This window comes from Chromobacterium sp. FG22, from assembly GCF_057809415.1.
On sequence record NZ_JBMDJX010000003.1, the window covers coordinates 1 to 57,120 of the forward strand.

Sequence of the window (57,120 nt, forward strand, 5' to 3'; positions counted from 1 at the left end):
AGAAGACCGCCCGAGAGGATGGCGGAGTTCACTGCCGGATAGGCAGCTTAGAAAACTCGGAGAAGACCGCCCGAGAGGATGGCGGAGTTCACTGCCGGATAGGCAGCTTAGAAAAGCTCGCGCTGTCGCAGCCCCAGGTACTCGAAGTTCACTGCCGGATAGGCAGCTTAGAAAGTAACGAAAAAGCCGCGTGCTAAGAAGGTGCTGTTCACTGCCGGATAGGCAGCTTAGAAAAGTTCGCCGCTTTGTCTGCGTCTGAAAAAGTCGTTCACTGCCGGATAGGCAGCTTAGAAAATTTTGGTCTTACCGCTCATGTAGTTCGAGATGTTCACTGCCGGATAGGCAGCTTAGAAATGAACGTTGTTTGTTCAGGAAGGGGGTAGGGGGTTCACTGCCGGATAGGCAGCTTAGAAAATGAAAACATGGTAATTCGCCCTTATAACGATGTTCACTGCCGGATAGGCAGCTTAGAAAACCCAGCTTGCCATCGCCTTTAGGCGTGTACTGTTCACTGCCGGATAGGCAGCTTAGAAACAGAACTAGAAACAGAGGGCTGTCCTTTTACAGTTCACTGCCGGATAGGCAGCTTAGAAATGTTGCAGGGTCTTTCCAATCATCTTGCCAATGTTCACTGCCGGATAGGCAGCTTAGAAAGTAACGAAAAAGCCGCGTGCTAAGAAGGTGCTGTTCACTGCCGGATAGGCAGCTTAGAAAGCACAGAATAAGCAATAACAATCGATTTTTCTTGTTCACTGCCGGATAGGCAGCTTAGAAATGGAGAAGCTCTGCCAGAATTCACGCTCGAAAGTTCACTGCCGGATAGGCAGCTTAGAAAATTGATTAGGACCCGGATGGTGATGTCCGCCAGTTCACTGCCGGATAGGCAGCTTAGAAATACACGCATCCGGTACAGGACGTGCAGTCGGAGTTCACTGCCGGATAGGCAGCTTAGAAATCGCGGACGTCAGGGCGTGAACAACAGCCGCAGTTCACTGCCGGATAGGCAGCTTAGAAAACCGAGCACCCTTACCTATCTGCAGACTCAATGTTCACTGCCGGATAGGCAGCTTAGAAATTCGGGCAGGTCGTGACCGGCTGGGAGCTCGACGTTTACTGCCGGAATAGGCAGCTTAGAAAATTCGGCGACGGTGAAACCGGGGCAGGTTTTGGTTCACTGCCGGATAGGCAGCTTAGAAATGATGGACCGGCTGTTCAACGCCCTGGACGGCGTTCACTGCCGGATAGGCAGCTTAGAAAAGAACGGCAGCCATGCGGGCTTCATCCTGTACGTTCACTGCCGGATAGGCAGCTTAGAAATGCGATGAAGCGGCGCCTTTGGATTCCTCCTCGTTCACTGCCGGATAGGCAGCTTAGAAAAGTTCGGCGTTGCCGAGTCGGCCGGCCACCAGGTTCACTGCCGGATAGGCAGCTTAGAAAGGCTTGCGAACGGGTGTTGGTGCCGTTGGTTTGTTCACTGCCGGATAGGCAGCTTAGAAAAGTCACCGAGGAAATGCACCGCGCGGCGGTGAGTTCGAAAACGGAGACGGGGCAATTCCACTTGCCATACACAGCGATTGCCTGAAAACGAGCACAGCAAGAATCGGGTCGCCCGCAGGGGTACGCCGCCATAGACTTCGGACATTTCAATGATACGAAGGAGCGCGGCATGGCTTGGCAACTGGAAACCTTGGATCCGGTTTTCGTCGAACGGGCACGACACAAAGGGATTGATGCGCTCGGCCAGCCCGTGCGGCGGATGGCTGCCGCCGGCGGCGAACCGTTCCGCGATGCGCTGCGCCGCGCCATTCCGGGTGAGGAGCTGATTCTGGCGAGCTACAGCCCATTCCACCAAGTCGGTCCATACCGCGAGTATGGCCCGGTTTTCCTGGCGGCTGAATCACAACCGGAGCCTCTGCCCGAGCTGTCAGCGCTACTGCACCGCGTCGGCGTGAATGCCTACCTCGGCGACAGCGTGGCGCTGCGCGCTTACGACAAAGAACAGACCATGCAAGAAGCCGCACTGCTGCCAACGCATGAGGTGGAGGCGACACTGACTCGCTGGGAGGCACGGCCCGAGATCGCTTTCGCGATGCTGCGTTTCCCCGCCCATGGATGCTATGCGCTGCGACTGAACCGGTACGAATAAATGGAGCCCATGCGATGCGTGATCGGCCACCTGAAAATCAGCCCTTAGAACCTGTTTACGATCTGCTGCGCGTACACGGTAAGCAGCCCTTCGAAATGCTCATGTACCGGATGTACACTCCGCTTTCTCAGCCGCAACGCCTTGTCTCGCTCTTGCTCGCGAGATCGTAAACAGACTCTTACGGAGCAAGCCGCGCTCAAAAAGCAAAAACGCCGCTCACCCAAGGTGAACGGCGTTTTTCATCAAACCGGCGCGGCTCAAGTCAAGCGTCGCGCCAATTCCTCGCCGATCCTTCGCATCGGCTCCGGATCGCTCATGCCGAAGTGGTCGCAGTCCAGCTCCACGCACTCCAGCGTGCCGCCGAGGAAGGGCCGCCAATCATCCGGCTTGGGCGCGTCTTCCGGGTGGATGCCGGCGCGGAACAGCAGCACGTCGCCGTCGTAAGGCGGGGTTTGGCTGTCGCGGAACAATTGCATGCCGTGCAGCGAGGCCGCGCCCAGCCGTTCCAGCGCGGCGCGGCCCAGCGGCGCCAGCGGGCTGCCGGGGCGCAGCAGGCGCTGGTAGATCGCCTCATTGTCCAGCGGCTGGCCGTTCTCGTCGGCGTCCACTTCGCCGTTGACGCTGAGCACCGTCACCAGCGCGTCGTGCAATGTCGGTTGCGGCCGGCCCTGCCAGCTGGCGGTCGGATAGCTGTCCATCAGCGCCGCCAGTTCCACGGTTTCGCCGGCGGCGCGCAGCTGCGCCGCCATCGCCTGCGCCAACCCGCCGCCCAGGGACCAGCCCAGCAGCCGGTACGGCCCTTGCGGCTGGACCTCGCGCACGCGGACCACGTAGTCCGCCACCATGGCGTCGAAGCTGGCCGGCTTGTCGCCGGTGATGCCGGTGGCCTGCAAGCCGTAGATGGCCACGCCGGGCAGGTGCTTGGCCAGGCCCAGATAGCACCAGGACAGGCCTTCCGCCGGGTGCAGGCAGAACAGCGCCGGCAGCGCGCCGGGCTGGATGGTCAGCAGCGGCGCGAATTCCTGACCTTCGCTGGCCGACGGCGGCCGGTGCGCGGCGGGCGCGCTCAGCGCCTGCGCCAGCGCCGCCACCGTGCTGTGGCTGAACAGCGCGGACACCGCCACTTCGCGGTTCAGGCGCTGCGCCAGCCGGTTGGCCACTTGGATGGCTTGCAGCGATTTGCCGCCCAGTTCGAAGAAGTTGGCGTGGCGGCTGGGCGGGGTGACGCCCAACACTTGCTGCCACACCTCCATCACCTGGCGTTCCAGCGGGCTGGCGTCTTCCGCCGCGGCCGGCGCTTGCGCCTCCATGCCGGCGGCCAGCTGCTTGCGGTCTATCTTGCCGTTGACGTTGCGCGGCAGGCTGTCCAGCCAGCGCCAGTGATCCGGGATCGCCGCCGCCGGCAGCACCTCGGCCAAGCGCGAGCGCATCGTCGCCGGCTCGGTCTCGCCGCCGCTGAGGAAGGCGGCCAGCGTATAACCGCCGCCGGCCAGCGGCAGGCCCACCACCGCGGCCTCGCGCACTTCCGGGCAGGCCAGCAGCGCGTTTTCGATTTCGGCCGGGTCGATGCGCAGGCCGCTGATCTTCATTTCATGGTCAAGCCGGCCCAGGAAGCGTAGTTGGCCGTCGCTCAGGCGCGCACGGTCGCCGGTGCGGTAGGCGCGCGGCGCGCCGGGCAACGCGTCCAGCGTTACGAAGCGGCGCGCGGTCAGTTCTTCCCGGCCCAGGTAGCCGATGGCCAGTGCCTCGCCCAGCAGGCACAGTTCGCCGTCCTCGCCCTGCGCCACCGGCTGCAGGCGCTCGTCCACGATGGCGGCGCGCACGCCGGGGCGCGGCAGGCCGATGGGCACGCTGTCGCCGCCGTCCCACACCGCGCCGAGGCCGGACAGGATGGCGCTGGTGGCGATGATGGAGGCCTCGGTGGGGCCGTAGCTGTTGAGCAGTACGCTGCCCGGCAACAGCGCCTGCCAGCGGCCGGCGCGTTCCGGCAGCGCGGCTTCGCCGCCGATGATGGTCAGCCGCACGCTAGCCAGCTGCGCGGCCAGTTCCGGCTGCAAGGCGAAGGCCAGTTCGTGCCAGAAGGCGGTGGGCAGGTCCAGCACGCTGATGCGCTGGCGCGCCACCGCGGCGGCGAAGGCCGGCATGGATTCCAGCATCGCGTCGGTGCGCAGCACCAGGGTGCCGCCATGGCACAGCGCCAGGAAGATTTCCTCGATGCTGGCGTCAAAGTGCAGCGGCGCGAATTGCAGAATGCGTTCGTCGGCGCCGATGCGGTACAGCTGGCCGGCGCTACTGACGAACTGGGCCAGCGCGCCGTGGCTGACCAGCACGCCGTTGGGCTTGCCGGTGGAGCCGGAGGTGTAGAGCAGATAAGCGGCTTGGCCGGCTTCCGGCGCCGGGTCCGCGGCGGCCAGCGCGTCCTGTTGCGGCGGCAGGTCCAGGCATAGCGCCGGCACGGCGCCCAAGAGCGGACGCCAGGCGTTCAGGGTGACGGCCAGCCGCGGCTGCGCGTCGTCCAGCACCATGGCCAGCCGCGTCGGCGGGCCGTGCGGGTCCAGCGGCACATAGCAGCCGCCGGCCCACAGCGTGGCCAGGATGGCGACGATGGCTTCCGGGCTGCGCGGCAGCACGATGGCCACCCGTTCCTCCGCCTGCAGGCCGGCGGCTTGCAAGCGGCCGGCCAGTTGCAGCACGCGCTGCAACAGCTCGCGGTAGGACAGGCGCTCGCCGTCCTGTTCCAGCGCCGTCGCGTCCGGCCGCGCGGCGGCGGCGGCGCGGATCAGGCTCAGCACCTCCCGCGGCTCGCGCTCCAGCGCCGCGCCGTCCAGCACGCTCAGCGGCGGCAGCTCAGGCAGCAACTCGCTCAGCGCGGCGTCCGGAGCGCGGCCGGCCCAGGCGTCCAGCCAGGCCAGCAAATCGTCGCGCAGGCCGTCCAGCTCCGTCTGCGGATAGGCGTTGGGGTTGGCTTCCAGGCACAGCCGCCATTCGGTGTTCAACAGGCTGAAATTGATCGACACGTCCTCCACCGGGCCGGAGCCCAGCGGCAACACCCGACTGTCCAGGCCGGAGAACGGCGCGCGGCGGTCGAAAGGCATCAGGTTCACCACTGCGCCGAACAAGCGCTGCTGGCCGCCGACGCGCGCCAGATCGCCGCGCAGCTGCTCGTAGCGATAGCGCTGATGCGGCCGGATCGCGCGCAGGCTGTCCGCCAGCTGGCGGCTCAGTTCCGCCGCGCCCAGCTCTTCGTCCAGCCGCAGGCTCAGCGGCGCGATATTCATCGCCATGCACGGCACCGCCAGCGCCGGCGTGCCCAGGCGGTTCATTACCGGCAGGCCCAGGGTCAGCGCGCGGCGGCCGCTGTGCTTGGCCAGCCAGGCGCCCACCGCCGCCAGCAGCCAGGCGCCCCAGTCCACGCCGTGCTGTTTGGCCGAAGCCTGCCAGGCGGCGATCTGCGCCGGGCTCAGCCATTGCTCGGCCTTGTTCACCCCGTCCGCCAGCAAGGCGGCGGGCGCCAGCGTGCTGGCCGCCGGCTGCCTGCCCTGGCGTTGCAGCCAGAAGGCGCGGTCCTGCGCGCAGGCCTCGCTGGCCTGGTAGTCGTGATCGGCGGCGACGATCTTGTCCAGCGACCAATCCGCCAGCGGCGGCAGGGCCTGCTGCTTGACGCGGGCGCTGTAGCGCGCCGCCAGCGCCTGACTCAGCAGGCCGTAGGCGAAGCCGTCCAGCGCGATATGGTGGGTCTGCAGATACCACCAGTGCCGCTCCGGCCCCAGCTTCAACACCGCGCCCAGATAGAGTGCGTCACGCGCCGGATCGCATGGCCGCGCCAGCGCCTGAGCCACCCAGGCGCGCGCCGCCGCTTCCGGTTCCGCTTCCGCGCTGAAGTCCTGGCAGGGTATCTCCGCCTGCGCGGCCACCGGCTGCTGCCACAGCTGGCTGCCGTCAAACTCGAAGCGCATGTTCAGCGCCGCGCAGTGAGCCAACACCTCGGCGGCGCTGTCGCGCAAGGCGTCCAGGTCCAGCGCGCCGCGCAGCTCGGTGGCTTCGGCGGTGAGGTAACTCGGGTTGTCCGGGGAAAGTTGCTGTCCCATCCAGATGCCGTGCTGCGCGGCGCTGACGGGGAGGCGAGAAGCGGTCAAAGTCATAAGAAGGCGTGCCGTTGCGGTTCCATGCCAGCGCTATGATGCGTGGGCAGATCAAATGAGAGCAGCAATCTTACACTATAAATGGGAATGATTATCAATATTGGTTTGATTAGGCCTATCCCTCCTCCAGCCTCAGCCCCGCTCTGCAAAGCCGCCTATCTCCCAGCGGCATGCCTCATGCCAAGCACCATTCCTCCCCCGCATGATGCACATCAAGTAAACCCCGACCACTGTTCATACCAATATCACCTGACTACAGGCACACTAACAGACGGCATGCCAGTTGAATGGACGTAAAAAAAAGGCCAGTCGCTTGCGCGCTGGCCGGTCTGAACTGCCTATCCGGCAGAGAACTGAAAAGAAAATTCGACTTCGTCTATTTCTAAGCTGCCTTATGCCGACAGTGGCGCCGATGTTACAAGTCGCCACTATCAATTAACGATAAAAGTAAAATTGACTTTATCTAGGTAAAAAAATGACGTATGGTCGGTGTTGTGAGAGTGCGCTTGGCAGACCGGCCTCCACCCCAACCCCTTGCAAAACAGGAGGATGCGCATGTAATGAAGCACCGAGCCAAGGCCCCGGCAGCCCAATCGCGCCGGGGCCGCGCTGCTGTTTGTTCCTGACTTTGTGATTCAAGGACCAGCCATGCCCCCTACCCTCACGCCCCGCGCCACCGCACTACGCACCTTGATGGCCGACTTCATCCGGCAACGGCGCGACGACAAGCTGGACAAGCTTGCACCCGACGACGACGCCAAGCGCGAAGCGCTGCTGGCCCAACACCAGCCCGCCGCCTGGCTGGCGGACGCGGCCCGCCGCGCCGGCCAGCTGCAAGCCGCCACCCACACCCTTAAAGCCATCCACCCGGACGCCCGCGGCAGCAATCTGTACGCGCCGCCCTCCACCCTGCCGGCGCGCCGCGAAGTGGGCAGCCACTGCCTGGGCGCGGATTTTGCCGACGACGTGGTGGGCAACGCCGCCGCGCTGGATGTGTACAAGTTTCTGAAGCAGCAGCACGACGGCCAAAGCCTGCTGGCGCTGGCCTTAGCGCAGGACGCCGACCTGGCCGCCGCGCTCAGCGACGATGCCGAACAGGCGCAGGTCTGGATCGCCGCCTTCGCCGCGCTGACCGATGCCGGCGCGGCGGCCGCCAGCCACAGCCGCGCCAAGCAAGTGTATTGGCTGGTGGGTTACGAGCCGGCCAAGGACGAGGACTACCACCTGCTGGCTCCGCTCTACCCCAGCGCGCTGGCGCAGCGGCTGTACCAAACCATCCAGGAACACCGCTTCGGCGAAGCCGCCAAGGCCGCGCGCCAGGCCCGCCGCGAACAACGCGATCACCCGCATGGCTATTGCGATTATCCGCAGCTGGCGGTGCAGCAACTGGGCGGCACCAAGCCGCAGAATATTTCCCAGCTCAATAACGAGCGCAAGGGCAATAACTATCTGCTGGCTTCCCTGCCGCCGCAGTGGCAAAGCCTGGGCCTGAAACCGCCGCTCAATAGCGAGGACGCGCTGCTGCGCTTTGGTCGCCGCAACGATGTGCGCCGGCTGGTCCGCCAGCTGCGCGCCTTTCTGGAAAGCCAGCCGCGCAAGATCATGGACACCCGCGACCGCCGCGACGAGTTGAGCGATGCGCTGCTGGAGGAGCTGCTGCTGTTCGGCAAGGAAATGCACGAAGGCCTGCCGTCTGGCTGGAGCGCGGACACGCGCTGCCGGCTGCCAGAATACCAACAGCTGTGGCTGGACCCCTGGCGCGCCGATGCGGACGCGGATTTTGCCGCGCGCTGGCACGGCGAGGACTGGCCGCTGGAAGTGGCCAAACGCTTCGGCCGCTGGCTGAACCAGCAATTCGACGCCAGCCCGCTGAAGATGGGCGACGCGGAATTCCGCCATTGGGCGCGTGAGCTGGCCGGGGATCTGGGCTGGCAGGCCCAGCACGATCAAACCCGCCGCCAGCTGGCGGCCATGGCCAAGGAGCAAGCATGAGCACCCTGCCCGTGATCACCGGCTTGCTGAGCGTGCCCCGGCTGCGGGTGCAAAACGCCAACGCCATTTCCAGCCCCTTCACCTGGGGCTTTCCGGCCATTACCGCCTTCACCGGCCTGGCCCAGGCGCTGGAGCGCAAGCTGGCCGGCAGCCTGGATTTGCAGTTCGAGGCGGTGGGCGTGGTCTGCCACCATTACCAGGCGCAGACCAGCGGCGCTTACACCCAGGGTTTCCACCTCAGCCGCAACCCGGTGGACAAGGACGGCGCCACCGCCGCCATCGTGGAGGAAGGCCGCATCCACCTGGACATCAGTCTGCTGTTCGGCCTCACCGGCGAAGCGCTGGCCGCGCCCAGGGAGCAGCTGCCGGAACTGGCGCGGCAGGTAACGGACACCCTGCACGGCATGCGCATTGCCGGCGGCAGCGTGACGCCGCCGCTGCCCGGCCGCCGCCGTCCCGCGCCGCAGTTGATGACCTTGAGCGAAGACGAGACGGAACGACTCAAACAATTCCGCCAGCTGCGACGCAGCCTGCTGCCCGGCTTTGCGCTGGTATCCCGCGACGATCTGCTGCAAAGCCACTTGGCCGCCTTGCGCGCCAGCCAACCGCAAACAGACCTCTTCGACGCCTGGCTGGATCTGTCCCGCATCAACCACGCGCCGCACTGGCAGGAACAAGCCGACCCGACCGGCGGCGAACCGCGCCGCACGCTGGAATGGCGCAGCCAACACGGCCACAGCCAGGGCTGGACGGTGCCGATGCCGGTGGGCTACGGCGCGCTGTCCCCGCTTTACCCGGCCGGCAACGTGGCCAACGCCCGCGACGCGCATACGCCATTCCGCTTTGTGGAAAGCCTGTATTCGCTGGGCGAATGGGTCAGCCCGCACCGTTTGCACGATGTCAGCCAACTGCTGTGGTATGCCGATGACGACACCGCCAGCGGTTTGTACCGCTGCCGCAATGATTACGCCGCCACTTTGACCTCTGCACAAGACCGAATCTGACAAGGAGTTGCACCATGAGCATCACACTTCGGAAGCGCCCATCTCTACTGGCCTTTGAACGCAAGCTGGACCCGTCCGACGCCTTGTTTCACGCCGGCGACTGGCAACAGCGCGAGCAGCACACCGACTGGGAGCCAGTTCTTGTTGTTCCCAAATCCGTGCGCGGCACCATTTCCAACCACCTGAAAGCCCAGGATGCAGATCCGGCAAAACTTGATGCACAAATAGAGAAACCGAACCTGCAGACTGTGGACGTGGCCGCGCTGCCACACCACGCAGACACCTTGAAAGTCAGCTTCACGCTGCGGGTGCTGGGCAATGTCGGCGCGCCGTCCGCCTGCAACGACAGCGCCTATCAGGCCAAGCTGCGCGCCACCGTGGCCGGCTATGTGCAGGCCCACGGCTTTGCCGAGCTGGCGCGCCGTTATGCCTGCAACCTGGCCAACGGCCGCTTCCTGTGGCGCAACCGCGTGGGCGCGGAGCAGGTGGAAGTACGGGTGGCGCTGCTGGAGCAAGGTCAGCCGGCGCAGCAATGGCAGTTCGACGCGCTGGCGCTGTCCCTGCGCCACTTCGACCCTGGCAGCCAGGCCGCCGCGCTGGAACAGCTGGCCGCCGCCATCGCCGCCGGCCTGGCCGGCCAGCGCCATCTGCTGTTGCAGATCACCGCCTTTGCACGGCAGGGCGCTGGCCAGGAGGTGTTCCCCTCGCAGGAACTGATCTTGGAACGCAATCGCGGCGACAAGAGCAAAACACTGTATGCCATCAAGCACAACAAACTCGACATCGCCGCCATCCACTCGCAAAAACTGGGCAACGCCATCCGCACCATTGACGACTGGCACCTGGAAGCCGAGCAACTCGGCCCCATCGCGGTGGAGCCCTACGGCTCAGTCACCACGCTGGGCAAGGCTTGCCGCCCCCCCAGCAAAACCAAAGACCAGCCGAAAACAGACTTTTACACACTGCTGGACAATTGGGTGCTGAAAGACCAGGCCCCGGCCGCGCATGATCAGCACTTTGTGCTGGCCACCCTTATCCGCGGCGGCGTATTTAGCTCAGCGGAGTAGACCATGGATCATTACCTGGACATCCGGCTGCGCCCGGACCCGGAGTTTGCGCCCACGCTGCTGATGAACGCGCTGTTCGCCAAGCTGCACCGCGCGCTGAGCGAGCAAGGCCGCGACGACATCGGCGTCAGCTTCCCGCGCGCGGCCCCGGCCGCCGCGCTGGGCGACACCCTGCGCCTGCACGGCGGCCACGCCGCCTTGCAGCGGCTGATGGCCGGCGACTGGCTCAGCGGCATGCGCGACCACATCGCGCTGGCCGCCATCCAGCCGGTGCCGCCGCAGGCGGAAGCCTGGCAGGTACGGCGCAAGCAGGCCAAGACCAATCCGGACAAGGAGCGCCGCCGGCTGGTGCGGCGGCTGGGCATCAGCGCGGAAGAAGCCGTGCAACGCTTCCCGGACAGCGCTGCCCGCCGCCTGACCCTGCCCTTCCTCACCCTCAACAGCGCCAGCACTGGCCAGCGTTACCAGCTGCACATCGAGCAACGCCCAGCCCCGGCCACCCACAGCGGCCGCTTCAACGCCTTCGGCCTCAGCCCCGACGCCACCGTGCCGTGGTTCTAACCCTTTTTTTCCTGCCCCGCCGCCAAGCCTGTTAAATCAAGGGCTTGGCGCGGGGAGAAATAAAAGGGGTTTTATTGGGGAAAGCGATGCTTTCCCCCGCTGGCGTGGGTTTGCGGGGGAAAGGCTCTAGTTCTCTGCCGGATAGGCAGCTTAGAAAACTCGGAGAAGACAGCCCGCGAGGATGGCGGAGTTCTCTGCCGGATAGGCAGCTTAGAAATTGCTGAGGTCGGCAACAACGGCCCGCTGGAAGTTCTCTGCCGGATAGGCAGCTTAGAAAAACGAGGATGCGCAGTTGATCGACAGCCGCAAGTTCTCTGCCGGATAGGCAGCTTAGAAAATCCCGAGTGGCCGCGCGCCACTCGCGCGCTAGTTCTCTGCCGGATAGGCAGCTTAGAAAATCCCCAGCGGGTTGGCCGTAGCCAGCGAGTCGTTCTCTGCCGGATAGGCAGCTTAGAAATGAATTTTTCCGGCCTGGTCATTGAAAAACTTGTTCTCTGCCGGATAGGCAGCTTAGAAACTTTGCGAAACGCGTCTCCCAGACATTGGGCCGTTCTCTGCCGGATAGGCAGCTTAGAAATCTCTCAGATCCACTTTTCTTTGCGCAACAGGGTTCTCTGCCGGATAGGCAGCTTAGAAATGGCGCAGCGGCCAAGAGCAGGATCAGCTCTAGTTCTCTGCCGGATAGGCAGCTTAGAAATTCGACAACGCCTTGTTCGATTGTTTCTAAAAGTTCTCTGCCGGATAGGCAGCTTAGAAATGCAGAAGCAGCATAACGGGCGCGGCATCTTCGTTCTCTGCCGGATAGGCAGCTTAGAAAGCATCATCAACTGCGGGCACCCGAACGCCGCCGTTCTCTGCCGGATAGGCAGCTTAGAAAGGTAAACGCGTTCGGCAGCTCCTCGGTCTCCTGTTCTCTGCCGGATAGGCAGCTTAGAAATGGAAGTCCAGGTGCATCAACTCGGCCTTGCTTGTTCTCTGCCGGATAGGCAGCTTAGAAATGGTCAAGATCGGCACGGCCACCGCCATCGCGGTTCTCTGCCGGATAGGCAGCTTAGAAAGTACGGAACGTGGGAGCTTGAAGGATATAAATGTTCTCTGCCGGATAGGCAGCTTAGAAAATGGGGCGACGCTCTGCACGTCAACGAATGGCGTTCTCTGCCGGATAGGCAGCTTAGAAATGCAAAGGGCGTGCATTCGGTTTTATTGCCTGGTTCTCTGCCGGATAGGCAGCTTAGAAATTCCAGCGGTCCACCTCATCGCCGTACAAATAGTTCTCTGCCGGATAGGCAGCTTAGAAAGGCTTGGAAGGCAAGCTGGAGGACGACCCGAAGTTCACTGCCGGGTAGGCAGCTTAGAAACAGCTGCCGATGCCGTCGTAAAGCTCGACCTCGTTCACTGCCGGGTAGACAGCTTAGAAATCCAGTTGGGCGATGATCTGTCGCCCGTAACGGTTCACTGCCGGGTAGGCAGCTTAGAAATACAACATGAAGATCGAGATGGACACAGCTGCGTTCACTGCCGGGTAGGCAGCTTAGAAAATAGCCCATCATTTCGGGCATGGAACTGTACGGTTCTCTGCCGGGTAGGCAGCTTAGAAAAAAACAGGCCGGCTTGCTTGTCCTTATCCAGTTCTCTGCCGGATGGGCAGCTTAAAAAGGTACTGCGGTCGCCCAGGGCGTAGCAGCAGGTTCTCTGCCGGATGGGCAGCTTAGAAAGGGGGGCGGTCATGAGCCAGTGCGTCCAGCTCGTTCTCTGCCGGGTAGGCAGCTTAGAAAATCCACAATTTGATCTGGTGTCCGAAAGGCGGCTTCTCTGCCGGACAGGCAGCTCCCCACAACAAAATCAATGCTATATTAGGCATCTAAATTGATTTTAATTAGGGAGAAGTTATGGACTTGGTACTTGCCGATGTGGCTGTCAGCGTCACCGAGCTCAAACGCAATTTTGCCGGCATCATGCGCGAGGCCGCAGGGCATCCGGTGGTAATCCTGAATCACAACCGCCCGGAAGCCTATCTTGTTCCTGCCGCCCAGTACGAACGCATGATGAACCTGCTTGAAGACATCGAGGACGCAAAGTTGGTGCTGGAACGTCGGCAGCAGCCCACCGTCAAGGTGGACCTGGATGAGCTATGAAGTTGTCTTCCGGGTGGATGCGGAGAAGGAATGGCGAAAGTTGGACCCATCAATCCGACAGCAGTTTGCCAAGAAACTGAGAGAACGAGCCGAGCATCCGCACAACCCTTCCGCCAAGCTGCATGGCCTGGAAGGCTGCTACAAGATCAAGCTGCGTCAGACCGGATACCGGCTGGTCTATGAGGTGGACGACGGCAAAATCATCATCATCGTGGTGGCTATCGGACATCGCGACAAGAATGAAACGTATCTGAAGGCTAAAGCGCGCCAGGGCTGAGCCGACGCAAGCCCGTGACAGCGTGTCCGCGGTTCTCACTCTCCCAACCCCTCCCCTGCCACAACGGCAAACCCCGCGCCCAATCCCCACCCACGCCAAGCTCCCGCGATCCTTCCAATCATGTTATTCTCAATTTGAATAACAATCTAATTTTCCAGATTTTTAACATATATGCAATCGTGCTAGATTTTGTTTTCCAAAATCAATAAAGGGCCGGCACAGCCGGCATTCCGCGATGGCATATCCACATTTCACCCTCTCCGCGCTGGCGCTGGCCTTGGCAGGGCAAGCCTTGCCGGCGCTGGCAGCCGACGGCAACACGCTGGACAGCGTCACCATCACCGGGTCGCGCATTGCGCGCGCCGGCAAGGAAGGCCCCACCGGGGTCACGGTGCTGAGCGGCGCCGATATCGAAAAACAGGGTTACACCAATGTCTACGACGCGCTGAACAATCTGGCGCAGAACACCGGCTTTACCCAGGGCGCGGATTTCGGCAATACCTTCACCCCGGCCGCCAACGCCATCAGCCTGCGCGGGCTGGGGCCCAACCATACGCTGACCTTGCTCAACGGCCGCCGCATCGCCGATTACCCGGTGGCTTACGAGGGTTCGGTCAACTTCGTCAATCTGGCCAATATCCCGGCGGCGATGATTGAGCGCATCGAGGTGCTCAACGGCGGCGCGTCGGCGATTTACGGCTCGGACGCCATCGCCGGCGTGGTCAATGTGATCCTGAAGAAGAAGGCCGACGGCACCACGGTCAACGTCAAGGCCGGCGGCAGCGAGCATCACGGCGGCGAAAACCTGCGCCTGCAACTGAGCGGCGGCAAGAGCTGGGACAAGCTGAATCTGGTCTATGCGCTGGAGTTGAGCCAGCGCAACCCGATCTGGTCGCGCCAGCGCGGCTTCATGGCGGACAACACCGTCAACGGCGCGGCGCCCACCACGGTGTGGTCGCAGAAGGATGTGAGCAGCGGCAAGTTCATCGACCCCGGCGCGGCTTGCGGCGCGCTGGGCGGCTTGTACGCCGGCAGCGTGCGCGCTTACCGCAGCAGCAAGAGCAATGTCTGCGCCAGCCCGCTGGCCAAGGCCTCCTACTGGACGGTGCAGACCGCCAACCAGAGCCAGAACGGTTATCTGAGCCTGAATTACGCGCTCAACGATCACCTGGAGTTGTTCAGCGACGCACTGCTGGCCTTCAACCACAGCGAGAACAACACCCGCGGCCCCAGCTGGACCTCGGCCGCCGGCAACGGCGGCTATTTCCTGAACCAGAACAGCGGCCGCTACGAGGTCTGGAGCCGCTTGCTGTCGCCGGAGGAGATGGGCGGCGCCAGCCGCTACAACCGCAAGTGGGACGATGTGGCGGCCAACCTGACTTTCGGCCTGCGCGGCACGGTGCCGGGCAGCAGCTGGAGTTACGAAGCCGCTTACAACGCGTCCATCTACACCAGCCAGAACATCGCGCCGCGGCTGCTGGCCAATGCGGACAGTTTCTTCCTGGGCCAGCAGCAGGGCGTGGACGCCAAGGGGGTGCTGATTTACGCGCCGTCGGCCGGGCCGTTCAACCGCCGGCTGACGCAGGCGGAGTTCGACAGCATCGCCGGGCGCTCGGTGAGCCAGAACAAGTCCTGGCTGCAGGCGCTGAGCCTGAGCGGCAGCGGCGAGTTGTTCAAGCTGCCGGCCGGCGCGGTGAAGCTGGCCGGCACGCTGGAATGGGGCAGCCAGGGCTTCAGCAATGATCCGGACCCGCTGATCAATCAGGGCGCGTTCTATAACACCTCGCCGGCCGTGCACGCCGGCGGCGCCCGCTCGCGCCAGGCGCTGGGCGGCGAGTTGTTCATCCCGGTGTTGAAGCGGCTGGACCTGACGCTGTCCGGCCGTTACGACCGCTACCAGTTGCCGGACAGCAGCGCCGGCAAGTTCACTTACGGCGCCGGCCTGGCGTTCCGACCACTGAACAGCTTGCTGCTGCGCGGCAGTTACGCCACCAGCTTCCGCGCGCCGGACATGAATTATCTGTTCCTGACCCAGAGCCGCGGCTACTACTCATCCAGCACCGATTATTGGCGTTGCGCCCAGGCCGGCCAACCCTTGGCCAGCTGCGACTACAAAAGCATGTCGCCGGGCGCGGACTACGTGAAGAACGGCAACGTCGAACTGAAGCCGGAAAACGGCAAGTCCTACGGCTTCGGCTTTGTATGGTCGCCCAGCAGCAGTGCGGATATTTCGGTGGATTACTGGGACATCGCCATCAATGATCTGGTCACCGACCTGAGCGGCGACAAGCTGTTGCGCGACGAGGCGCAGTGCCGCGCCGGCATTCTGGACGCGTCGTCCCAGCTGTGCCAGGACACATTGCGCCGAGTGCAGCGCAATCCGGCCAATGCCTTGATCAATCCGGGCGCGATCAAGCAGATCGTGGTCAACCCGATCAACGCGGCCAGCGAGCGCACCAGCGGTTTCGACATCGCCGGCAAGCTGCGCTGGAAAACCGCCAGCTGGGGCAGCTTCCTGCTGAAAGCCAATTACACCAAGGTGCTGAAGCACACTTACCAGCAGTTTGCCGGCGATGTGGAAAAGAATATGTTGAACGACCCGGAAAACACCGATTGGCCGGACAAGCTGGACACCAGCCTGAGCTGGGACATCGGCCCCTGGTCGTCCACCGTGCTGCTGACCCGTTACGGCAAGATTCCCAAAGCCGACGGCTCCGGCAATCTGACGCCCACGGTGCTGGCCAATTTCAGCACTCAGTATCAATGGAGCAAGCAGACTTCGGTGGGGCTCATCGTCAACAATGTGCTGGACACCATCAAGCGCGACGACACCAGCAACTGGCCCTACTACCCAGTGGGCAGTTATCTGCCCTATGGCCGCCAGTGGTGGGTGGAGGTGAATCACAAGTTCTAAACGGCTGGCGCGCTCACGATTTATTGTAATAAGCAACTATTTAGTTGTATGTTACAACCATTACCACAGGAGAGCGCGCATGAACCCTTCACAGCCGCAGCAGCTTGTCATCGACCAGATCCGCTCCGCCTCGCGGCGCATCGTGCGCGAGCTGGGTTTCATGCGCAGCACCTTGGCCATGAGCCGGCACTCCGCTTCCGCCGTGCATGCGGTGGTGGAGATCGGCCTGGCCGGCAGCTTGTCCGCCAGCCAGTTGACGGACAAGCTGCAGCTGGAAAAATCCACGGTGAGCCGGCTGGTGCGCAAGCTGACGCAGGGCGGCGAGCTGCTGGAGCAGGCCAGCCCCAGCGACGGCCGGACCAAGCTGCTGGCCTTGAGCCCGTCCGGCCAACAGCTGTTCGCGCAGTTGCAGGACTACGGACGCGGCCAGGTGGGCGGCGCCCTCGTCCACCTGTCGGCGGAGCAGCAGCGGCAGGTGGAACAAGGCCTGAATTGCTATGCGGCGGCGCTGGAAGCCAGGCACGCCGAGCACACGCCGCCGGCCGCCGCGCCCATCGCCATTGAAACCGGTTACCGTTGCGGCGCGCTGGGCAGCATTGTCGCCATGCATGCGCGCTATTACCACGCCCACGCCGGCTTCGGCGCTTTTTTCGAACGGCAGGTGGCCACCGGCCTGGCCGATTTCCTCGGCCGCCTGAGCCAGCCCGGCAATCAGCTGTGGCTGGCCTTGCGCGACGGCCGCATCATCGGTTCATTGGTGATTGCGGCGGAGCCGGACACGCCGGGGCAGGCGCAGCTACGCTGGTTCATTCTGGACGAGGAGGCGCGCGGCAGCGGCCTTGGCCGCCGCATGATGGAACAGGCGATGGCGTTTTGCGATCAGCAGCGCCTTGCCGTCCGGCTGTGGACCTTCCAGGGCCTGCTGGCGGCGCGGCATTTGTACGAGGCCTTCGGCTTTGTCTTGAGCGAGGAGCGCCCAGGAGCACGCTGGGGCGAACAGGTGGTGGAGCAGTGTTTTACACGGCCCGCCAAAAGCTAGCCGCGCGCCGTACTTCTGCCGGATGGGCCGCTTAGAAACAGCGGTCCCGTGTGGTGATGGTGCCGATGGGGTTCGCTGCCGGATAAACAGCATTAGAAATGCAAAAAACCCACCGCTTGCGCGATGGGTTTTTCTAAATTTGGCGTCCCCACGGGGAATCGAACCCCGGCTACCGCCGTGAAAGGGCGGTGTTCTAACCGCTAAACTATAGGGACAGCAAGTGGCGCACCCGGAGCGATTCGAACGCCCGACCCTCTGGTTCGTAGCCAGATACTCTATCCAACTGAGCTACGGGTGCGCTGATTGGCGTAGAAAGAGGGATTCGTGAAAATGCCTGCTCTCAAACAACCAAACCCTTGAATTTTCTAGCAGCAGCGCTTGCTGTGCTGTCGATCAAGAGGCGCACAGTATGTGTCCTTTGCTGGACCTTGTCAACAGCTTGCTCTGAAATTTTTCCAAACCCGCAAAATAGAGAAAATTTTCGCAAAGCCATGCCTGACTCAACAAAACTCGCAATTTTCCCCGCCCGGCCTAGAGCAAGCGCTACCCGCCGATTCTCATTTGTACGGTTCATTTTGGGTATGGCGTGTGGGCATCCTTCCGGTTCACCGATGGCGATGGCAGGTATGAGGATAGCGGCGGCTATTCGCTGCTCGACGAAGTGCCCTGGCGAGCTCGACCAAAAGTATTCAATTTGGATGTTTTCGGCTGATTCAAACGTCCAACCAAGGTACAAGTTTCATCAGCTTTAACCCCTCAATCGAATCCAGCTGATGGCCTTGTTAATGAAAGGCTTTCAGCGGCTTTTGATGGCGGTTCACTCCATTCCCCCTGGGAGAAAATGCACGCATGGCCAAATTGGCCAGACTGCAGAAGCGGCGCCTGCGGATGCGGATGATCCCCATTCCCTGTCCCGCAAAGAAAAGCTGTACCCGGTCATTGAGCAAGTTGGCCCCCGTTCGACGGGTCGCCGCAGCGACCTAGACCGGAGCCGTTCCCTCCTTACTGTTCCCTTGTTGCGACAAGCTCAAGCTAGATTATCGAACAACGATAAATTTCTTGCGGAATACCAATGTCCTATTTATCGTTTAACAATAAACCCAGGAGGAGGAAATGATGCCTAGCCGTCCGAACCTTTTGTCTACGACCCGCCTGGTCTTGCGCGCCCTGCTCAGCCTGAACTTCATATTGGGCATGGGAATTGGGGCACTTTTGCTTGCCAGCTTTATCGCGCCGCCCGGCTGCAAGCCATTGCTTGGGCGCTGCTCGCCATACAAATTCTCAACCTTGCCGTCAGCGCGGTTTGCGCAAGCGTATCCATGATCTACCCATTGGACATTGGGTGGAGCCCTATCAGTCGATGGATGGCTATCCGTATTGCTGCTGTTTATTCTGGCGCGAGTATTTGATGCAGGAACGAAAATGCGTATCGATTTGGAAGGAACCGTATAAGCCATGGCTATTCTGGTAAAGCTCGATGGCCTGTTGCATGACCGAAGAATGACTTTGAGCGAGCTTGCGGATCATGTAGACATCACCCTGGCGAATCTTTCCATCCTCAAAACCGGAAAAGCCCGCGCCATCAGGTTCTCGACCTTGGAAGCAATTTGTGAAGCCTTGCAATGTCAGCCGGGCGATTTGCTGGACTATGCGGCCAGCGCTAAGGAGGACCAAGCCGTCCCCAAATAAAGCTTAAGCCATCTGTTTACGCGCCGGGCCTTGGCCAGTTCCATCTGGCGGGCCAGTAGCGCCAGTAGCAAGCGCCCGCCAAATCGAACGGCGTCCGAAGCAAGCTGTATCCACTCGCCCAAATGGGTCATTTTCATGGAGAAAGATAAAATGCAAGACATTTCACTATTTCGCCTGAACTGCTTGAGAGGCCTGTATCTGTTTATCGCCGTCGGATTTGGAGTCTCCCTGCTGCCTAATATCTTGAGTCCCCATACCCCGGCGGTTCCCACGAGAACCGTGGTGGACCACATGCTCTTGGCCTTTTGGCTGTTAACCCTATTTGGCGTGCGCTACCCGCTGCAAATGCTCCCGGTGCTGCTATGGGAAATGATCTGGAAAACCCTGTGGGTGGTGTTGGTAGCCATTCCCCAGTGGCGCAGCGGGCGCATAGAGCCCTTTACCGAAGCCAATCTGGGCTGGACTCCCTTGCTGATCGTCTTCTATGCAGTCGTGCCCTGGCGCTACGTATACGCCAACTACCTGCTCAAGCCATCCGAGCCATGGCGAAAGAAGACCAGCGCACCGCGCGGCGCGTCGCTGGCGGATTAGCGGGTCGGGCGTCTGCTCTAGCGCCATTACGCTAACGGACAGGAAGTGGCGGTGAATGAAACAGAGGCAACTATTCAGCTCCCCTGACGGTTTGAATAGCAGCATGAGCAAGCGACAAAATGGCCGGAGCGGATCACCCACCTGCTTCCGGCCATCAATCGAATTCATCCGCCTCCATCCTCCAGCCGATGGAAGACTCCCCTTTTCCCAATACACAAAGGCAATCGGGCATTGCCGCGCAAACCGCTCGAGAGCGTGTCTCGACTAGTTTTATCTCGGTCAAATGGATTATGGATTGATCGCGTTTTCGCAGAGACGGTTACGCTTCTTAGGAAGCTCTTGGTTTGTTGATCCGCTTCAGGAATCTAGCGATGAGGTTCGGACCGCTAGGACGCAAAAAAGCCCTCGACTGTTTCCAATCAAGGGCTTAATGCGAACTGGCGGAGAAAGAGGGATTCGAACCCTCGATACAGGTTTAAGCCCGTATGCTTCCTTAGCAGGGAAGTGCCTTCGACCACTCGGCCATTTCTCCGTTCAGAGAGCGCCATATTAATTAGCGCTGCGCCCCCTGTCAAGCGTGTATCCGAAATTATTTACGCCGGCTGGTCCAGCCCGAAAACTTTATGCAAAACGCGAACCGCCAGCTCCAGATACTTCTCGTCCAACAGCACCGACACCTTGATTTCCGAGGTGGAGATCATCTGGATATTGATGCCCTCTTCCGCCAGGGTGCGGAACATGGTGGAGGCGATGCCGCAGTGCGAACGCATGCCCACGCCCACGATGGAGATCTTGGCCACCTTGTCGTCGGCGTCGATCTTGGCGGCGCCGATATGGGTCTGCACTTCGCGCAGGATGGTCAGCGCGCGCTGGAATTCGCCGCGCGGCACGGTGAAGGAGAAATCGGTCGCGCCGTTTTCGCCCACGTTCTGGATGATCATGTCCACTTCGATATTGGCATCGGCGATCGGCCCCAGAATCTGGTAGGCGATGCCAGGCTTGTCCGGCACGCCCTTGACGTTGATGCGCGCTTCGTTACGGTCAAATGCGATGCCTGCGACAACGGCCTTTTCCATGCTTTCATCTTCCTCATACGTAATCAGGGTGCCTTCGCCTTCGTCTTCGAAGCTGGAAAGCACGCGCAAACGAACCTTGTACTTGCCGGCGAACTCCACCGAGCGGATCTGCAGCACCTTGGAGCCCAGCGACGCCATTTCGATCATTTCCTCGAACGTGACGGTCTTCAGGCGGCGCGCTTCCGGCACCACGCGCGGATCGGTGGTGTAAACGCCGTCCACATCAGTGTAGATCTGGCATTCGTCGGCCTTCAGCGCGGCGGCCAGCGCCACGGCGGAGGTGTCCGAGCCGCCGCGGCCCAGCGTGGTGATGTCGCCGTCCTCGTCCACGCCCTGGAAGCCGGCGACGATGACGACGCGGCCTTCATTGAGGTCGGAGCGCATCGCGGCGTCGTCTATCTCCTGGATGCGGGCCTTGGTGTGGGCGTTGTCGGTGACCAGCTTCACCTGCCAGCCGCAGTAGCTCTTGGCCGGCACGCCGATTTCCTTCAGCGCCATGGCCAGCAGGCCGATGGTGACCTGCTCGCCGGTGGATATCACCACGTCCAGCTCGCGCGGGTCCGGATAGTCCTGAATCTCCTTTGCCAGGGCGATGAGGCGGTTGGTTTCGCCGCTCATGGCGGACACCACCACCACGACATCATGTCCCTGCGACTTCCACTTGGCGACACGGCGGGCAACGTTCTTGATCCGTTCGGTGGTTCCAACCGAAGTGCCGCCGTACTTTTGTACGATGAGTGCCATGCTTGTTTCTTATATTCGAAAGGGTTGAAATGTCGAGCTTCGATTCTGACCCTATCCTGGCCAGAATTGCAAGGCGGAATTCTCCGCGGATGCTGCAACGCAAAACCCGCGGCCAGCCCCAGCCGGCACTGCGCGGCGCAAGCTGCCGACGCTGCGGCGCTTGCCGGCATCAATCCACGGCTGCCATGCCGTTTACTGGCAGAATATTTCTGTTGGATTACATGCGCAAACGTTCGGGGCAGCTGTACAGATTGGCGCGGCCGTGGCCGGCGAAGCCGATCAGGGTCAGGCCGTAGCGCGCGGCCATCTCCACCGCCAGCGAGGTGGGCGCGGACAGCGCGATCAGGATCTCGATGCCGGCGGCGGCGGCCTTCTGCGCCATTTCATAGCTGGCGCGGCTGGTGACGATGGCCGCGCCATCGCGCCAGCCCTGGCGCGCGCGCGCGCCGATCAGCTTGTCCAGCGCCACGTGGCGACCCACATCCTCGCTAAGGTGCAGAAGTTCGCCCTGCGGCGTCACCCAGCCGGCGGCGTGGGCGCAGGCGGTGGCCTGGGACAGGCTTTGCGCCTGCTGCAGCACCGGCAAGGCGCGCGCCAGCGCGTCCAGGCGGAAGCTTTGGGTCTGCGGCAGCGGCGGCAGCGGCCGGTGGATTTCGGCCAGCTGTTCCACGCCGCACAGGCCGCAACCGGTGCGGCCGGCCAGCTGGCGGCGGCGCTCCTTCAAGGCCATGAAGCGGGCCGAGGCCAGATCGATGCGCGCTTCCACGCCGCGTTCGCCCGGAACGATGTCGATGCCGTAGATCTCGCCCGGATGGGCGACGATGCCTTCGGCCAGGCTGAAGCCCAGCGCAAAGTCTTCCAGCTCCCGCGGGCTGGCCATCATCACCACGTGGGAGAGGCCGTTGTACACCAGCGCCACCGGGGTTTCCACCGCCACCCAGTCCTGCCTGGCCTGGGCGCCGCCGTGACGGCAATCGACAATGCCGAGCTCAAGCGCCGCCTGCTCCAGCGCTTCGGTTTTTTTCATAAAATGTGGCCTGCCATTCACTGCAATAGTTTGTACTAATTGATACCTAGGGCGATAATAGATTTTCCGCTGTGAGTGAGCAACGCGTCCTTGGTGGGTCAGGGGCGCGCCCAGTTCAACCCCAAGGAGACAAACCCATGCAAGTCAGCAGACGGCAGTTTTTCAAGCTCTGCGCCGGCGGCATGGCAGGCACCACCATCGCGACCCTGGGCTTCATGCCCGAGACCGCGCTGGCCGACACCCGCAGCTATAAATTGCTGCGCGCGACGGAAACCCGGAATACCTGTCCATACTGTTCGGTGGGCTGTGGCATCTTGATGTACAGCCTGGGCGACGGCGCCAAGAACGCCAAAGCCGATATTTTCCACATTGAAGGCGATCCGGACCATCCGGTCAATCGCGGCGCGCTCTGTCCCAAAGGCGCCGGCCTGATCGACTTCATCCACAGCCCCAACCGCCTGCGCTACCCGGAAGTGCGCGAAGCGGGCTCCAACGAATACAAACGCATCAGCTGGGACGAGGCCTTCGAGCGCATCGCCGCCCATATGAAGCGCGACCGCGACGCCAACTTCGTCGAGAAGAATGCGGACGGCGTCACCGTCAACCGCTGGCTGACCACGGGTTTCCTGGCCGCTTCCGCGTCCAGCAACGAGGCCGGCTGGCTGACCCACAAATTCACCCGCAGCCTGGGGCTGCTGGCGGTCGACAACCAGGCGCGTGTATGACACGGACCAACGGTGGCAAGTCTTGCCCCAACATTTGGTCGCGGTGCCATGACAAACCATTGGGTCGACATCAAGAACGCCAACCTCATCGTCGTCATGGGCGGCAATGCGGCCGAGGCGCACCCGGTGGGTTTCCGCTGGGCGATTGAGGCCAAGACCCGCAACAAGGCGAAGCTGATCGTCATCGATCCGCGCTTCACCCGCACGGCCTCGGTGGCGGATTATTACGCCCCCATCCGCACCGGCACGGACATTGCGTTCCTGTCCGGCGTGATCCGCTACCTGCTGCAAACCGGCAAGTACAATAAGGAATACACGCTGGCCTACACCAATGCCGCGCTCTTGGTGAACCCGGACTTCAAGTTCGACGACGGCCTGTTCTCCGGCTACAACGCCGACAAGCACAGCTACGACAAATCCACCTGGACCTACCAGCTGGACGACAAGGGCATGGCCAAGCGCGACGACAGCCTGTCCGACCCGCGCTGCGTGATCAATCTGATGCGCGAGCACGTGGCCCGTTACACGCCGGAAATGGTGGAAACCCTCTGCGGCACGCCCAAGGACGCCTTCCTCAAGGTCTGCGAATACCTGGCGGAAACCGGCGCCCACGACAAGACCACTTCCTTCCTGTACGCGCTGGGCTGGACGCAACACTCCATCGGCTCGCAGAACATCCGCACCATGGCGATGATCCAGCTGCTGCTGGGCAATATGGGCATGGCCGGCGGCGGGGTCAACGCGCTGCGCGGCCACTCCAACATCCAGGGTCTGACCGATATCGGCCTGCTGTCCACCAGCTTGCCGGGTTATCTGAACATGCCCTCGGAGAAGGAGCCCACGCTGGAGTCCTATCTGAGCAAGTACACCAGCAAGCCGCTGGCCGACGGGCAGATGAACTACTGGCAGAACTATCCCAAGTTCTTCGTTTCGCTGATGAAGGCGATGTGGGGCGACAAGGCCACCGCAGACAACCAGTGGGGCTACGACTGGCTGCCCAAGTGGGACAAGAGCTACGACGTGCTGCAGTACTTCGAGCTGATGCATCAGGGCAAGATCAACGGCTATTTCTGCCAAGGCTTCAACCCCATCCTGGCCTTCCCGGACAAGAACAAGGTGGTGGCCTCGCTTTCCAAGCTGAAATATCTGGTGATCATGGACCCGCTGGCCACCGACACTTCCACTTTCTGGAAGAACCACGGCGAGCAGAACGATGTGAAGACCGCGGAAATCCAGACCGAGGTGTTCCGTCTGCCCACCACCTGTTTCGCCGAGGAAGACGGCGCGGTGGTCAATTCCGGACGCTGGCTGCAATGGCACTGGAAAGGCGCGGACGCGCCGGGCGAAGCCATCACCGACGCGGAAATCCTGGCCGGCATCTTCACTCGTCTGAAGGCGCAGTACGCCAAGGACGGCGGCAAGAACGCCGAGGCCATCATGAGCCTATCCTGGGCTTACGGCGATCCGCACGAGCCCAAGCCGGAGGAACTGGCCAAGGAGCTCAACGGCAAGGCGCTGGCGGACATCCCGGATCCCAAGAACCCGGGGCAGTTCCTGGCCAAGAAAGGCGAGCAGCTGTCCGGCTTCGCCCTGATGCAGGCCGACGGCAGCACCGCTTCCGGCTGTTGGATCTTCGCCGGCAGCTGGACCCAGGCCGGCAACCAGATGGCGCGCCGCGACAACAGCGATCCGTCCGGGCTGGGCAATACCCTGGGCTGGGCCTGGGCGTGGCCGGCCAACCGCCGCGTGCTGTACAACCGCGCTTCCTGTAAGCCGGACGGCACGCCCTGGGACAAGAAGCGGACGCTGATCAAGTGGAACGGCGAAAAATGGACAGGCATCGACGTGCCGGACTTCAAGGCCGACGAGCCGCCCGGCAGCGCCATGGGCCCCTTCATCATGCAGGCCGAGGGCCTGGGGCGGCTGTTCGCTCTCGACAAGATGGCCGAAGGCCCCTTCCCCGAGCACTACGAGCCGTTCGAAACGCCGCTGGGCACCAACCCGCTGCATCCCAAGGTGGTGTCCAATCCGGCGGCGCGGGTGTTCCCGGCGGACCTCGAGCAGATGGGCAAGCACGACGCCTTCCCGTACGCGGCCACCACTTACCGGCTGACCGAGCACTTCCACGGCTGGACCAAGCACGCGCGGCTGAACGCGATCGCCCAGCCGGAGCAGTTCGTGGAAATCGGCGAGGCGCTGGCCAAGGAGAAAGGCATCGCCCACGGCGACACGGTGAAAGTGTCGTCCAAGCGCGGCTATATCAAGGCCAAGGCGGTGGTGACCAAGCGCATCCGCGCGCTGCAGTCGGGCGGCAAGACGGTGCACCAGGTCGGAATTCCGATTCACTGGGGTTATGAAGGGGTGGCCAAGAAAGGCTTCAGCGCCAACACGCTGACGCCGTTTGTAGGCGACGCCAACACCCAGACGCCGGAATTCAAGTCCTTCCTGGTCAACGTCGAGAAAGTATAAGGAGCGACCATGTCATCACTGCAATCGCAAGATATCCTGCGCCGCTCCGCCAGCCCCACCCAGCCGCCGGTGGTGCGAGATTACAAGGCCGAGGTGGCCAAGCTGATCGACGTGTCCACCTGCATAGGCTGCAAGGCCTGTCAGGTGGCCTGCTCGGAGTGGAACGACATCCGCGACGAAGTGGGCAGCAACGTCGGCGTCTACGACAACCCGGCCGATCTCACCGCCCACAGCTGGACGGTGATGCGCTACAGCGAGGTGGAGGAAAGCGGCAAGCTGGAGTGGCTGATCCGCAAGGACGGCTGCATGCACTGCGCCGACCCGGGCTGTCTGAAGGCCTGTCCGTCGCCGGGGGCCATCATCCAGTACGCCAACGGCATCGTGGACTTCCAGTCCGAGCACTGCATAGGCTGCGGCTATTGCATCTCCGGCTGTCCGTTCAATGTGCCGCGCATCAACCAGAAGGACAACAAGGCGTATAAATGCACCTTGTGTTCCGACCGGGTGATGGTGGGCCAGGAGCCGGCCTGCGTGAAGACCTGTCCCACCGGAGCCATTCGCTTCGGCACCAAGTCCGATATGCAGGCCTACGCCCATGACCGGGTGGAAGAGCTGAAGACCCGCGGCTACGCCAACGCCGGGCTGTACGATCCGGAAGGCGTGGGCGGCACCCACGTGATGTACGTGCTGCACCACGCCGACAAGCCGGAGCTGTATTCCGGCCTGGCCAAGGATCCCAAGATCAGCCCGGTGGTCAGCCTGTGGAAGGGCATCCTCAAGCCGCTGTCCACCATCGGCCTGGCGGCTTCGGTCTTGTTCGGCTTCTTCCACTACATCGGCGTCGGCCCCAATAAGGCGGAAGAGGAAGAGGAGGAAAAGGCATGAGCAAGGAAAAGCTGATCAAGCGCTACAGCGCGGCGGAACGCGTCAACCACTGGATCGTGGCGGTGTGCTTCGTGCTGTTGGCGATTTCCGGCCTGGCCTTCTTTTACCCGGCCTTCTTCTGGCTGACCGGCGTATTCGGCACGCCGCAGCTGGCGCGCATCATCCACCCCTTCGTCGGGGTGCTGATGTTCGTCGGCTTCGCGCGCCAATTCCTGCGCTACTGGCATCACAACTTCCTGGACAAGGAAGACGTGAAGTGGATGATGGCGGTGAAGTCGGTGCTGTCCGGCCACGAGGTCGGCGACATCGGCAAGTACAACGGCGGCCAGAAAGGCATGTTCTGGCTGATGACCGGCTGCATGCTGGTGCTGGTGTGCACCGGCTTCATCATGTGGCGGCCGTACTTCGCGCTGTACTTCCCCATCCCGGTGATCCGCGTGGCCCTGCTCCTGCACGCCTGGAGCGCGCTGATCCTGATCGCCGGCATCATCGTCCACGTCTACGCCGCCATCTGGGTGCGCGGCACGATACGGGCGATGGTGGAAGGCGTGGTCACCCATACCTGGGCCAAGAAGCATCATCCGCGCTGGTACCGTGAAATGACCGGAGACAAGAACAAGCCATGAGCATACGCATCGTCCCCCTGGACGAGGCTGGCCGGCTGCAAACCGCGGCGGGAGAGATCCCGCCGTTATTGCTGCCCCAGCCCGCCGAACGCTATCTGGCCCGCAGCCGGCGCCTGACGGCGCTGGCCGACGGCCACCCGATGGCGGCCTATCTGGCCTTCGCCGCCCGCATCGCCGCGGCTCAGCACCGCCTGGTGCGCGAACAGCCGGTGACGCTGCCGCCGCGCGGCGATTACTTCCATCATTGCGCCGAACACGGCCTGCCGCCGCTGGGCGCCGCCGCCTGGCCGCGCGATCCGGTCTGGCGCAATCTGCTGCGCGCGCTGTGCGCGGAGCTCGCCGCCCTGCCCGGCCCCGCCGGCCAGGTGGCGCGCGAGCTGGAACAGACGGACGACGCCGCGCTGGAAAGCGCCGCCCGCGCGCTGCTGGACGGCGACTTCGCCGCCGTCGGCTCGGCGCGCGCGCCCTTGCTGTGGGCGGCGCTGTCGGTCTACTTCAGCCAGCTGGCCGCGCAACTGCAGGTGACGGCGGTGGCCGAGCCCGACGACGCCCGCCACCTGTGCCCGGTGTGCGCGATGCCGCCGGTGGCCAGCGTGGTGCGCCTCGGCAACGAGTCCGGCCTGCGCTATCTGCATTGCAGCCTGTGCGAGAGCGAATGGCATCTGGTGCGCGCCAAGTGCAGCAATTGCGAGGCGACCCGCGACATCGGCTACTGGTCGCTGGAGCAAGGCGACAGCCAGCAGGCCGCGGTGCGCGGCGAAAGCTGCGGCGACTGCGGCAGCTATCTGAAGATCCTGGCGCTGGACAAGGACCTGGACGCCGAGCCGGCGGCCGACGATCTGGCCACGCTGGCGCTGGACCAGCAGCTGGAACAGCGCGGCTTCGCCCGCAGCGGGGTCAATCCGCTGCTGTTTCCCGGCTAAGCCCCCGCTCCCAACGTCCCCCAAGCCTCCTGCACGGAGGCTTTTTTCATGGCGTCGGCGAGCGCTTTGGCCGCGCCGTCCGTTTGCATAAGAAAAAACCAACAACTACAAAAAAGGTATGACTTTTTTCCATCCCGGTTGATCGACATGGTCCTGCTCCCGCCTCTGACGCCAAGAAACCGCCTGTTGCTGGGCCTGGCCATCAATGGCGGCGTCCTCTGCTGGCTATTCTGGGGGCATCCGCTGCTTTGGGCCGGACTGGCGCTCAGCTGCGCCGCGCTGGCGCTGGTCCTGTTCTGGCCGGCGCCGGCCGCCGCCGCGGAGCCGGCCCCGACTCAGGACGAATACTGGCAGGGCTTCGCCAGCCACGTCTGCGCCTTGCTGCCCTTGTGGGCCGGCCACATCTCCTTGGGCAAGGAGCAGATGGACGACGCCGCCAACCGGCTGACCTTGCGCTTCGACGGCATACTGCGCCAAGTGGGCGGCGCGGTGCCCAAGCCGGGCGAACACACCGACCAGGCGGCGCTGGCCCAGGCGGAGAGCCGGCTCAAACACATGCTGCAGCTATTGCAGAACGCCACCCGGCAACAGACCGATCTCGCCATCCACCTGCACACCCTGGGCCAATCGGCCAACACCCTGCAGAACCTGGTGCGCAGCCTGGTCAGCGGCCACCAGCTGGACGGCGAGCAAAGCATGGAGCAATTGGGCAGCGACACGCTGGAACAGCTGTCCCGGCTGCAGAACCAGATCGACAAGGCCATGGACAGCCTGGCGCAGATGGCGCACGAGCCGCTGCGGCCGCACGCGCCGCTGAACGCCGCCGACGCCTCCGCGCCGGCGGAAGAAACCGCGCCGGACGACGAGGCCGTCCAATCCCAGTCCTTGCAGCAAGCGCTGGAAGACATTCTGGTGCAGCTGCAATTCCAGGACCGGGTCGACCAAATCCTCAGCGGGGTGCAGAACGATATGCGCCGGCTGGAGAGCGTCTTCAGCCAGGCGCTGGTGGACACCGAGCGTCGGCCGACGCCGCCGGACACCGCCGCCTGGCTGGACGCCTTGAAAAACAGCTATACCACCCATGAGCAGCGCGTCCTGCACAGCAGCGACCAAGCGGAATCGGGCAATAAGCAAAACAACATCACTTTCTTTTGATCCGGGGAATGTTCCAGATGGCCAAGACCATACTCATCGTCGATGACTCGGCCAGCCTGCGGCAGGTGGTTCGCATGACGCTCGCCGGCGCGGGCTATGAGGTGCTGGAGGCCGCCAACGGCCAGGAAGCCCTTGACGTGCTGGACGGACGCAAAGTCCATTTGATCGTCTCCGATGTGAACATGCCGTTGATGGACGGCATCGCGCTGCTGCGCAATATCAAGATCCATCCCAATTACAAATTCACTCCGGTCATCATGCTGACCACGGAATCCTCCGAGGAAAAGAAGCAGGAAGGCAAGGCCGCCGGGGCCAAGGCCTGGGTGGTCAAACCCTTCCAACCGCCGGTGCTGTTGACCGCCGTTTCCAAATTGATCCTGCCCTGATCGGGAGCCCGACATGCCGCGCGCCCGCAAAAAACCAGACGCCAAAGACAGCGCGCCCGCCGCGCCGGCCGCCGCCGTTTTCCAACTGACACTCAGCGGAGAACAAACCATTTACCAGGCGGCGGAACTGCATCAGCAGCTCCACGCCGCCCTCGCCGGCCACGCCGCCATCGAACTGGACCTGTCCTGCGTCGGAGAGCTGGACTGCGCCATCGCCCAGGTCTTGCTGTGGCTGCGCCGGGAAAGCCTGCGCAAGGACGTCGCGTTGCGCTTCATCGCCCCCAGCCCGGCCTCGCTGGACTTCATCCGCCTGGTGGGCCTGCAAGGCCAGCTCTCTTTGGAGGAGGTCGCGCATGGATCTTGAACTGGCGCTGCAAACCTTCTTCGAAGAATCCAACGATCTGCTGGGAGAGATGGAAAGCATTCTGCTGGACGCGGAAGCCGACTCCACCACCACGGAACAGTTGAACGCCCTGTTCCGCTCCATGCACACCATCAAGGGCTCGGCCGGGCTGTTCGGCCTGGACGTCGTCGTCGGCTTCACCCATGAAGTGGAAAACGTGCTGGACCTGCTGCGCGACGGCGCGCTGCGGCTGGACGATATGCTGACCGGCCTGCTGCTGCGCTGCCACGACCACGTCAAGGAAATGCTGACCGCGCTGGCGGCCAAGGACAGCCTGGAGCGTTTCGCCGGCACCGAGCTGCTGGACGAGCTGGTCGCCTACAGCCGCGCCGCCGGCGGCGCGGCCGCCCAGGAGGCGCCGGCCGGGATGGAACAAACGGAAGCGCCGCCCGAGCCGCAGCCCGAGCCCGCCGCGCCGCCGCCGGAGCAATGGCTGCTGTCGCTGCGCTTCGGTCCGGATATGCTGCGCAACGGCATGGACCCGTCGTCCTTTATCCGCTATCTCGCCACCATAGGCGAGATCGACCGGATCGAGGCCGTCGCCACCCAGCTGCCAAGCGGCGACGACTTCAATCCGGAAACCAATTATCTGCGCCTGGAGGCGCTGTACCGCAGCCAGGAGGCGCAGCAGACGCTGCTGGATGTTTTCGAGTTCGCGCGCGAAGACAGCGAGGTCCATATCTGGCCGTGGCCGCCCAGCTCGCGGCAGCAGGCTCAGACCCTGGCCAGCGCGCCGCGGGAGGAGGCCGACGCGGTCCGGGCGGTATGGCTGCGCTTTGGCCTGGAGCCCGCAGCCGATGCCGCCGAGCCGGAAGCGGCGTTCGCCGAAGCGGAGGCGATGGCGTCGTCGGTGGAAATCGTGGAGTTCGCGCCGGACGAGCCGCTTGCCGTCGACCCCGCGTCCGATGCCCCCGCCGACGCCGCGCCGGAAGCGCCCGCCGCGCGCGCCGCCGCCAAAACCGCCGGCGACGCCAAAAGCGGCAAATCGGCCGAAAGCAAATTCATCAAGGTGGAGGCCGGCAAACTGGACAGCCTGATCAATCTGATCGGCGAACTGGTGATCGCCGGCGCCGCCGCCAATCTGGTGGCGCGCCGCTCGCAGCAAAGCGCGCTGGTGGAGTCCACCCAGACCATCGCCAATCTGATCGAACAGATCCGCGCCGGCACGCTGTCCATGCGCATGATACAGATAGGCGAAATCTTCAACCGCTTCCCGCGCGTGGCGCGCGACGTCTCGCGCGAACTGGGCAAGGACATCCAGCTGCACATCTCCGGCGCGGAGACCGAGCTGGACAAATCCATGGTGGAAAAACTGGGCGATCCGCTGATGCACATCGTGCGCAACGCCATCGACCACGGCATAGAAACCACCGAGCGCCGGCTGGCCGGCGGCAAGCCGGCCGAAGGCCATGTCTGGCTCAACGCCTACCATGAATCCGGCAGCATCGTGATCGAAGTGGCCGACGACGGCGGCGGCCTCAATCAAGAGCGCATCCTGGCCAAGGCGGTGGAACGCGGCCTGCTGCCCGCCGACATGGCGCTGCCGGAGCAGGACGTGTTCCGCCTGATCTTCGAGGCCGGCTTCTCCACCGCGGACCAGGTCACCAACATCTCCGGCCGCGGCGTGGGCATGGACGTGGTGAGGAAAAGCATAGAGCAGCTGCGCGGCACCATAGACATCGAATCCGAACTCGGACTGGGCACCACCTTCCGCATCCGGCTGCCGCTGACCCTGGCCATCATCGACGGCTTCCTGGTGGAAGTCGCCGCCGCCACCTTCGTGGTGCCGCTGGAAGCGGTGATCGAATGCATAGAGCTGCCCGCCGCGCTGGACAAGGACAGCGTTCACGACTGCCTGAATCTGCGCGGCGAACTGCTGCCCTTGCTGCGCCTGGACGGCTTTCTGGAACTGCCCGCCGTCGCGGCCAAACGCCGCAACGTGGTGGTGGTGCACTACGGCGAACGCAAGGCCGGCCTGGTGGTGGACGCGCTGCTGGGCGAATTCCAGACCGTGATCAAGCCGCTGGGCAATCTGTTCCGCCACCTCAAGGCCATCAGCGGCTCCACCATCCTGGGCACCGGCGAAGTCGCCTTGATTCTCGACGTGCCCGCCCTGATCCACCATGCCACCCAAAAAGAGGCGGAGCGGTACGCGCTGCTTCCCGCCCGGGAATGGGAAGCTGGCACCACAAACACCGCGGCGAAAACGGATAGGAGCGCCCAATGAGCCAATACAAACACGGCATGTCCATCGCGCAGAAGCTCGGCCTGGGCTTCGGCCTGATCATCGCGCTGATGCTGATCTGCGTCAGCGCGGCGCTGTACGGGCTGGAGATCAGCAATATCGCCCTGCGCGACATCACCCAGGTCAACAATGTGGAAAGCCGGCTGGCGCGCCAATTGATCAGCGACAACCAGGATATCCGCATCGCCTACCGCAATGTGATGCTGGCCGAGGGGCCCGCCGACATCAACAGCGCGCTGCAAGCCTATCAGGCGAGCAAAGTCGCCTATATGGACAGGGAAAAGAAACTGGCCGAAGTCTTCCGGCAGGCCGACAACAACACCCCCCAGGAGCTGGAACAGATGAGCCGCATTCAGAACATGCGGCCGGCCACGCTCACGATGGTGGACAAGGCGGTGGACCTGGCCAATCAAGGGCGTCAGGACGAAGCCAAGAAACTGATGCAGAACGAGATCGCGCCGCAGATGGTCGCCTTCAACCAGCAACTGACCGCGCTGGCGGACCTGGAGGACAAACTCAACGACCAGTTGGCCAATCAGGCCAACGCCAGCTATCAACAGGCGCACTGGGTGATGATCGCGCTGTCCTTGCTGGCCGCCCTGATCAGCGCCGGCCTGGCCACCCTGATCACCCGCAATCTGCTGCGCACCCTGGGCGGAGAGCCGCACTATGTGTCCGAGGTGATGCGCCAGGTGGCCGACGGCAATCTGGACGCGGAAATCCGGCTGCGTCCGGGCGACCAAAGCAGCTTGTGCGCCGCCATCGCCGTCACCATTGAACGGATGCGCAACATCATCGCCGAGGTCAAGAGCGGCTCCGAGGCGCTGTCCAGCGCCGCGCAACAGATCAACTCCACCTCGCAGGCGCTGTCCCAAGCCGCCAGCGAGCAGGCGGCCGGCATCGAGGAAACCTCGGCCTCGGTGGAGGAAATGTCCTCCTCCATCAGCCAGACCAACGACAATGCCCGCGTCACCGAGAGCATCGCCACCAAGGCCTCGCGCGAGGCGGCCGAAGGCGGCGAGGCGGTGCGCCGCACCGTGGAGGCGATGCGCCAGATCGCCGACAAGATCGGCATCGTCGACGACATCGCCTACCAGACCAATCTGCTGGCGCTCAACGCCGCCATCGAAGCCGCGCGCGCCGGCGAACACGGCAAGGGCTTCGCCGTGGTGGCGGCCGAGGTGCGCAAGCTGGCCGAGCGCAGCCAGATCGCCGCCCAGGAAATCAGCGGCGTGGCCGGCAGCAGCGTCAAGCTGGCCGAGCAGGCCGGCCAGTTCCTGGAGGAAATCGTCCGCTCCAGCAGCCGCACCGCCGATCTGGTGCAGGAGATCGCCGCCGCCTCCAATGAACAGGCCAGCGGCGTCAGCCAGATCAACTCCGCCATCCAGCAACTGAGCCTGACCACGCAGCAAAACGCGTCCGCCAGCGAAGAACTGGCTTCCACCGCCGAGGAAATGAACGATCAGGCCGAGCACCTGCACGAGTTGATGGGCTACTTCAAGCTGGGCGCCGCCGAGTCCTTCCACCCGGCGCCGCGCGCGCGGCGCGAGCCCCTGTTGCCTCACAAGCCGCTGCACCCGCCGCTGGCGGAAGAGTCCGACTTCATCCGTTTCTAACCGGACAGCGCCATGAAACCGCTCCATCTGCAGCGCAAACACGACAACGCCGCCTCCGCCGAACCGCAGGCCGACGCCCGCCAATACCTGACTTTCCAGCTGGGCGGCGACGTCTTCGCCATCGGCATCCTGGCGATACGCGAAATCCTGGAATACCTGAAACCCACCCACGTGCCGCTGATGCCGGCCTTCATCCGCGGCGTGATGAATTTGCGCGGCTCGGTGGTGCCGGTGATAGACCTGTCGCTGCGCTTCGCCCGCGGCGAAACCGAAATCAATCGCCGCACCTGCGTCGTCATCATCGAAGTGGAGGGCGAAGAACAATTGCAGCTGATCGGCATTCTGGTGGACGCGGTGCATGAGGTGCTGGCCATCCCCGACGCCGACATCGAACCGCCGCCTCAGTTCGGCAGCAAGATACGCGTCGACTTCATCGCCGGCATGGCCAAGCTGGACGGCCATTTCATCGTGCTGCTCAACGTCAACAAAGTGCTGTCGGTCGATGAAATGGCCTTGATCTCCAGCCTGGGCCAACAGGACGCCGCCGCGGAAACCCAGACGGAAAAGGCCTGAGCGGCGATGCCGGCCCACTTCGTCCCCGCGCCCGGCCGAAGCGCCCTGTCCGTCTCCCGGCAACTGAAACTGGGCTTCGGCGCGCTGCTGATCCTGCTGCTGGCCCTGATCGCCGCCGGGCTCTACGGCCTTGAGCAATTCCATACCCAGTTGGAAGAAATCACCCAAGTCTATGGCCGCCACGCCCGGCTCAGCGACCGCATGCACGTCCAGATCCAGGAAATGCGCATCGACTACCGCTCGCTGATCATCGTCTCCAGCCGCCGCGACATCCAGGCCTGGCGGGAGCGCTATCTGGCCGCCCGCGGCCGCTATCTGGAGTTGGAGCGGAAACTGGCCGACGCCATCGAACGGCAGCAGGCGCCGGGCAAGGACGCGCTGCAACGCTCGATGCGGCAGCTGCAAGCCCAGCGCGGCCTGGCCTTCCCCATGCTGGACCAGGGCGTGCGCCAGGCCGCCGCCAATCAGAAGTACGAAGCCCGCAAAGCGCTGGACCAGGCCGCGCCGGCGCTGCTCGCCCCGCTGCGGCAAGTCCGCGAACAAGCGCACGCCTTGCGCCAGCAAGCCGCCCTGCAAGCGGAGCGCCGCGGCCGCGAACTGAAAACGCTGCTGATGGCGCTGGCCGGCGGCAGCGCGCTGGCCGGCCTGGCGCTGGCCTGGGCCATCCACCGCAATCTGTGGCGCATTCTGGGCGCGGAGCCCGACGCGCTGGCCGAGCGCATGCGCGAGATGGCCGCCGGCCGGCTATCCCGCGGCGACAGGCCGCCCTCCGGAACGCGCCGCAGCGTGCACGCCACCCTGGGCTACTGCAGCCGCCACCTGAGCGACATCATCCTGGACGTGCGCCGCAGCGCCGACCAACTGGCCGACAGCGCCCAGGAAATCCGGGCCACCGCCGAGGCGCTGGCGCAAAACAGCTGGGCCGCCGCGCTCAGCGTCGGCGCCACCGCCCACTCCTGCGCCCAAATGCACGAAGTCAGCCAAAGCAATCTGGCGCAGGCGGAACTGACCAACGCCGCCGCGCACGACGCCGCGCGCCAGGTGGCGGACGGCAAGCAAGCGGTGCAGACCGCGGAAAGCGCGCTGGAGCAGATCGCCGGGCGCATAGAAATCGTCGAGGACATCGCCTACCAGACCAATTTGCTGGCCCTCAACGCCGCCATCGAAGCCGCCACCGCCGGCCCGCACGGCCGCGGCTTCGCCGTGGTGGCCGACGACGTGCGCAAACTGGCGGAACGCAGCCAGAACGCCGCCCGGGAAATCGGCGAACTGGCCCGGCGCAGCCGCCATGAAGCGCGTCTGGCCGCGCGCGCGCTGTCCGGCATTCTGGAGCGCAGCGCGGCCACCGCGGAGTTGGTGGGCGGCATCAGCACCGCCAGCCGGGAAGAAGCGCGCGGCATCGCCCAGGTCAACGGCTCGATGGAACACCTGGGCGACGTGTCCCAGCGCAACACCGCCAACAGCGAAGCCCTGGCCGCCACCGCCGCCGAAGTGCACAAACAGGCTGCGCGCCTGCAACAGCAAATCGCCTATTTCCTGGTCCGGGAATCGGGCGCGGCGGCGGAGGACGCGCCGAATCCGCCCTGAAACGGCGCGGCAACTGTTCTACATTGAAACGAATGAACCGGTCGCTTGGCCGACTTTCGGCGCAAAGGCCCTGGCAATGACAAAACAAGAAGTCGATATATTCCTGCATCCCGGCGATTGGTACTTCGGCGACAAGCACCACAAGATCCGCACGCTGCTCGGCTCCTGCGTCTCGATCACGCTGTGGCACCCCAAGGCCAAGATCGGCGGCATGTGCCACTACCTGCTGGCGCGGCGCACCGACCGCAGACCGACGGCGCTGTCCGGCCGCTACGGCGACGAAGCCATGCTGCTGATGCTGCACGAGGTGCTGGCCTCCGGCCTGCCCTTGCAGGAATTCCACGCCAAGCTGGTGGGCGGCGCCGCGGTGCTGGCCGGGGTCGAGCGCGATCAGCCGCACGACGTGCCCTCGCGCAATATCGACATGGCCTACCAGTTGGTCAAGCAGCTCGGACTATCGGTGCAGGCGGAGGATTTGGGCGGCAACAGCCCGCGGTTGGTGATGTTCGACCTGGCCACGGGCGATGTGTGGGTAAAACAGACGCAGGACGCGGACATGAGCAGGATTTCCGCACACCATAAGGCAAGGACTCGGGCATGACTATCAAAGTGCTGATCGTGGACGACTCTGCAGTGGTTCGCCAGGTGCTGAGCCAGGTTTTCAGCCAGGCAACCGGCATGACGGTGATGGATGTGGCCACCGACCCCATCGCCGCGATGGAAAAAATGAAGCAGCAATGGCCGGACGTCATCGTGCTGGACATCGAGATGCCGCGCATGGACGGCATCACCTTCCTCAAACAGCTGATGGCCAGCCGGCCCACGCCGGTGGTGATCTGCTCCTCGCTGACGCAGAAAGGCACCGACATCAGCATGCAGGCGATGGCCGCCGGCGCGGTGGAGGTGATCGCCAAGCCCATGGCCGGGGTCAAGGGTTTCCTGGAGGAAAGCGCTAATCAGCTGGTGCACGCGGTGCGCAGCGCCGCCGCCGCCCGGATGAACCGGGTGCGGGTGATGCCTTCGGCCGGCGGCTCCGCGCCCGGCGGCGCCGCGCCGGCGTCCAACCCGCTGGAGACCCGGCCCAAGCTGTCCGCCGACGCCATCCTGTCCGCGCCCACCGGCGGCAATATGTTCGCCACCACCGAACGCATCATCGCCGTGGGCACCTCCACCGGCGGCACCCAGGCGCTGGAAACCGTGCTCACCGCGCTGCCGCGCACCTGCCCCGGCCTCGCCATCGTCCAGCACATGCCGGAAAAATTCACCCGCTCCTTCGCCGAGCGGCTGGACAGCCTGTCCCAGATCGAAGTCAAGGAAGCGAGCAACGGCGACCGCATCCTGCCGGGCCGCGCGCTGATCGCCCCCGGCGGCAAGCACATGATGATCAAGCGCAGCGGCGCTTTTTATCTGGTGGAGGTGGTGGACGGCCCGCTGGTCAGCCGCCACAAGCCCTCGGTGGACGTGCTGTTCCGCTCCGCCGCCAAGTTCGCCGGCAAGAACGCGCTGGGCATCATCATGACCGGCATGGGCGACGACGGCGCCAAGGGCTTGAAGGAAATGCACGACTGCGGCGCCAAGACCATCGCCCAGGACGAGGAAAGCTGCGTGGTCTTCGGCATGCCCAAGGAGGCGATCCGCCTGGGCGCGGCCGACGAAGTGATGCCGCTGGACACCATCGCCAAGGCGATTTGCCGTTGAACGAGGAAACACCATGCAACTGGATATCCAGGACGTCCTGATCATCGACGACAGCACCTTGCAGCGTCAGCACGGCTGCGAGATCTGCCAAGGCCTGGGCGCGCAGCAGATCCGCCAGGCCGCCAACGGCGAGGAAGGCCTGGAGCGGATGCGCGAGCAGCTTCCCAGCCTGATCCTGCTGGATTTGGAAATGCCCAAGCTGGACGGCGTGCAAGTGATGCAGCACATGGCCAAAGAAGGCCTGGGCGCGCCGCTGGTGGTCACCTCCAGCAAGGATTACCTGCTGATCTCCACCGTGGAGCTGATGGGGCGGGAACTGGGTCTGCCGGTGCTCGGCGGCCTAAAGAAGCCGCTGCGCCAGCCCGAGCTGCTGGACCTGCTCAAACGGGTGTGGACGCCCAAGGGCGGAGACGACCATCACGCCGAACTGTTCAGCGAGGTGGAAGTGCGCGAAGCGCTGGACAAGGGCGAGATCATTCCCTACTACCAGCCCAAGGTCACCCTCAACGGCGGCCTGCTCAAGGGCGCGGAAATGCTGGCGCGCTGGCAGCACCCGGAACTCGGCATCGTCTCCCCCGCCCGTTTCATCCCGGTGGTGGAGGCCAGCGGCTGGGCCACCGAACTGACGCTGAGCATGCTGGACCAGGGCCTGAAGCAATGGCAGGAATGGGCGCGCCGCGGCCTGCGGCTGCCGCTGTCGGTCAATCTGTCGGCGCTGTCGCTCAAGGGTGACGACCTGACCCAGCAAATCGAACAACGGCTGCTCAGCACCCATGTGCCGCCGCGCTTCATCATTTTCGAAGTGACGGAAACCGCCATCGCCGACAATCTGGCCGAAGCCATCGGCATCGCCGCCCGGCTGCGCCTGGGCGGCCTGGGCCTGTCCATCGACGACTTCGGCACCGGCTTCGCCACCTTGCAGCAACTGACCCGTTTCCCGTTCACCGAACTGAAAATCGACCAGTCGCTGGTCACCTCGGTGTCCACCAAGCCTCATCTGGAGGCGGTGCTCAACAGCGTGATCGAACTGGCCCAGCGCATGCAGCTGACCACGGTGGCCGAAGGCATAGAAACCACCACCGATCTGGACTTCATGGGCAACCGCGGCTGCTTGATGGGCCAGGGTTATTTCATCGCCAAGCCCATGGACGCGCCCCACTTCGAAAGCTGGGTCAAGGAAAGAATGCAGCAAAGCAAGGAAGCCAGCACCGGCTGAACCGCACGCTCAGGCAGACCACAGCGGCGGCTCGTCCAGCAGCGCAATCTGTTCGCGCAGCGTCAGAATCTGCTCCTCCCAGTAACGCTGGCTGTTGAACCAGGGGAAGGCGGCCGGGAAGGCCGGATCGTGCCAGCGCCGCGCCAGCCAGGCGCTGTAATGGATCAAGCGCAGGGTGCGCAGCGCCTCCAGCAGATGCAGCTCGCGCAGATCGAACTCGCAGAAATCCTCGTAGCCGGCCAGCACCTCGGCCAGTTGCGCCGACTGCTCCTCGCGGCTGCCGGACAACAGCATCCACAAATCCTGCACCGCCGGCCCCATGCGGCTGTCGTCGAAGTCGACGAAATGCGGGCCGTCGTCGGTCCACAGCATATTCCCGACATGGCAATCGCCGTGCAGCCGCAGCGCGCTCACCGCGCCGGCGCGCTGGTAAGCGCGGTCGACGCCGGCCAGCGCCTGCTCCAGCACGCCGCGGAAGACTTCGCGCAGTTCCGGCGGCAAGTCCGCGTGCCGCAATAGATAGTCCGCCGGCTCGCGGCCGAAGCTGTCCGCGTCCAAAGCCGGCCGCCGCGCGTAATCCTCCACCCGGCCCAAAGCGTGGATGCGGCCCAGAAAGCGGCCTATCCATTCCAGCGTGCGCGCGTCGCCCAACTCCGGCACCCGGCCGCCGCGACGCGGAAACAAGGCGAAACGGAAACCGCCGTGATGATGCAAGGTGGCGCCCTTGAAGGCCAGCGGCGGCACCACCGGAATCTCGCGCTCCGCCAATTGCAGCGAAAACGCGTGTTCCTCCAGAATCTGCTCATCGCTCCAGCGCTCCGGCCGGTAAAACTTGGCCACCAGCGGCGCGGCGTCGTCGATGCCGATCTGGTAAACCCGGTTCTCATAGCTGTTCAGCGCCAGCAGGCTGCCGGAGCTGTAAAGGCCAAGGCTGTCCACGGCGTCGAGAATGGCGTCCGGCGTCAGGCCGGCGAAGGGAGGCGTTTGATGTGTCTGCATCCAGGCATTATACGCAGCCGGCAGCGCTCGAGCGTAAGCGGGTAAAATGAAGGAATCTGACCTTGCGCCGGAAGCTTCCATGGACCTGAAGAACCTGTACACCCGCCTGCCCTCCGTTGACCGCCTGCTGGGCCACGAGCGTCTGGCCCGCCTGCTGGGCCGCCACGGCAACGCCGCGCTGGCCGAGGCCGTGCGCCAGACGCTGGAGCAGGCGCGCCGAACCATACGCGAACAACAGGCGCTGCCCGCCTGGGCCGACAGCGACGACAGCCTGGCCGCCGCCGTCGGCGACCGGGTCGCCGAACGGCAACGCATGCGGATGCGGCCGGTGTTCAATCTGTCCGGCACCGTATTGCACACCAATCTGGGCCGCGCGCCGATGGCCGAGGCCGCGGTGGAAGCCGTCGCCGCGGCGATGCGCGAAGCCGCCACGCTGGAATTCGATCTGCAAGGCGCCGGCCGCGGCCACCGCGACCAGGCGGTCAGCGAGCTGCTGCGCGAACTCACCGGCGCCGAAGCCGCCTGCGTGGTCAACAACAACGCGGCCGCGGTGCTCATCATGCTGTCCACCGTCGCCGCCGGCCGCGAGGTGATCCTGTCCCGCGGCGAGATGGTGGAGATCGGCGGCGCCTTCCGCATGCCGGACGTGATGCGTCAGGCCGGCTGCCGGCTGGTGGAAGTGGGCGCCACCAACCGCACCCATCTGAAAGACTATCGCAACGCCGTCACCGCGGAAACCGGCCTCCTGCTCAAGGTCCACACCAGCAATTACGCGATTCAGGGCTTCGCCAGCAGCGTGGCGGAGGCCGAACTGGCGGAACTGGCTCGCGAACGCGGCCTGCCGGTGGCCACCGACCTGGGCTCCGGCGCGCTGATCGACCTGGCCGCCTACGGCCTGCCGCACGAGCCTATGCCGCAACAGATGATCGCCGCCGGCGTTGACCTGGTCAGCTTCTCCGGCGACAAGCTGCTGGGCGGCCCGCAGGCCGGCCTGATCATCGGCAAGCGCGAATGGATAGACAAGATTCAGCAGCACCCGCTCAAACGCGCGCTGCGCTGCGACAAGATGACGCTGGCGGCGCTGGAAGCCACGCTGCGGCTTTATCTGGAACCGGACCGGCTGGCCGACACGCTGCCGACGCTGCGCCGGCTGAGCCGCCCGCAAGCGGCGATGCGCGCCAGCGCCGAGCGCTTGCTCGCCCCGCTGAGCGCGGCGCTGGGAACCGACTACCTGGTGGAAGGCGCCGCCTGCCTGTCCCAGATCGGCAGCGGCTCGCTGCCGGTGGACCGGCTGCCCAGCTGGGCGCTGGCGGTTTCGCCGGCCGACGGCCGGGGCGGCACGCTGGAACGGCTGGCCGAAGCGCTGCGCGCGCTGCCGCAGCCGGTGATCGGCCGGCTGGCCGACGGCAGGCTGTGGCTGGACCTGCGCTGTCTGGAGGACGAAGCCGGCTTCATCGCCAATCTGGCCTCATTGGCGCGTCCATAGCCAGATCAAGACGCCGGCGGCCGCGGCCCAGCACGCCGCCGCGCCCAGCAAGGCCGCGCCCAGCCGCCAGCGGTCTATCAGCCAATACAAGGCCAGCAAATAGATGAAATAAGGCAGCAGCGAAGCCATGCCGAACAGCAAGGTGGTTTTCAGCTCGGCCGCGCCGCGCTCGCTGCCGACAATATAGTGCGCGATCAACGCGAAAGTGGGGAATAGCGGCACCAAGCCGGCGATATAGTAATTCCTGGACCTGGCCAACACGCTGATCAACAGCACCGCCAGCGCGCCCAAGGCGCTTTTCAGCAATAAAGCCATTCCCCTCCCCGTCCCCGGAAAACCCCAATTGTGTCACAAGGCGTCCTCGCCGCGGCTGAGGTTCATTCTTGTTCTCATTCTCATTAATAAAAACAATCAATTTTTTAAAATTAATAGCCTTTGTGCGATAATCAGGGCATCCCACCCACTGCCGGACTGCACTGCCATGGCCCACACTCATCACGCCATCGACGGCGACAGCGTAGAGAAACGCCGCGCCGGCCGCGTCAGCACGCTGGTCAGCGTCGCGGTCAACCTGATCCTCTCCACCACCCAGATCGTGGTGGGCGCGCTGGCGCACTCCTCCGCCTTGATCGCCGACGGCCTGCACTCGCTGTCCGACCTGATCGCCGACTTCGTAGTCTTGCTGGCCGGCAAACACAGCCACAAGGCGCCGGACAACGATCACCACTACGGCCATCACCGTTACGAGAACGCCGCCTCGCTGATCCTAGGCCTGCTCTTGCTGGGCGTCGGCCTGGGCATGCTGTACAGCGCCGCCGCGAAATTCCACGACCCCGCCTCCATTCCCACCGTCCACGCCGTCGCCCTGTGGGTGGCGCTGCTGGCCTTGGCGGTCAAGGAGGCGCTGTTCCGCTACATGCTGGCGGTGGCTAAGCGCGTGCGCTCCAGCATGCTGGTGGCCAATGCCTGGCACGCGCGCTCCGACGCGGCCTCCTCGCTGGTGGTGGCGCTGGGCATCATCGGCAACCTGATGGGCTATCCGCTGCTGGACCCGGTGGCCGCCCTGCTGGTGGGCCTGCTGGTCGCCCGCATGGGCTGGCGCTTCGGCTGGGACGCGATGCACGACCTGATGGACCGCGCCGCCGACGACGACGCCGTCGCCGCCATCCGCCAGACCTTGCTGAGCACCCCGGGCATTCACGGCGTGCACGATCTGCGCACCCGCAAGATGGGCGACCTGATCCAGGTGGACGTGCACCTGGAAGTGGACGGCGCCATCAGCGTGGAACAGGCCCACGCCATCTCGGAAGCCGCGCGCCACCGCGTGCTGGAACGGCACCCGGTGCTGGACGTGCTCGCCCACATCGACCCCGCCGGCCATTATCTGCCGGCCCCCTCGCCCGTCCGCTGAGCCCAGCCCATGGCCAAGTCCGCCGTTTCTGGCGATACTTGGCCTTTTACCCCTGCCGCTTCGCCCGCCATGATTATCGCCACCGCCGGACACGTAGACCACGGCAAGACCGCCCTGCTTCACGCCCTGACCGGCACCGACGCCGACCGCCTGCCGGAAGAAAAAAAGCGCGGCATGACCATAGACCTGGGCTATGCCTATCTGCCGACGCCCGAGGGCGGCGCGATCGGCTTCATCGACGTGCCCGGCCATGAGCGTTTCCTGAGCAATATGCTGGCCGGCGTCGGCGGCGTGCGCCACGCGCTGCTGGTGATCGCCGCCGACGACGGCGTGATGCCGCAAACCCGAGAACACCTGGCCATCCTGCAATTGCTGCAACTGGACAGCCTGACCGTGGCCATCAGCAAAAGCGACCTGGCCGGCCCGGAAGCGCTGGAAGGCGTCATGGACGAGGCGCGGCGGGCGCTGGCCGAACACGGCCTGCGCGCGGCGGCGCTGCTGCCGGTTTCCGCGCGCAGCGGCGCCGGCGTCGACGTCTTGCGGCGGCATCTGCTGCAACTGCGCGACCAAGCCGCCGGAACCGAACGCCGCTTCCGCCTGGCGATAGACCGCGCCTTCACCATAGGCGGCGCCGGCCTGGTGGTGACCGGCACCGCCTGGGGCGGCCGCGTGAACGTGGGCGACGCCCTATGGCTGAGCGGCAAGGACGTCGCCGTCCGCGTGCGCGGCCTGCACGTGCAAAACCAGCCGGCGCGGCAAGGCCAGGCCGGCCAGCGCATTGCGCTCAACCTGGTCGGCGACATCGACAAACGACAGATTCAACGCGGCGACTGGCTGCTGGAGCAAGCGGCGCCGGCGCCGGCCGCCCGCGTCAGCGTGCGCTTGCGCCTGGCCCCGGCCGCTCACGCCACTTTGCGCCACTGGCAGGCCGTCCATCTCCATCACGCCGCCAGCCACTGCACCGGCCGGGTGGCCCTGCTGGAACGTCCGCAACTCCATCCCGGCGACGAGGGACTGGCTGAACTGAGCCTGGACCGGCCGCTGCTCCTGGCCGACGGCGACAAGCTGATCCTGCGCGATGCCGGCGCGCAGCACACCTTGGCCTGCGCCACGGTGCTGGAACGGCAGCCGCCTACGCGCGGCAAGCGCCAAGACGAACGGCTGGCCCATCTGCGCGCCCTGGCCTCGGCCGGAAGCGACAACGTCCAGAACCTGCGGCTGCGCCTGAGCCGACAGGCGCTTTCCCTGCCCGATCTCGCCTGGGACCGGCAATTGAGCGAAGCCGGGCTGGCGGAGCTGCTGCGCGCCGCCCCGCTGCTCACCGCCGGCCAGCACGCTTACGCGCCGGAACACTGGGCGGAGTTGCAAGGACAGCTGCTGGAACGGCTGGCGGCGCTGCATCTCCAGCAGCCGGACCAGCTGGGCGCCAGCCGCGGCCGCGCGCGCCGGCTGGCGCTGCCGCAGGAAAGCGAGGCCGCGGTCAATTTGATGATCGATCAATTGCTGGCGGAGGGAAGGCTGGCCAATACCCGCGGCTGGCTGCATCTGCCCGGCCACGTGCTGGCTTTCGACGCGGAAGAGACCGCGCTGTGGCGGCGTTTGGAACCGGCTTTCACCGATCAGGGACAGCCGCATTGGGTGCGGGATTTGGCCGCGGCGGCCGGCGTGGAGGAGGACACGGCGCGCGCTGTGCTGCGCAAAGCCGCGAGGCTGGGCCATGTCCACGCCGTGGTTCGGGACCGCTATTTCTCCAGCGCGGCGATCCGCGGCATGGCGGCCATCGTGCACAGCCTGAATCAGGACGCCGGCTACGCCGACGCCGCCAACTTCCGCGACCAACTGGGCTGCGGCCGCAAGCTGGCGATTCAAATCCTGGAGTATTTCGACCGCTGCGGCTTCACCCGCCGCCTGGGGGACAGGCATTTGCTGCGCGAGGCGCGGCTGTTCGACTAACCTGCGTGTCCAGGGCCGGACGGCGATTCCAGCGCCCGGCCCAACACCGCGCGCAACCGGCTGATATCGAAAGGTTTCTCCAGCCGCGCGGCGAACCAGGCGGCGCGCGGATCGGCGTATTCCTCCGGGTAAGCGGTCATCGCGATGATTTTCACGCCGCGGTGGCGCACGCTGCGCTTCAGCGCCTCCGCCACCGAATAACCGCTCTCATTGCCCAGCTGCATGTCCAGCAAGACCACGTTGAAGCTGGCTTGTTGCAGCTTCTGACAGGCTTCCGCCACCGAGCTGGCGGTGGACACCGCGTAGCCGTTCATTTGCAGACAATCGGAAAACGGCTCTCGGATATTCTTGTCGTCGTCCACCACCAGCACCGAACGTTCCGGCCCCGGCGGCTGATCCGGCACCACGATGGGCAAGCGGACGATGAACTCGGAGCCCACGCCCACCACGCTCTTCAGCTCCAGCTCCCCGCCCAGCAAGGACACCAGTTCCTTGACCACCGCCAGGCCCAGCCCGCTGCTGCCCACCCGGCGCGCGTGCCCCTGGAAAAACGGCTGGAAGATGCGCGATTGAAACTCCTCCGGCACGCCGATGCCGGTGTCTATCACGCGGATATCCAGGATATTGCGACCGTCGGCGCTGTCCACGCCGGCCTCCACCGTGACCGTGCCGTGATCGGTGTAGCGGATGGCGTTGGTCAGCAGATTGCCGACGATCTGCCGCAAGCGGTCGCCGTCCAGTTTCACCGTCTCAGGCAATTCGCCCAGCCGCACATGCAGGCCCAGGCCCTTGCCGTCCAACTGCGCGCGATGCACGTCGATCACCTCGTTCAAGGTCGCCGCCACGTCCACATCGCCGATATGCAGCCGGAACTGCATATTCTTGATCGCGGAGATGTCCATGATGTCGCGCACCTGGGTCATCAGATGCGCCATGCAGGTTTTCAAGCGTCCCACCGCCTTGGCGGCCTTGCCGGCCGGATCGATGTCCGGCTCGATCAACTCCACGCACACCTGCATGGTCTGCAGCGGCGAGCGGATCTCGTGGCTCAGCGTGGCGAGGAAGGTGGTGCGGTCCAGCTCCGCGTTCACCGTGGCCTTGTGCGCCGCCCGCTCCTGCTCCAGCAGCTGCTGGCGCGCGGCGGCGTCGCGACGCGCGCCCTGATAGCGGTACAGCAGCACGAAAATCACCATGCAGATGCCGCCCAGCGCAAACCACAGCGAGGCGACCAATTGCTGGTTGTGCCGCAAGTCCTTGTTGCGCGCGTCGCGCGAAGACACCTCGGCCACGCGCGCCTGGACCGCGAACTCCGCCAGCGACGGCCGGATGCTGTCGATGCGGTCTATGTTCTGCTGCGCGCTCCGGACGCTGGGATGCAGGATGTTTTCGTCCTCGAAGAAATCCTGCAACAGGCTGGCTGTGCCTTTGAAACCATCGACGCGGCTCAGCATCTCCTGCATCTTGGACGGCGTAACGAAATCCAGGAAACGGCTGTTGGCCACCGCCAGCCGGAATTGCACCTGCGACTCGGGGACTTCCCCCGCCTTCAAACGCAATAAGTCGGCGCGCGCTTTCTCCAGCTCAAGCTGCATCTGCGCCACCGACCAGTACAAATCCTCGCTGCGCCCCTCAAAGCTGCGCGCCGGCACATAACGCTCGATCGCCATGTAAACGCCGATGCCCAACAGCAAAAAGCCGAGCAAGGCCAGCGCCGGGATGCCCTTCCAGCCGGACAGCATCGACTTGTTCATCGCTCGTCCCGAGCCCTCCTGGCCGGCCGGCATCAGAACACCACCAGGCGGTTGATCTGCCACACCAGCTTGGCGTCCATCACCGGCCCTTTCTTGTCCTCCGGCATTTGATCCAGCGGATACATCAGCCATAAGGGACCGCGGTTGGTGATGTCCAAAGGCTTGTTGTTGACCGAGCGCGCCAACACCACGTCGAAGTCGTAGAACTCGCGGCGGTCTATCCAGTACACGTAATCGTTCAGGGCCCGCAGCTTGACCTTCTGGCCGCTGGCGCCCACCTTGGCCAGAATGTCCCGCATCAGCGGCCCGCTGAACACCGATTGCGGCGTCCAGGTGGTCCGGGTCACCACCGAATGCTGACGCAAGCTCTGCAAGTCCTGCTCGCGGAACTCGTACACATTCTTTTCTTTATTGGTGAACTGGCTGATCTTGCCCGACACCGTCAACACCACAGGCCCCGGCGCGGCATGAAGCGCGGCCACGCAACACGCCAGCGCCACTCCGCTCAAGACCGCCTTCCCGCTCTTCCCCATGCCAAGCTCCCAACCCTGCTCATCCCGCGTCCTTGGCCCGGCGGCTTCACGCGCCGGACTCATGACATTTGAACTTTGATTTCACAAGCAAAATAATTGAATCTAATTAGAACAAAAATGCCATTAAAATATTTACGGCCAATATATCAAGCCGTCCAACAAAACGCCATCCGCCCGCATCCAGACCAGTCCCATGGGACAGTAGCCGCGACCCGCCGCCAGGGCGGCGCGCCGCGCGCAATGAAAAAGCGGCCCCTTGGGCCGCTTTTTCTGGGCTCCGCCGGCGTCGCCGGCCATGCTTTACTTGCCGCGACGCAGCCCCGGACGGCCGGCGACATGGCAAAGCTGGATAAACAGGGACAGAACGTGCTTCATGCTGATTTCCTTTATTCTCGGTAGACGGAATGCCCCGACGCTCTTGCGGCGCGTTCGGCGGGGCTCTCCATTCTAACGGCATGAGGCGAGGCCAAGACATTCATTTTATTTATCAGGCATAAAATTAACTTATCGCCGGTTCACCCTCTCGCCAGCAAGACAAGGCAGGCCGGCAGCGGCGGAGGAAGCGGATCGCACTAGCCGCGCATCCTCGTTTCAAAGCGGTGCTCAAGGCCCTTCCCCCGTATCCTTGCCGCGCGACAGATCGTGAACGGGTTCCGCGATTCCGCGATATAATGCGCGCTGGCGTCCCCGGACGCCATCGGGCCAAGAGCCCGCTCGCTCGCAGGAAGAGACGCGTCCCCGGTGGGGCGGCTGGTCTTCAAAATCAGATGGGGCCGCCAGCGGTCCCGGGCAGGTTCGACTCCTGTTCTCTTCCGCCATTCGCTTCGGCCACGCCCAGCCCTAGGCACAGCGAGCAATGGCATTGGATCGCATGCTGTTTCACCAGCGCGCGCAGACGCTCCAGTCGCTGCGCCTCCGCCACCATCACCGACACCGGCGCGGGTTTGGCTTCGGTTTTTCTCGACGCCGGCCAAGCCGTCGTCGTCGCTCCCGCCGCCGCGCCAACGCCCAACATCGCGCCGCCCACACCGATATGCCGCCATTTCACCCGCATCGCGCTCTCCTCGCCCAGGGCAAACCGCCCAGACATCCGACTCCGCGGCCGGCGGGAAGTGCCGCCGACGCCCATAAAAAAACGGCCCCGTTCGGGACCGTTCCTTGCTCGTTCGCCCAATCAGCGAATGATTTCCACCTTGTAGCGCGGCGGCAGCAACAGCGCCGGCACTTCCCGCTTCGCCTTGCGGCTGCGGCGGCCGTTCAAGGGCTTCTTCACGCCCTCGGAGGAGCCGGCCAGAACCGAAGCCTCCGGCTTGGGCGGCGCAGACGGGCGCTCCCGCTCGCGTTCGCGCTCGTTGGGGCGCGCCAGCCAGGAGGGACGGAAGCCGTCCACGATCTGCGGCGTCAGCGTCTGCTTGGTCAGCTTCTCGATGGAGTCGTGCTGGCGGGTTTCTTCCGGAGACATCAAAGAGATCGCCACGCCCTTGGCGCCGGCGCGGCCGGTGCGGCCAATCCGGTGCACATAGTCTTCCGGGGCGTTCGGCAGCTCGAAGTTGACCACATAGGGCAGCTCCGTCACATCCAGGCCGCGGGCGGCGACATCGGTGGCCACCAGCACGCGCAGCTTGCCTTCCTTGAACGAGGCCAGCGTTTCCAGACGCGCGCCCTGCGCCTTGTCGCCGTGAATGGCTTCGGCTTGCAGACCGTCGCGCTGCAACTCGCGCGCCAGACGATCGGCGCTGAGTTTGGTTTTACAGAACACGATGACCTGGCTCATGTCGCGGGACTTGATCAGATGCGTCAGCAGATGACGCTTCTTGAAGGCGTCCACCGAGTAAACGATCTGCTCGACCTGATCGTTAGTGGCGTTCTGACGCGCCACCTCTACCGTTTGCGGCGACTTCATGAAATCGGCGGCCAGCCGCTTGATCTCCGGCGCGAAAGTGGCGGAGAACAGCAGGGTCTGACGCTCTTTGGGCAGCATGCCCATGATCTTGCGGATGTCCTGAATGAAGCCCATGTCCAGCATGCGGTCGCCTTCGTCCAGCACCAGCACTTCCACCTTGTTCAATTGAACGGTTTTTTGCTGGATGTGGTCGAGCAGACGGCCCGGCGTGGCGATCAGGATCTCAACGCCGCGGCGCAGTTCCTGAGTTTGCGGGTCCATATTGACCCCGCCGAACACCGTGGTGGCGCGCAGCGGCAGGTATTTGGTGTAGCTCTTGACGTTGACGCCGATCTGATCCGCCAACTCGCGGGTTGGCGACAACACCAAGGCGCGCAGCGGATGCATCGCCGGCGACACGCTGGTATTGGCGTATTTCTTCAGGCGCTCCAGAATGGGCAGCATGAAGGCCGCGGTCTTGCCGGTGCCGGTTTGAGCGGCGGCCAGCAAATCGCGGCTGGACAAGACCAGAGGAATCGCCTTTTCCTGAATCGGGGTGGGCTGGGAATAGCCCTGTTCTTCGATGGCGCGCAGAATCTCGGGAGACAACCCGAGTTCGGAAAACAGCATGGACAACACTCCTGCAAAACTCGCGGGGCCTGTTGCGCGCATGCGCCAACACGCCCCCGTATTCAAATGACACGAACGGACAAGGCAACGCCGCCCGGACGGCGGCGTTGGGTCGTCAGCCCATGTGGCTTGCGACGCTGAGCAGCAGGATTACGGCCAACCATAGCAAGGCGGAACGCCAGACCAGACCAACCGCGCTTTTCAGGTAGTTGGGGTCCGCTTCGTCGCCCAAGCCCAGTTCGGGCCGGAAGCGTATGGAGTAATCCTGTCTGAGCGGATCGCCCAATTTCACGCCGATCGCACCCGCGGCCGAAGCCAACAAAATGCCATTAGCGTAGTTCCCCCATGTTTTGGCCTGGGAGCGCCAGCAATACACCGCATCCTCGAAATCGCCCATGATGGCGAAGCTGGCGGCGGTCAAACGCACCGGAATCCAGTCCAGCCAAGCGGCGGCGCTGGCCGAGAAACGGCCGAACGGGTCCTCGTTCGCGTCGCGGTTGCCCCATTTCTGATTCAGCATAGAACAGAGGCGGTACAACAGCGCGCCGGCCGGACCCGGCAACAGCACGAACCAGAACATGGTGCCGAACACGTGGCGGTAACTGTCCACCACCCCCTGCTCGATCGCCAGCCGGGAAATTTCCTCAACCGACAACTCCGCGGTGCCCTGTCCGGTCCAGTTCGCCAAGGAGGCGCGCGCGTCCAGATCCCGCCCTTCGGCCAAGGCCTGGGAGATTTCGGAGAACGCGCTGGAGAAATGGCGGAAACCCATGGTCAGATACAAGACTAGGACATTCCACAACATCGCCAGAATCGGACTCAAGGCGTGCAGCGCGTAATAGATCAGCAAGCTGAGCAAGACCGCAGGCACGATCGCCAAGGACCACGCCAACACGCCATGACGGTTGGAGCCGGCATTCAGATTGCGTTCCAAATGATTGGCGTAGCGGGTGAACAGCAGCCAGACGCGATTGCGATTGCCCAAGGGCCGCAACTGCTCCAGTGCCAGAGCGATAATCAAGGAAATCAGGGTCATTGGTTCCGGATAGTGGTTTTCTCAGGCCCGGAGAGGAAGATACCATAAAGGCCAGGGCATTCCCACTGCTCCTTGAGAATAGACTCTAAAACCGTCGGACGGAAACGCCAAGAGCGCCGCAACGGCGCTCTTGCATGCCCCTCGGGAACGGCTTCAAACGCTCAGGCGGAGCCGAGAAAGCGGCGCCCGGCGGCCAGTTCCGGCAATTGGCCGGCCTTGTCGTAGCCCACGGTGGACGCGGCGGCGTCCTTCAGGGTGTTCAGCGCGCCCTCCACCAGCGACAAGCGCTGATCGATGAAGCTGCCGTTGAGCTGATTGATGCTCTGCGCCCGCTGGATCGCCTCTTCCAGCCCGGTCCAGGCCAGGCTGGCCTCCGGCTTGTCCGCCAGCCAGATGTAAACCGTCTCGCTGTCCTGCACGCCGATCCGCCGCATCAATTCGCCGCGCTGGGCGGCGCTGACGGCCAATAGGTCCAACACGCCGCTCTTGCTCTCGGCCAGGGCGTCCAGCTGAACGTCAAAGCCCTGCACCAGCACCTTCTGTTCCTGCTCCAGCAATGCGATCAGCCGGGCGACGAGAGCGCTCTCGGCCCGGCACAGCTGGCAGAATTCTTCAACAACGTTCATGCCTGACTCTCACCTGCGCGCGCTCAGCGCGCCAACAATTCCTTGGTGGAGGCGATCAAGCCGTCGGCGATCTTCTCCGGATTGACGTTGAAGGTGCCCGCGGCTATCGCCGACTTGATCGCGGCCACTTTGCCTGCGTCGAAGCCGGAATCGCCGCTGACCTTGCTTTCCACCGCGCTCAGACGGCTGGCCAAAGGGTTGATCGTCACGCTGTCGGATCCACTGGCGGCAGGGTTGGCGTTGGCGGCCGCGTCGCGCGGCGCCGCCTTGTTCTGGGTGCTGTAGCTTGCTGACAGCTTGCCCGAGTTATCTACTTTCATGGCATGGCCTTCCCAAAGGGAACCTGGATTACCTCTATTATCGGACGGAAAAACAATATCTTGAAGACTTTCGCCCAATTATCCGCCGCTGCACACCGAGACCTGCCGGCGAACCGTCTCTAATATATCACCATCACGCTGCCGTCCGCTTGAACTTGCCCGCGTATCACCCGCCCGGAAGCCATGCGCACCGACACTTGCTCGCCCTCGGCGGCATTGCCTATCGCCAAACCGTCGGCCGCCGCGGCGAAGCCCTCCCCCGAGGCCACCACTTTGACCCGCTGGTTGCTGTTCACCAGATAAGGCGCGCGCACCATGAAGCTGCGCAGCCAGGCGCCGGCCGGCGCGCCGGAGCGCATGGTCTTGCCTATCGCCTGCTGCAGATCGTCCAGCACATTGCGCGCCAGGCTGGGGTTGGCCACCTCGACCAGGCGCAGGTCGGCGGCGCTCAGCACCTCGCCGGCCGCCACCGCGCGGCTCAAAGCCACGCCCAGTTTCTTTTCATTGATCCGCACCGGAATCCGCAGCGCCCACCCCAGTTCCGGGCAGGACACCGCGACAAAGGTGGAACCGGTAGTCACCCCCGGCGTCGCCCAATCCGCCTTGGGCTGCGCGCAGGCCGGCACCGCCAGCTTGCGGTCCAGCTGCCCCAGCGTCCAGGTGGCCGGCCGCATCGACAACTCGTGTTTGAGAAAATCGCCGGCCAAAGCCTCCAGCCGCCCCAGATCCTGCATGGCGGCCGACGCCGCCACGCTCCAGGCGCAGCACATCATCCACAGTAGTAAACGTCGCATTCCCGCATTCTAGCGCAAGCGGGCCCAGGGCTGCAGCCTGGGGCCGCTATTGACAATGCGATGCATACATTCAAATAATCGTTCGAATAGAGCTTAGACTCTTAAATCTAAATTAAATAAAACCAAAGTTTTATCCGGAAGGGGACATTCCAAATGCGCAAGCGCCTGAACACGCTGGCCGTGGCCACTCTGCTGGCCCTGCCGGCCGCCGCCAACGCCTATAGCAATTTCTATTTTTTCGGGGACAGTCTGACCGACACCGGCGCCTTCGGCGGCCTGGGCGGTCTGCCGTCCAACGCCCGATGGACCTTGGGCTACGGCACCGGCTGGGCCGAAGTCCTGGCCAAGCACTATGGCCAGAACGTATCGCCCAACAACAGCCTAAACAGCCACATCGCCAATACTGCGGGCAATAATTACGCTCAGGGCGATGCGCGCGCGCAGCCGGCCAGCCCGCCCAACACCAATCCGGACACCCCCAGCCAGACCCCTGCAGCCGATGCGATCGCGGTCACAGACCTGCCGGGCCAGATCAACGCTTATCTGGGCCAGAAAGGCCAAAAAGCCGACCCCAACGCGGCCTACGCCATCTGGATAGGCGGCAACGACGTCATTGCCGCCGGCAGCCAAAGCGATCCGACCGCCTATCTGGGCGCCTCCGCCGGCTACACCGTACAAGCCGTGGCCGCGCTCAAGGCCGCCGGGGCCAATACCATCATCTTGCCCAATCTGCCTGATATCTCGGCGGCTCCACTCTCTGTGCTCGCCGCCATTCAGACCGCTCTGCCCGGCGCCGGCAACGCCGGCAAAGTCGTCGCCGCCTGGGGCGCCGCATGGCAGATACTGAGCTCCGGTCAAACCAGCAATTCCCCCGCCCTGATCAATCAGGCGCTAAGCCAGGCGGAGACCGCCGCCGGTCTGAGCGCCGGCACGCTGAGCAGCGTTTACGCCGCGGTGCAGCCCAATCTTCAGAAAGGCGCCAGCGGCTACAACCAGTTGGTAGACATGGCGCTTAGCGCCGGCAATCTGCAACACGGGATCGTCAGGGCCAATATATCGGGTCTGTTCACGGAGCTTCTGGCCAATCCGCAAGCCTATGGCTTCAGCAATACCTCCGGCGCGGCCTGCCCTCAGTCCGCGCTGTACTGCCTGGCCGCCGTCATACCTGGGCAAAGCTATCTGTTCACCGATGCCTTGCACCCCACTCCGGCCGCCTATCAGCTGATTGGCGACTATATATACGGCCTGCTGCAAGCGCCCTATTTCGCCGGCGCGCTGCCGGAGTCCGCGCTGAACAACGCCCGCCAGTTGGGCGGGACGCTGGATAGCCGCTACCAGGCCATCCGCGCGCAGAAGCGCGAAGTCGGCGTGGTCAGCGCCTTCGTCAGCGGCGCCTTCAACGACGACAAGGTCGGCTACGACGACGTATCCGCCAAGCCGCAAGGCCGGCTGTACACCGTGGGTCTGGACTTCCAGGCCAGTCCGGCGCTGAGCCTGGGACTGGCGATGTCCCGCCAGAACGGCAAGACCGACATCAACGGCATCGCCACCCCGGGCAGCGTAGACGACCGCAGCACCTTGATGAGCGCGCTGTTCAGCTATAAGCAGGAGCGGTTCTGGCTGGACGGCGACGCCCACATCGGCGCCGGCGATATCGACACCCGTCGCCAGGTCTCGCTGGGCGCGGCCCGGATCACGCTGAACGGCAGCGCGCGCCAGAGCCAATACGGCCTGCGCGTAGCCGGCGGCTATCTGATGCCGCTGGGCGCCTACCGCACCGGCCCCATCGCCGGCCTGGACTACGCCCACGTCAAGGTGAACGGCTTCACCGAGCAAGGAGGCAATAGCAGCAGCATGGCCTTCAACGCGCAAAACGGCACCTCCCTGGTGGCGCGCGTCGGCTGGCAGCTGGAAGCCGACATCGGCCGTTTCAGCCCCTACGCCAAACTCAGCTACGCGCACGAGTTCAAGCGCGACGACCGCGTGGTCACCGCCGGCCTGGCCACCACCCTGGGCGATTACAGCGTCAAGCTGGGCAAGCCCAAGGCGGACTGGCTGGAATGGACCGCCGGCCTCAGCGCTCAATTGAGCAAGAGCGTGTCGATGTTCGGCCAGCTCAGTGCCGCCAGCGGCCGCAGCGGCAGCAATCAGACCGCCGGCAATATCGGCGTGGCGCTGACGTTTTAAGAGCCTGTTCAATGTCTGTCGCACGTCGGCGAGAGGGATGGAACGGGGCCTTGAACAGGCTCTAACGTCGCGGCGGACGCAAAAAAACGGCCCCTGGGGGCCGTTTTTTCGTCCGACGCGCGTCAGCTCAAACTGCGCTCGATAAAGGCTTTGACCTCGCCGGCGTCCGCCGGGAACACCGACACTTTTTGCGGCAAGTCCTCCAGGCCGTCGAAACCGGCCGGTCGCGGCGGATCGCGGTCCAGCGCTTCGCGTATGGTGGCGGCGAACTTGGCCGGCAAGGCGGTTTCCAGGCAAACCACGGTTTCGCCGGGGCGGCGCAGCTCGCGCGCCACCTTGACGCCGTCGGCGGTATGGGTGTCCACCACCACGCCGTCTTCGCGGTCCAGCTGGCGAATGGTGGCCAACCGGTCCGCATGCGCGCTCTTGCCGGAAGCGAAGCCGAACACCTCGGCCGCGGCGGCCGTTTGCGCGGCGGACAGCGTGAAGCCGGTGCCGGCGTCCACCTGGCGCCACAGCGCTTTCAGCGCCTCGGGGTCCCGTCCCAGCAGATCGAACACAAAGCGCTCGAAGTTGGACGCCTTGGAGATGTCCATCGACGGGCTGGAGGTGACATAGGTGTTGGCCGTGCCGCGCGGACGGTAGGCGCCGGAGCGGAAGAACTCGTCCAGCACGTCGTTCTCGTTGGTGGCCACCAGCAGGCGTTCTATCGGCAAGCCCATCTGCCGCGCGATGTGGCCGGCGCAGACATTGCCGAAGTTGCCGGACGGCACGCAGAAGCTGACCTTCTCCTCATTGCCGGCGGTGGCGTTGAAATAGCCCTTGAAGTAATACACCACCTGAGCCACCACTCGCGCCCAGTTGATGGAGTTGACGGTGCCGATCTTGTGGCGCGCCTTGAAAGCATGGTCGTTCTGCACCGCCTTCACGATGTCCTGGCAGTCGTCGAACATGCCCTTGATCGCGATATTGTGGATGTTGGCGTCCTGCAGGCTGTACATTTGCGCGCGCTGGAACGGGCTCATCAACCCGTCCGGACTCAGCATGAACACCTGGATGCCCGCCTTGCCGCGCATCGCGTACTCGGCGGCGCTGCCGGTGTCGCCCGAGGTGGCGCCCAGGATGTTCAGGCGCTCGCCCTTCCTGGCCAGCACGTATTCGAACAGATTGCCCAGCAGCTGCATCGCCATGTCCTTGAAGGCCAACGTCGGGCCGTTGGACAGTTCCAGGACGGCCAGGCCGTCGTGCAGCCGCTTGAGCGGCGTGATCGCCTCGCTGCCGAAAGCCGCGCGGGTATAGGTGCGCTCGACGATGGATTTGAGATCGTCTTCCGGGATGTCGGTGGCGAACAAGCGAATGATTTCAAAAGCCAATTCGGCATAGGACAGGCCGCGCCAGGCGTCCAGCTGCTCGCGGCCGATCTGCGGATAGCTTTCCGGCAACACCAGGCCGCCGTCGGGCGCCAGGCCCATCAGCAGGATGTCGCTGAACGATTGCGGGGCCATGCCGCCGCGGGTGCTGATATAACGCATCAGGGGGTTTCCAGATATTGGGCGCAGGCGGCGGAGGCGTCCTTCATCCGCTGTTTGCCGCGCGGGTCGTCTTTCTTGATCTGGCCGGTCAGCACGCCCATCACCTCTTCCGAGGAGAAGCGGCCGGCCAGATGCTGGCTGGCGCATTGGCAGTATTTCTGCACTTGCTCCGAGGAGCGCTGGCCGACGCCGTCCGAGGCCGGCGTGCGCTTGACGCAGCCTCGCATCAAAAAGCCCTGCAACAGGCTGTGCTGGCCGGGGGACAAGGGCGTCGCCCCGGCGCTCGCCAGGATCAGACCGGCGCCGAGGCCGGTCAGCCAGCGTTTAATCATTCAGCTCTTCCATGCGCAGGCGCACCACCTTGCCGGTAATGCTTTCCAGCGCCTCGATGCCGGTGATGGCGCGGTCTATCGCCTGTTCCTGCACGCGATGGGTCAGGATCACCACCTCGGCGGTGCCGTCGGACACCGAGCCTTTCTGGATCACCGCCTCGATCGAGATGCCGTTCTCCGCCAGCAAGCGGGTGATGTTGGCCAGCACGCCGGCGCGGTCGGCGGCGCCGATGCGCAGATAGTAGGAGCTGACCACGTCGGAGATCGGCAGGATCGGCAGGTTCTGCAGCTGGTCCGGCTGGAAAGCCAGATGCGGCACGCGATGCTCCGGATCCGCCGTCAGCAAGCGGGTCACGTCGACGATGTCGGCCACCACCGCGGAGGCGGTGGGCAGCGCGCCGGCGCCGGCGCCGTAGTACAAGGTCGGCCCCACCGCGTCGCCCTTGGCCAGCACCGCGTTCATCACGCCGTTGACGTTGGCGATCAGCTGGCGCGCCGGGATCAGCGTCGGGTGCACGCGCAACTCGACGCCGGCGGCGGTGCGCCGGGTCAGGCCCAGCAGCTTGACGCGGTAGCCCAGCTCCTCGGCGTACTTGATGTCGCGCCCTTCCAGCTTGCTGATGCCTTCCAGGTAACAGCGGTCGAACTGCATCGGGATGCCGAAGGCCAGCGCCGCCATGATGGTGAGCTTGTGGCCGGCGTCATGGCCTTCGATGTCGAAGGTGGGATCGGCTTCG

General features: G+C 64.2%; 45 protein-coding genes, 4 tRNA genes and 3 CRISPR repeat arrays (1 of these 52 only partly in view). Of the genes, 30 read left to right on the forward strand and 19 right to left on the reverse strand.

Going from position 1 to position 57,120, the window contains the following annotated elements:
• The first annotated feature begins 26 nt into the window (after positions 1-26).
• Positions 27-1,076: a CRISPR direct-repeat array (repeat unit 28 nt; unit sequence GTTCACTGCCGGATAGGCAGCTTAGAAA).
• A gap of 93 nt (positions 1,077-1,169) precedes the next feature.
• Positions 1,170-1,497: direct repeats of the CRISPR family, unit length 28 nt; unit sequence GTTCACTGCCGGATAGGCAGCTTAGAAA.
• 169 nt (positions 1,498-1,666) lie between these two features.
• On the forward strand, positions 1,667-2,146 hold the full coding sequence (locus tag ACODSD_RS03595) for a DUF1203 domain-containing protein (RefSeq protein ID WP_253313759.1): 480 nt from the start codon (positions 1,667-1,669) through the stop codon (positions 2,144-2,146).
• 257 nt (positions 2,147-2,403) lie between these two features.
• Here the strand turns inward: ACODSD_RS03595 and ACODSD_RS03600 are convergent, their stop codons facing one another.
• On the reverse strand, positions 2,404-6,288 hold the full coding sequence (locus ACODSD_RS03600) for an amino acid adenylation domain-containing protein (RefSeq protein ID WP_488876804.1): 3,885 nt from the start codon (positions 6,286-6,288) through the stop codon (positions 2,404-2,406).
• 648 nt (positions 6,289-6,936) lie between these two features.
• On the opposite strand from ACODSD_RS03600, the gene csy1 reads away from it, so the two are divergent.
• The 8 genes from csy1 to ACODSD_RS03640 all read left to right on the forward strand — a co-directional run bounded on the left by csy1 (position 6,937) and on the right by ACODSD_RS03640 (position 17,277).
• Positions 6,937-8,280 carry a type I-F CRISPR-associated protein Csy1 gene (gene csy1 / locus ACODSD_RS03605; RefSeq protein WP_488876805.1) on the forward strand — a complete coding sequence of 448 codons (1,344 nt, stop codon included), beginning with the start codon at positions 6,937-6,939 and terminating at the stop codon, positions 8,278-8,280.
• Positions 8,277-9,284, forward strand: a complete 1,008-nt coding sequence (gene csy2 / locus ACODSD_RS03610) for a type I-F CRISPR-associated protein Csy2 (protein WP_488876806.1) — start codon at positions 8,277-8,279, stop codon at positions 9,282-9,284. The genes csy1 and csy2 overlap by 4 nt, the downstream gene beginning before the upstream one ends.
• Before the next feature lie 14 nt (positions 9,285-9,298).
• Positions 9,299-10,351, forward strand: coding sequence for a type I-F CRISPR-associated protein Csy3 (csy3, locus tag ACODSD_RS03615; protein WP_488876807.1), 1,053 nt, complete (start codon positions 9,299-9,301; stop codon positions 10,349-10,351).
• 3 nt (positions 10,352-10,354) lie between these two features.
• Positions 10,355-10,912 (forward strand): type I-F CRISPR-associated endoribonuclease Cas6/Csy4, encoded by a 558-nt coding sequence (gene cas6f / locus ACODSD_RS03620; protein WP_488876808.1) that lies wholly within the window; start codon positions 10,355-10,357, stop codon positions 10,910-10,912.
• 129 nt (positions 10,913-11,041) lie between these two features.
• A CRISPR array of direct repeats spans positions 11,042-12,687; the repeat unit is 28 nt; unit sequence GTTCTCTGCCGGATAGGCAGCTTAGAAA.
• A 114-nt stretch (positions 12,688-12,801) separates the two neighbouring features.
• On the forward strand, positions 12,802-13,047 hold the full coding sequence (locus ACODSD_RS03625) for a type II toxin-antitoxin system Phd/YefM family antitoxin (protein ID WP_019103002.1): 246 nt from the start codon (positions 12,802-12,804) through the stop codon (positions 13,045-13,047).
• Positions 13,037-13,324: a type II toxin-antitoxin system RelE family toxin gene (locus ACODSD_RS03630; RefSeq protein WP_488876809.1), complete on the forward strand. Its 288-nt coding sequence runs from the start codon at positions 13,037-13,039 to the stop codon at positions 13,322-13,324. Before ACODSD_RS03625 ends, ACODSD_RS03630 begins: the two co-directional genes overlap by 11 nt.
• A 235-nt stretch (positions 13,325-13,559) precedes the next feature.
• The gene (locus ACODSD_RS03635; RefSeq protein ID WP_488876810.1) at positions 13,560-16,238 is read left to right on the forward strand and encodes a TonB-dependent receptor plug domain-containing protein; all 2,679 of its coding nucleotides are present in this window, start codon (positions 13,560-13,562) and stop codon (positions 16,236-16,238) included.
• 79 nt (positions 16,239-16,317) lie between these two features.
• A complete protein-coding gene (locus ACODSD_RS03640) occupies positions 16,318-17,277 on the forward strand; it encodes a bifunctional helix-turn-helix transcriptional regulator/GNAT family N-acetyltransferase (protein ID WP_488876811.1) in 960 nt (319 codons plus the stop codon).
• Positions 17,278-17,417: 140 nt separating this feature from the next.
• Here the strand turns inward: ACODSD_RS03640 and ACODSD_RS03645 are convergent.
• From ACODSD_RS03645 to ACODSD_RS03655, 3 genes are all read right to left on the reverse strand, one after another.
• A tRNA-Glu gene (locus ACODSD_RS03645) sits at positions 17,418-17,492 on the reverse strand.
• Between the two features lie 6 nt (positions 17,493-17,498).
• Positions 17,499-17,575: transfer RNA gene (locus ACODSD_RS03650), tRNA-Arg, on the reverse strand.
• A gap of 42 nt (positions 17,576-17,617) precedes the next feature.
• Positions 17,618-18,013 (reverse strand): hypothetical protein, encoded by a 396-nt coding sequence (locus tag ACODSD_RS03655; RefSeq protein WP_488876812.1) that lies wholly within the window; start codon positions 18,011-18,013, stop codon positions 17,618-17,620.
• Positions 18,014-18,732: 719 nt separating this feature from the next.
• Here ACODSD_RS03655 and ACODSD_RS03660 point away from each other — a divergent pair.
• Positions 18,733-18,966, forward strand: coding sequence for a helix-turn-helix domain-containing protein (locus ACODSD_RS03660; protein ID WP_488876813.1), 234 nt, complete (start codon positions 18,733-18,735; stop codon positions 18,964-18,966).
• A gap of 135 nt (positions 18,967-19,101) precedes the next feature.
• On the forward strand, positions 19,102-19,557 hold the full coding sequence (locus tag ACODSD_RS03665) for a hypothetical protein (protein WP_488876814.1): 456 nt from the start codon (positions 19,102-19,104) through the stop codon (positions 19,555-19,557).
• Between the two features lie 438 nt (positions 19,558-19,995).
• On the opposite strand, the gene ACODSD_RS03670 is transcribed toward ACODSD_RS03665, so the two are convergent.
• The 3 genes from ACODSD_RS03670 to fdhD all read right to left on the reverse strand — a co-directional run bounded on the left by ACODSD_RS03670 (position 19,996) and on the right by fdhD (position 22,404).
• Positions 19,996-20,089: transfer RNA gene (locus tag ACODSD_RS03670), tRNA-Ser, on the reverse strand.
• A gap of 61 nt (positions 20,090-20,150) precedes the next feature.
• A complete protein-coding gene (locus ACODSD_RS03675; protein ID WP_227104858.1) occupies positions 20,151-21,377 on the reverse strand; it encodes an aspartate kinase in 1,227 nt (408 codons plus the stop codon).
• 217 nt (positions 21,378-21,594) lie between these two features.
• Complete coding sequence (fdhD, locus tag ACODSD_RS03680) at positions 21,595-22,404, reverse strand: formate dehydrogenase accessory sulfurtransferase FdhD (protein ID WP_488876815.1); 810 nt, start codon at positions 22,402-22,404, stop codon at positions 21,595-21,597.
• Positions 22,405-22,541: 137 nt separating this feature from the next.
• Here fdhD and fdnG point away from each other — a divergent pair, with 137 nt between their 5' ends.
• The 14 genes from fdnG to ACODSD_RS03750 all read left to right on the forward strand — a co-directional run bounded on the left by fdnG (position 22,542) and on the right by ACODSD_RS03750 (position 38,911).
• Positions 22,542-25,598: a formate dehydrogenase-N subunit alpha gene (fdnG, locus tag ACODSD_RS03685; RefSeq protein WP_488876816.1), complete on the forward strand. Its 3,057-nt coding sequence runs from the start codon at positions 22,542-22,544 to the stop codon at positions 25,596-25,598.
• Between the two features lie 9 nt (positions 25,599-25,607).
• Entirely contained in the window at positions 25,608-26,483 is an 876-nt protein-coding gene (fdxH, locus tag ACODSD_RS03690) for a formate dehydrogenase subunit beta (protein ID WP_107800487.1), read from the forward strand.
• Positions 26,480-27,109, forward strand: coding sequence for a formate dehydrogenase subunit gamma (locus ACODSD_RS03695; RefSeq protein ID WP_488876817.1), 630 nt, complete (start codon positions 26,480-26,482; stop codon positions 27,107-27,109). Before fdxH ends, ACODSD_RS03695 begins: the two co-directional genes overlap by 4 nt.
• Positions 27,106-28,032, forward strand: coding sequence for a formate dehydrogenase accessory protein FdhE (gene fdhE, locus ACODSD_RS03700; protein WP_488876818.1), 927 nt, complete (start codon positions 27,106-27,108; stop codon positions 28,030-28,032). Before ACODSD_RS03695 ends, fdhE begins: the two co-directional genes overlap by 4 nt.
• Before the next feature lie 147 nt (positions 28,033-28,179).
• Entirely contained in the window at positions 28,180-29,187 is a 1,008-nt protein-coding gene (locus tag ACODSD_RS03705) for a hypothetical protein (RefSeq protein ID WP_488876819.1), read from the forward strand.
• A 17-nt stretch (positions 29,188-29,204) separates the two neighbouring features.
• Complete coding sequence (locus tag ACODSD_RS03710) at positions 29,205-29,573, forward strand: response regulator (protein ID WP_235086808.1); 369 nt, start codon at positions 29,205-29,207, stop codon at positions 29,571-29,573.
• Between the two features lie 13 nt (positions 29,574-29,586).
• Positions 29,587-29,937 carry an STAS domain-containing protein gene (locus ACODSD_RS03715; RefSeq protein ID WP_107800491.1) on the forward strand — a complete coding sequence of 117 codons (351 nt, stop codon included), beginning with the start codon at positions 29,587-29,589 and terminating at the stop codon, positions 29,935-29,937.
• The gene (locus ACODSD_RS03720) at positions 29,927-32,203 is read left to right on the forward strand and encodes a chemotaxis protein CheA (protein WP_488876820.1); all 2,277 of its coding nucleotides are present in this window, start codon (positions 29,927-29,929) and stop codon (positions 32,201-32,203) included. Before ACODSD_RS03715 ends, ACODSD_RS03720 begins: the two co-directional genes overlap by 11 nt.
• On the forward strand, positions 32,200-33,837 hold the full coding sequence (locus tag ACODSD_RS03725) for a methyl-accepting chemotaxis protein (protein ID WP_107800493.1): 1,638 nt from the start codon (positions 32,200-32,202) through the stop codon (positions 33,835-33,837). The genes ACODSD_RS03720 and ACODSD_RS03725 overlap by 4 nt, the downstream gene beginning before the upstream one ends.
• Before the next feature lie 12 nt (positions 33,838-33,849).
• On the forward strand, positions 33,850-34,410 hold the full coding sequence (locus ACODSD_RS03730) for a chemotaxis protein CheW (protein WP_107800494.1): 561 nt from the start codon (positions 33,850-33,852) through the stop codon (positions 34,408-34,410).
• A 6-nt stretch (positions 34,411-34,416) separates the two neighbouring features.
• Entirely contained in the window at positions 34,417-35,997 is a 1,581-nt protein-coding gene (locus ACODSD_RS03735) for a methyl-accepting chemotaxis protein (RefSeq protein ID WP_107800495.1), read from the forward strand.
• Positions 35,998-36,073: 76 nt separating this feature from the next.
• Positions 36,074-36,598, forward strand: coding sequence for a chemotaxis protein CheD (locus ACODSD_RS03740; RefSeq protein ID WP_107800496.1), 525 nt, complete (start codon positions 36,074-36,076; stop codon positions 36,596-36,598).
• Positions 36,595-37,695 (forward strand): protein-glutamate methylesterase/protein-glutamine glutaminase, encoded by a 1,101-nt coding sequence (locus ACODSD_RS03745; protein ID WP_107800497.1) that lies wholly within the window; start codon positions 36,595-36,597, stop codon positions 37,693-37,695. The genes ACODSD_RS03740 and ACODSD_RS03745 overlap by 4 nt, the downstream gene beginning before the upstream one ends.
• A gap of 13 nt (positions 37,696-37,708) precedes the next feature.
• Positions 37,709-38,911, forward strand: a complete 1,203-nt coding sequence (locus ACODSD_RS03750; RefSeq protein ID WP_235086801.1) for an EAL domain-containing response regulator — start codon at positions 37,709-37,711, stop codon at positions 38,909-38,911.
• Between the two features lie 9 nt (positions 38,912-38,920).
• Here ACODSD_RS03750 and ACODSD_RS03755 read toward each other — a convergent pair whose 3' ends face one another.
• Positions 38,921-39,910 carry a serine/threonine protein kinase gene (locus tag ACODSD_RS03755; RefSeq protein WP_107800498.1) on the reverse strand — a complete coding sequence of 330 codons (990 nt, stop codon included), beginning with the start codon at positions 39,908-39,910 and terminating at the stop codon, positions 38,921-38,923.
• A gap of 79 nt (positions 39,911-39,989) precedes the next feature.
• Here ACODSD_RS03755 and selA point away from each other — a divergent pair, with 79 nt between their 5' ends.
• Positions 39,990-41,396, forward strand: a complete 1,407-nt coding sequence (selA, locus tag ACODSD_RS03760; protein ID WP_107800499.1) for an L-seryl-tRNA(Sec) selenium transferase — start codon at positions 39,990-39,992, stop codon at positions 41,394-41,396.
• Here selA and ACODSD_RS03765 read toward each other — a convergent pair.
• Positions 41,379-41,711 (reverse strand): GlpM family protein, encoded by a 333-nt coding sequence (locus ACODSD_RS03765; RefSeq protein WP_107800500.1) that lies wholly within the window; start codon positions 41,709-41,711, stop codon positions 41,379-41,381. The two genes, selA and ACODSD_RS03765, sit on opposite strands and share 18 nt — an antisense overlap.
• A 166-nt stretch (positions 41,712-41,877) precedes the next feature.
• On the opposite strand from ACODSD_RS03765, the gene ACODSD_RS03770 reads away from it, so the two are divergent.
• Both ACODSD_RS03770 and selB read left to right on the forward strand, forming a co-directional pair.
• The gene (locus ACODSD_RS03770; RefSeq protein ID WP_488876821.1) at positions 41,878-42,807 is read left to right on the forward strand and encodes a cation diffusion facilitator family transporter; all 930 of its coding nucleotides are present in this window, start codon (positions 41,878-41,880) and stop codon (positions 42,805-42,807) included.
• A gap of 69 nt (positions 42,808-42,876) precedes the next feature.
• Positions 42,877-44,760: a selenocysteine-specific translation elongation factor gene (selB, locus tag ACODSD_RS03775; protein WP_488876822.1), complete on the forward strand. Its 1,884-nt coding sequence runs from the start codon at positions 42,877-42,879 to the stop codon at positions 44,758-44,760.
• Here the strand turns inward: selB and ACODSD_RS03780 are convergent.
• Together ACODSD_RS03780 and ACODSD_RS03785 are read right to left on the reverse strand one after the other, a co-directional pair.
• Positions 44,757-46,511, reverse strand: coding sequence for an ATP-binding response regulator (locus ACODSD_RS03780; RefSeq protein ID WP_158274333.1), 1,755 nt, complete (start codon positions 46,509-46,511; stop codon positions 44,757-44,759). The genes selB and ACODSD_RS03780 overlap by 4 nt on opposite strands.
• Positions 46,512-46,543: 32 nt before the next feature.
• Positions 46,544-47,044 (reverse strand): putative pterin-binding protein, encoded by a 501-nt coding sequence (locus ACODSD_RS03785; protein WP_107800504.1) that lies wholly within the window; start codon positions 47,042-47,044, stop codon positions 46,544-46,546.
• Positions 47,045-47,767: 723 nt separating this feature from the next.
• Between ACODSD_RS03785 and ACODSD_RS03790 the strand changes: the two genes are divergently transcribed.
• Positions 47,768-47,862: transfer RNA gene (locus ACODSD_RS03790), tRNA-Sec, on the forward strand.
• 356 nt (positions 47,863-48,218) lie between these two features.
• Here the strand turns inward: ACODSD_RS03790 and ACODSD_RS03795 are convergent.
• The 5 genes from ACODSD_RS03795 to flgA all read right to left on the reverse strand — a co-directional run bounded on the left by ACODSD_RS03795 (position 48,219) and on the right by flgA (position 52,332).
• Positions 48,219-49,556: a DEAD/DEAH box helicase gene (locus ACODSD_RS03795; protein ID WP_227104872.1), complete on the reverse strand. Its 1,338-nt coding sequence runs from the start codon at positions 49,554-49,556 to the stop codon at positions 48,219-48,221.
• A 115-nt stretch (positions 49,557-49,671) separates the two neighbouring features.
• Complete coding sequence (locus ACODSD_RS03800; RefSeq protein WP_107800507.1) at positions 49,672-50,592, reverse strand: CobD/CbiB family protein; 921 nt, start codon at positions 50,590-50,592, stop codon at positions 49,672-49,674.
• A 161-nt stretch (positions 50,593-50,753) separates the two neighbouring features.
• Positions 50,754-51,218, reverse strand: a complete 465-nt coding sequence (locus ACODSD_RS03805) for a flagella synthesis protein FlgN (RefSeq protein WP_107800508.1) — start codon at positions 51,216-51,218, stop codon at positions 50,754-50,756.
• 23 nt (positions 51,219-51,241) lie between these two features.
• Positions 51,242-51,538 carry a flagellar biosynthesis anti-sigma factor FlgM gene (flgM, locus tag ACODSD_RS03810; protein ID WP_019100618.1) on the reverse strand — a complete coding sequence of 99 codons (297 nt, stop codon included), beginning with the start codon at positions 51,536-51,538 and terminating at the stop codon, positions 51,242-51,244.
• 119 nt (positions 51,539-51,657) lie between these two features.
• Entirely contained in the window at positions 51,658-52,332 is a 675-nt protein-coding gene (gene flgA, locus ACODSD_RS03815) for a flagellar basal body P-ring formation chaperone FlgA (protein ID WP_235086673.1), read from the reverse strand.
• A 153-nt stretch (positions 52,333-52,485) separates the two neighbouring features.
• Between flgA and ACODSD_RS03820 the strand changes: the two genes are divergently transcribed.
• On the forward strand, positions 52,486-54,519 hold the full coding sequence (locus ACODSD_RS03820; protein ID WP_488876823.1) for an autotransporter outer membrane beta-barrel domain-containing protein: 2,034 nt from the start codon (positions 52,486-52,488) through the stop codon (positions 54,517-54,519).
• Between the two features lie 122 nt (positions 54,520-54,641).
• Here the strand turns inward: ACODSD_RS03820 and thrC are convergent, their stop codons facing one another.
• The 3 genes in view from thrC to ACODSD_RS03835 are tightly spaced (each overlapping or abutting the next) and all read right to left on the reverse strand, a layout consistent with a single transcriptional unit that may run on beyond the window.
• Positions 54,642-56,051: a threonine synthase gene (gene thrC / locus ACODSD_RS03825; RefSeq protein ID WP_227104878.1), complete on the reverse strand. Its 1,410-nt coding sequence runs from the start codon at positions 56,049-56,051 to the stop codon at positions 54,642-54,644.
• Positions 56,051-56,383, reverse strand: a complete 333-nt coding sequence (locus ACODSD_RS03830) for a hypothetical protein (protein WP_107800512.1) — start codon at positions 56,381-56,383, stop codon at positions 56,051-56,053. Before ACODSD_RS03830 ends, thrC begins: the two co-directional genes overlap by 1 nt.
• On the reverse strand, positions 56,376-57,120 hold the 3' portion of the coding sequence (locus tag ACODSD_RS03835; protein ID WP_107800513.1) for a homoserine dehydrogenase. The gene runs 566 nt beyond the window's last position; 745 of the gene's 1,311 nt are visible here — the last part of the coding sequence; its start codon lies off the right edge, out of view — the gene reads right to left on this strand; the stop codon is at positions 56,376-56,378. Before ACODSD_RS03835 ends, ACODSD_RS03830 begins: the two co-directional genes overlap by 8 nt.

What these genes read in the sequence shown, in the direction of transcription:
- fdhD (WP_488876815.1), bottom strand. Translation starts at nt 22,404, where the DNA reads ATGAAAAAAACCGAAGCGCTGGAGCAGGCGGCGCTTGAGCTCGGCATT.
- ACODSD_RS03750 (WP_235086801.1), top strand. Translation starts at nt 37,709, where the DNA reads ATGCAACTGGATATCCAGGACGTCCTGATCATCGACGACAGCACCTTG.
- ACODSD_RS03715 (WP_107800491.1), top strand. Translation starts at nt 29,587, where the DNA reads ATGCCGCGCGCCCGCAAAAAACCAGACGCCAAAGACAGCGCGCCCGCC.
- ACODSD_RS03625 (WP_019103002.1), top strand. Translation starts at nt 12,802, where the DNA reads ATGGACTTGGTACTTGCCGATGTGGCTGTCAGCGTCACCGAGCTCAAA.
- ACODSD_RS03785 (WP_107800504.1), bottom strand. Translation starts at nt 47,044, where the DNA reads ATGGGGAAGAGCGGGAAGGCGGTCTTGAGCGGAGTGGCGCTGGCGTGT.
- ACODSD_RS03735 (WP_107800495.1), top strand. Translation starts at nt 34,417, where the DNA reads ATGCCGGCCCACTTCGTCCCCGCGCCCGGCCGAAGCGCCCTGTCCGTC.
- ACODSD_RS03720 (WP_488876820.1), top strand. Translation starts at nt 29,927, where the DNA reads ATGGATCTTGAACTGGCGCTGCAAACCTTCTTCGAAGAATCCAACGAT.
- ACODSD_RS03635 (WP_488876810.1), top strand. Translation starts at nt 13,560, where the DNA reads ATGGCATATCCACATTTCACCCTCTCCGCGCTGGCGCTGGCCTTGGCA.
- ACODSD_RS03600 (WP_488876804.1), bottom strand. Translation starts at nt 6,288, where the DNA reads ATGACTTTGACCGCTTCTCGCCTCCCCGTCAGCGCCGCGCAGCACGGC.
- selA (WP_107800499.1), top strand. Translation starts at nt 39,990, where the DNA reads ATGGACCTGAAGAACCTGTACACCCGCCTGCCCTCCGTTGACCGCCTG.
- ACODSD_RS03595 (WP_253313759.1), top strand. Translation starts at nt 1,667, where the DNA reads ATGGCTTGGCAACTGGAAACCTTGGATCCGGTTTTCGTCGAACGGGCA.
- ACODSD_RS03675 (WP_227104858.1), bottom strand. Translation starts at nt 21,377, where the DNA reads ATGGCACTCATCGTACAAAAGTACGGCGGCACTTCGGTTGGAACCACC.
- csy1 (WP_488876805.1), top strand. Translation starts at nt 6,937, where the DNA reads ATGCCCCCTACCCTCACGCCCCGCGCCACCGCACTACGCACCTTGATG.
- ACODSD_RS03795 (WP_227104872.1), bottom strand. Translation starts at nt 49,556, where the DNA reads ATGCTGTTTTCCGAACTCGGGTTGTCTCCCGAGATTCTGCGCGCCATC.
- ACODSD_RS03765 (WP_107800500.1), bottom strand. Translation starts at nt 41,711, where the DNA reads ATGGCTTTATTGCTGAAAAGCGCCTTGGGCGCGCTGGCGGTGCTGTTG.
- flgA (WP_235086673.1), bottom strand. Translation starts at nt 52,332, where the DNA reads ATGCGACGTTTACTACTGTGGATGATGTGCTGCGCCTGGAGCGTGGCG.
- ACODSD_RS03830 (WP_107800512.1), bottom strand. Translation starts at nt 56,383, where the DNA reads ATGATTAAACGCTGGCTGACCGGCCTCGGCGCCGGTCTGATCCTGGCG.
- selB (WP_488876822.1), top strand. Translation starts at nt 42,877, where the DNA reads ATGATTATCGCCACCGCCGGACACGTAGACCACGGCAAGACCGCCCTG.
- ACODSD_RS03800 (WP_107800507.1), bottom strand. Translation starts at nt 50,592, where the DNA reads ATGACCCTGATTTCCTTGATTATCGCTCTGGCACTGGAGCAGTTGCGG.
- ACODSD_RS03745 (WP_107800497.1), top strand. Translation starts at nt 36,595, where the DNA reads ATGACTATCAAAGTGCTGATCGTGGACGACTCTGCAGTGGTTCGCCAG.
- csy3 (WP_488876807.1), top strand. Translation starts at nt 9,299, where the DNA reads ATGAGCATCACACTTCGGAAGCGCCCATCTCTACTGGCCTTTGAACGC.
- flgM (WP_019100618.1), bottom strand. Translation starts at nt 51,538, where the DNA reads ATGAAAGTAGATAACTCGGGCAAGCTGTCAGCAAGCTACAGCACCCAG.
- ACODSD_RS03740 (WP_107800496.1), top strand. Translation starts at nt 36,074, where the DNA reads ATGACAAAACAAGAAGTCGATATATTCCTGCATCCCGGCGATTGGTAC.
- ACODSD_RS03710 (WP_235086808.1), top strand. Translation starts at nt 29,205, where the DNA reads ATGGCCAAGACCATACTCATCGTCGATGACTCGGCCAGCCTGCGGCAG.
- ACODSD_RS03705 (WP_488876819.1), top strand. Translation starts at nt 28,180, where the DNA reads ATGGTCCTGCTCCCGCCTCTGACGCCAAGAAACCGCCTGTTGCTGGGC.
- thrC (WP_227104878.1), bottom strand. Translation starts at nt 56,051, where the DNA reads ATGCGTTATATCAGCACCCGCGGCGGCATGGCCCCGCAATCGTTCAGC.
- ACODSD_RS03660 (WP_488876813.1), top strand. Translation starts at nt 18,733, where the DNA reads ATGGCTATTCTGGTAAAGCTCGATGGCCTGTTGCATGACCGAAGAATG.
- ACODSD_RS03780 (WP_158274333.1), bottom strand. Translation starts at nt 46,511, where the DNA reads ATGAACAAGTCGATGCTGTCCGGCTGGAAGGGCATCCCGGCGCTGGCC.
- ACODSD_RS03665 (WP_488876814.1), top strand. Translation starts at nt 19,102, where the DNA reads ATGGAGAAAGATAAAATGCAAGACATTTCACTATTTCGCCTGAACTGC.
- fdxH (WP_107800487.1), top strand. Translation starts at nt 25,608, where the DNA reads ATGTCATCACTGCAATCGCAAGATATCCTGCGCCGCTCCGCCAGCCCC.
- ACODSD_RS03755 (WP_107800498.1), bottom strand. Translation starts at nt 39,910, where the DNA reads ATGCAGACACATCAAACGCCTCCCTTCGCCGGCCTGACGCCGGACGCC.
- ACODSD_RS03725 (WP_107800493.1), top strand. Translation starts at nt 32,200, where the DNA reads ATGAGCCAATACAAACACGGCATGTCCATCGCGCAGAAGCTCGGCCTG.
- ACODSD_RS03630 (WP_488876809.1), top strand. Translation starts at nt 13,037, where the DNA reads ATGAGCTATGAAGTTGTCTTCCGGGTGGATGCGGAGAAGGAATGGCGA.
- ACODSD_RS03640 (WP_488876811.1), top strand. Translation starts at nt 16,318, where the DNA reads ATGAACCCTTCACAGCCGCAGCAGCTTGTCATCGACCAGATCCGCTCC.
- csy2 (WP_488876806.1), top strand. Translation starts at nt 8,277, where the DNA reads ATGAGCACCCTGCCCGTGATCACCGGCTTGCTGAGCGTGCCCCGGCTG.
- ACODSD_RS03695 (WP_488876817.1), top strand. Translation starts at nt 26,480, where the DNA reads ATGAGCAAGGAAAAGCTGATCAAGCGCTACAGCGCGGCGGAACGCGTC.
- ACODSD_RS03770 (WP_488876821.1), top strand. Translation starts at nt 41,878, where the DNA reads ATGGCCCACACTCATCACGCCATCGACGGCGACAGCGTAGAGAAACGC.
- cas6f (WP_488876808.1), top strand. Translation starts at nt 10,355, where the DNA reads ATGGATCATTACCTGGACATCCGGCTGCGCCCGGACCCGGAGTTTGCG.
- ACODSD_RS03730 (WP_107800494.1), top strand. Translation starts at nt 33,850, where the DNA reads ATGAAACCGCTCCATCTGCAGCGCAAACACGACAACGCCGCCTCCGCC.
- fdhE (WP_488876818.1), top strand. Translation starts at nt 27,106, where the DNA reads ATGAGCATACGCATCGTCCCCCTGGACGAGGCTGGCCGGCTGCAAACC.
- ACODSD_RS03820 (WP_488876823.1), top strand. Translation starts at nt 52,486, where the DNA reads ATGCGCAAGCGCCTGAACACGCTGGCCGTGGCCACTCTGCTGGCCCTG.
- ACODSD_RS03805 (WP_107800508.1), bottom strand. Translation starts at nt 51,218, where the DNA reads ATGAACGTTGTTGAAGAATTCTGCCAGCTGTGCCGGGCCGAGAGCGCT.